Source organism: Acidovorax sp. NB1 (assembly GCF_005405905.1).
Lineage (GTDB): Bacteria > Pseudomonadota > Gammaproteobacteria > Burkholderiales > Burkholderiaceae_C > Acidovorax.
On the sequence record NZ_BJHU01000026.1, the window covers coordinates 110,302 to 164,827 of the forward strand.

The window sequence follows — 54,526 nt, forward strand, 5'->3', positions numbered from 1 at the left end:
TCCACGGCAGCCAGATGAGCGGTTTCGTGTTCGTCCAGTGCGAACTCCAGTTCACGCTCTGTGGCCCGTTGGGCACGCGGGTCTTCGGACTGGCCAAAGTGTGCGGCGGCGGCCTCGGCCCGGCCGATGGTGCCGCCGCGCTGCTCGGCCAGCTGCGCCAGCAGTGCGGCCTGTTGTGCCAGCAGCAGCTGGCGGTAGGTGGCGGCTTGGGTCGTGTCCATGCAAAGCTCCTGGTGCGGTCCCGATGGGAATGGATGCCCGATGGTGCGCCTGCGCGCGGCGTTGTACGTTGACCGGGGTCAAGGTGCGGTGGGGTGGCAGGGTGGCGGGCCGCCACAATGTCAGATCCCTCCACCCCAGGCGCCTTGTGCGCACCTGCCATGTCCACACCCGTCCCCCCGCCCGACTACCAACGCTACGAAACCCTGCGCATCGCCCGCCGTGGCGAGCAGGGCGCGGTGCTCGACATCCAGATGCGTGCGCTGAACGGCAAGCTGCCCACGGCGGGCCATCTGGGGCACCGCGAGCTGTGCGAGATCTGGCGCGACGTGAGTGCCGACGACAGCGTGCGCTGCGCCGTGCTGCGCGGCGAAGGCGCGGGCTTTTCGGGCGGCGGCGACCTGGCCATGGTGCAGGACATGACCGAAGATTTCGAGGTGCGCTGCCGCATCTGGAAGGAGGCGCGCGACCTTGTCTACAACATCGTGCACTGCGACAAGCCCATCGTCTCGGCCATCCACGGCCCGGCCGTGGGCGCGGGGCTGGTGGCGGGCCTGCTGGCCGACATCTCGATTGCGGCCAAGGGCGCGAAGATTGTGGACGGTCACACCCGCCTGGGTGTGGCGGCAGGCGACCACGCCGCCATCGTCTGGCCCCTGCTGTGCAGCATGGCCAAGGCCAAGTACTACCTGCTCTTGTGCGACCCCGTGAGCGGTGAGGAGGCCGAGCGCATCGGCCTCGTCTCACTGGCTGTGGACGAGGCAGACCTGCTGCCACGCGCCTACGAGGTGGCCGACCGGCTGGCCGCCGGCTCGCAGACCGCCATCCGCTGGACCAAACACGCGCTCAACCAGTGGCTGCGCCAGGCAGGGCCGATGTTCGAGACCTCCCTTGCCCTGGAGTTCATGGGCTTTGGCGGGCCCGATGCGCGTGAGGGCGTCGCGGCCTTGCGCGAGAAGCGCACGCCCCGGTTCTGACGCAGCAACGGATGCGGCTGCGCTGCGCAGCCGCTCAAGGGGCGCGTACCTCGGGGCTTACTTCTTGGGCCTTGCCAGCATTTCTGCGGTGTTGGTCTTGCGGTCGGCGTTCACCCGCTGAACATGGGGCCGCTCGCCCATGCGGGTGAGGTATTCGCGCACGGGCAGGTCGGCCAGGTAGTCACGGCCATAGATGATCTTGGTGGCCGAGCTGACCAGCGGCAGGTGCACGATGGCCGCGCAGTCGGCCAGGGTGAAGCTGTCGCCGCCCACATAGGGGCTGAACTTTGCCAATTGGCCGAAGGCGGCAATGTTCTTGGTCAGTTGCGCGCCCACCTTCTCCTTGGCGGTGTCGCTCACCGTGCCACCAAAGAAGGCCTGCGGGTACAGGTTGCGCGCCACCAGCTCCAGGTGCAGCTCCAGAAAGGTGATCAGCTCGCGCACCTTGGCGGCCTGGTAGGGGTCGGCGGGGATCAGCGGGTGCTCGGGGTGGGCGGCTTCGATGTAGTCTGCGATCACTGCCGATTCGCACAGCGGGCCGTGGGGCGTGCGCAGGTAGGGTACCTTGCCCAGGGGCGAGGCGCTGCGGTCGGTTTCGCCGACCCAGGCCAGCTCTTCGCTGAAAGGGAGGCCCTTTTCGAGCAGGGCGAGCTTGACCTTGTTGTAGTAGTTACTGGCCGAAAAACCGCAGAGCGTGAGCATGGGGGTGTCTCCTGTGTTGTTGTGAATGCCAGCGTGCATCCTAGGGCGGTGCCAGGGCCGGACCCGTCGCGCAGATGACCCTGGTCAAGGCGCTGCAGTGGGGGGCACCTACAATCAGGCGCTCATGACGCCCTCCCTGCAAACCCTCCGCAGCCTTCGCTGGCTCGCCCGCCTGGTGCTGGCGTGGTTTGTGGTGTCCATGGGCGTGGCTGTGGCGTCGCCGCTGGTCAACCCGCAGGCGATGGAGCTGATCTGCTCCGGCTCGGGCGCGATCAAGCTGCTGGTCAAGACCGACGATGGTGCGCAGGAGATGCAGAGCCACACGCTCGACTGCCCCCTGTGCGCGCAGGTGGGCGCACCGCCGCCCGCTTCGCATGCCCAGTTGCCTGCGGCCCATCCCCTGGCGCATGCCCTGCGCCCCATCCCTGCGGCGCACATTGCTGCGCGCACTGCCGCGCCGCTGCCGCCGCGCGGGCCCCCGGCCTTCTCCTGATTTGCTATCTGTTTGATAGCTGTTTGCGCTTGTCCATCGCGCGCAGACGGCCAATCTGGCTTTACATTCAGGAGTTAAACCCATGCGCAAAAGCCGCATGGCGCTGGCCGTGGCCAGTGCCTTTCCCATCGCCCTCACATTCACGTTCGCAGGGGCTGTGCCCGTGTGGGCTCAGACCACCGACAGCACCCATGCCCCCGTCAAGGAGCTGGGCGTGGTCACCATCAGTGGCGGCCAGCCCACCTCGCTGCCCACGCAGATCCCCACCACCATCGAGGGCGTGACGCGCGAGCAGATCGAGCATGCGATCAACGCCACCGACAGCGAAGACGCGCTCAAGTACCTGCCCAGCCTGCTGGTGCGCAAGCGCTACATCGGTGACTACAACCACGCCGTGTTGTCCACCCGCGCCTCGGGTACGGGCAACCCGGCGCGGTCCATGGTGTTTGCCGATGGCATCTTGCTGAGCAACTACCTGGGCAACGGCCCCACCAACGCGCCGCGCTGGATGCTGGTCACGCCCGAGGAAATCGAGCGTGTGGACGTGCTCTACGGCCCCTTCTCTGCTGCCTACGCAGGCAACTCGGTGGGCGCGGTGGTGGACTACGTCACCCGCATGCCGACAAAGTTTGAGGCGCACGGGCAGGTCAGCTACCAGCACCAGCCGTTCGACCTGTACAACACCAACGGCACCTACGGGGGCAAGCAAGTCAGCGCCTCCGTGGGCAACAAGAACGGTGACTGGTCCTGGTTCCTCAACTTCAACAAGACCGACAGCGAAGGCCAGCCGCTCACGTTCCCCACGCGCCTGGTGTCGGCAGGCGCCGTGGGTAACGCGGGCACGCCCGTGACGGGCGCGGTGCTGGGCAACAACCGCAGCAACCAGCCCTGGTACCTGCTGGGCACCGCCACGCAGTACCACACGCAGCAAGACCACATCAAGGCCAAGATCTCCTACGACCTCTCGCCCACCGTGCGGGCCGCCTACACCTTTGGCTGGTGGCACAACGAATCCGAAGGGCGGCCCACCAGCTACCTGCGCGACGCCAATGGCAATGCGGTGTACGGCGGTACGGTCAACATCAATGGCCGCTCGTTTGCGCTTGCGCCCACCGACTTCAATGTGTCCAATGAAGACCTCACGCACTTCATGCACGGCCTGTCGGTCAAGAGCCGCACGCAAGGCGTGTTCGACTGGGAGGTGGCGGCCAGCCTGTATGACTACCAAACCGACACCCTGCGCGCCGCCTCCGTGGCGCTGCCTGCGGCGCTGAACGGCGGGGCCGGGCGCATCGTCAACAGCAAGGGCACGGGCTGGAACACGCTGGCGGCCAAGGGCACCTGGCGGCCCGATGGCGTGTTGGGCGCGCACATCGTGGACTTTGGCCTGCAGCGCGACAGCTACCAGCTGCGCACGGTGGAGAACGCCACCAGCAACTGGATCAACGGCGCCGCAGGCGCCCGCAACCAGGCCTTCAATGGCGACACCCAGCTGATCGGCCTGTGGGCGCAAGACACCTGGAAGATCGCGCCGAAGTGGAAGGCCGTGCTGGGCGCCCGCGCCGAGCGCTGGAGCGCCAGCAACGGCCAGACCGGCAACGCCACCACCACGGTGAACCACGCCGAGCGCAACGAAACCTATGTTTCGCCCAAGGCCGCGTTGGCCTACCAGGCCAATGATCTGTGGGTGCTCAAGGCCTCCACCGGCCGCGCCGTGCGCATGCCCACGGTGGCCGAGCTGTACCAGGGCGGCATCAGCGGCAGCGGCACGCTCATCAACAACGATCCGAACCTGAAACCCGAAAAGAGCTGGACCACCGAGCTGACGGCCGAGCGGGACCTGGGCAACGGTTTGCTGCGCCTCACCGCATTTTTTGAGCGCACCAAGGACGCGCTGTACTCGCAGACCAATGTGCTCGTCACGCCCAACGTGACCAACGTGCAGAACGTGGACGCGATTCGTACCAAAGGATTGGAGCTGTCGTACCAGGCCGCCAATGTCTTTGTGCGCGGGCTGGATCTGGGCAGCAGCCTGACCTGGACGGATTCCAAGATCACGAAGAACGACAAGTTCCCGGCCAGTGTGGGCAAGTGGCAGCCACGCGTCCCCGAGTGGCGCGCCAGCGCCGTGGCCACCTACCGGCCCGACGATAAATGGTCGTACACCCTGGGCGCGCGCTACAGCGGCAAGCAGTACAGCACGCTCGACAACTCCGACCCGAATGGCTTTGCCTATCAGGGGGCGAGCCGCTACTTCACCACCGATGTGCGCGTGCGCTACCAGATCACCAAAGCGGTCAGCGCCGCCGTGGGCATCGACAACCTCAACAACTACAAGTTCTGGAACTTCCACCCCTACCCACAGCGCAGCTACCTCGCTGAGCTCAAGGTCAGCCTCTGAAAGGAACACATCCCATGTCTCTCGATACTATGAAAAAGATAGCTGCAATCGCTTTGCTGTCAGGCGCAGGAGGCCTTTTTTGCTCTGCATCTGCGCATGTGGTGCTCGAATACCAGGTGGCCCCGGCAGGCGCCAGCTACAAGGCCACGTTCAAGGTCGGCCATGGCTGTGGCGCATCGCCCACGCGGCAGATTGCGGTGGACATCCCGGCAGGCATGCGCGGTGCGCGCCCCATGCCCAAGGCGGGCTGGGCGCTGGAGGTGCAGCGCGAAAAACTCGCACAGCCCTACACCAGCCACGGCCGCAGCATCACCGAAGACGTGGTGCGCGTGACCTGGACGGCCAAGACCGCAGACGACATGCTGCAGAGCGCCCATTACGACGAATTCGTGCTGGTCGCCACCGCCCCCGAACAGGCGGGCACCGTGTACTGGCCCGTGCGCCAGGCCTGCGCCGAAGGCCGCAACGACTGGGTGGAAGTGCCCAAGGCCGGGCAAAAGCTTTCGGACCTGAAGTCCCCAGCCGCCGCGCTGGAAATTCTGCCCGGCGCGGGCGCCGGTGCCCACAATCACTGATCGAACTGGGCCTTTGTTGCCCGCACACATCACTTTCCTCTGCTGAACAAGGACCCTTCCCCATGAAAAAACTGCTCCACACCGCCGCCCTGGCGGCCACGCTCGCCGCTGCATTCGCCAGCGCCCCCGCCTGGGCGCAGACCGCCGCCGTCAAGGTCGAGGGCGCCTGGGCCCGTGCCAGCGTGCAGGGCCAAAAGGGCACGGGCGCGTTCATGCGCCTCACGGCCCAGGACAGCGCCCGCCTGGTGCGCGCCGAGTCACCTGCTGCGGGCGTGACCGAGGTGCACGAGATGAAGATGGAAGGCGACGTGATGAAGATGCGCGCCATCCCCGCGCTGGAACTGCCCGCTGGCAAAGCGGTGGACCTCAAGCCCGGCGGCTACCACATCATGCTGCTGGACCTGAAGGCCCCGCTGGCCAAGGACACTGCCGTGCCCCTGACCCTGGTGTTCCAGGACGCCAAGGGCATCGAGAGCAAGCTCACCCTCAGCGTGCCCGTGGCCACCACGCCGCCTGGCGGCGCTGCGGCACCAGCCGCTGCAGGCCACGGGCACGGCCACAAGCACTGAGGGGGCAGGGGCGGGAATCTGCCCCTTCCGGCCGCGACGCATTGGAGTAAGCTGTGGCCCCATCACAGACCCACCTCTTGCGGAGCGGCCATGAGCGACACATCCAACAACTTCGGTTTCGGCAAATTCGTCCCCGGTTTTGACTTTCTGCAAAGCCTGGCCAAGGGGGCGTCCAGCAGCATTCCGCAGTTGCCCAACCTCTCCAACTGGGTGGCCCCCACCATCAGCGTGGAAGAGCTGGAAAAGCGCATCGAAGAGCTGAAGGCCGTGCAGTTCTGGCTGGAGCAGAACTCGCGCGCGCTGGCCGCCACCATCCAGGCGCTGGAAGTGCAGAAGATGACCCTGGCCACGCTCAAGGGCATGAACTTCAGCATGGGCGACGTGGCCAACGCCTTCAAGCTCAAGACAGCCGACACCGTGATGAGCGGTGTGCAGAAAGCCGCCGACACCGTCACCGGTGCTGCCGAGGCGGTGACCAGCGCCGCCGCCCGTGTGACGGGCCGTGCCGCCGCCGAAGAGGAAGCCCCGGAAGAGACAGAAACCGATGCTGAACCCGCAGCGAAAGCGAAGCCCAAAGCCAAGGGCAAGGCCACTGACACGCCCGAGCCCGCCGTGGTGGACCCGATGCAGTGGTGGGGCGCGCTCACCAGCCAGTTCCAGCAGATCGCTGCCAACGCCATGAAGGACGCGGCCAAGCAGACCGCCATCGACACCACCAAGAACATGGCCACGGGCCTGGCCAAGGAGGCGCTCAAGACAGCCACCGGCATGGCCAGCCAGTTCGCTGCCAAGGGCATGCAGACCATGCAGGGCGGTGCCAAGCGGGCGGCAACATCGGCTGCCGCCAAAAAGCCTGCTGCTGCCAAGAAGCCCGCAGCGCGCAAGACCCCGGCAAAACCCGTCTCCAAGAAGGCCAGCAGCAGTACCCGCAGCCCAGCCGCCCGCAAGCGAGCGGGCTGACGCCAACGTGGGCGGGTGTGACAACCCGCAGGTGGTGCAATACCTGCCCGCCACCGCCCTGGCATGGAGATCACCACCATGAAACTATTTCCCACCGGCCACGCCACCCACCCACAGTGGCGCATGGCGGCCGCGCTGGTGCTGGCGCAGCTGCGCGCCCAGATGGCGCTGCCCGAATACGCCGCAGCGCCCACACTGGGCCTGCTCTACATCACCGACCACTACGGCAACGATGCCCAGGCGCTGCTCGACCACCTGAGCGCCGAGCTGCCCGAGGTGACCGACTGGAGCGGCACCGTGGGTGTGGGTGTGTCGGCCAACAACGCCGAGTACTTTGACGAACCCGCGTTGTCGGTCATGCTGCTCGACGTGCCCGCCGACCAGTACCGCGTGTTCTCGGGCGTAGCGCCGCTGCCCATGCATGCCCCCCGCCCGGGCAGCGGTTTTGTGGCGCACACGGCGCTGGTGCATGCCGACGGCCACACGCCCGAGCTGGCCGGGCTGCTGGCCGAAATGGCGGCGCGCACCGAGTCCGGCTACCTGTTTGGCGGCCTCAGCGCCAGCCGCACGGCCAGCGTGCAGTTTGCCGTGGGCGGCGACGGCAACATGGCAGGGCAGGGCGGGGCCAGCGGGGTGTTTGATGGCGGCCTGTCGGGCGTGGCGTTTGACGCCGGGGTGGCCCTGGTGTCGCGTGTCACGCAGGGCTGCCAGCCCGTGGGCGCGCTGCACACCATCACCGCCGCGCAGGACAACGTGGTGCTCACGCTCGATGGCGAGCCCGCGCTGGATGTACTGCTCGACACGCTGCAGGTATCGCTGGATGGTGGCGACCCGCAGCCCGCGCTGCGCAAGGTGCGAGCCACGCTGGCCGGGCTGGTGAATGCGGGCGAGCAGCCCCAGGGCCAGCGCCGCACGGGCCACTTTGGCACCGACACGCGGGTGCGCCACATCGTGGGGCTGGATGGCAGCCGCCGGGGCGTGGCCTTGGCCGACCAGGTGGAGCCTGGCATGCACCTGGCGTTCTGCCAGCGCAATGTGGCGGCGGCGCGTGCCGACCTCATGCGCATCTGCGCCGAGATCCGCGAAGAACTGTCGCCCGAGGAGCTGGAACCCGCACCGCTGGAATCGTCACTGGGAGCGCAGGGCAGACCGGCCCCCGCACCCGGACTGCCCGCTGCCCAGGGCGCGCCCCAGGCAGGGCGGCGCATTTGCGGCGCGATCTATGTGAGCTGTTCGGGCCGGGGCGGTCCGCATTTTGGCGGGCCCAGTGCCGAGCTGCAGATCGTGCGCCATGCGCTGGGCGATGTGCCGCTGGCGGGGTTCTTTGCGGGCGGCGAGATCGCCCACCACCATCTGTACGGCTACACCGGCGTGTTGACCGTGTTTGTGGACAGCGAACCCTCACCGTCCTGATGTAAAAAAAGGGGGGCTGGCTGGCGTGCAGCAACCCCCGCCATCGCCAACGGCGGTCAGCCCGCGCCGTTGTCGTCGGTCTCGGCCTTTTCTTCGGGCGTGAGCCGCGTGGCCAGGATCTTGTCGATGGTCTTGCCATCCATGTCCACCACTTCCAGCCGCCAGTCCTCCCACTGCACGGTGTCGGTCACCTTGGGCAGGCGGCCTGTCAGCAGCATGATCATGCCGCTGAGCGTGTGGTAGCGGCCGCGTTCTTCCTCGGGCACGGCGTCGAGGCCCAGGCGGTCTTTCAGCTCGGGCACGGGAATGTGGCCGTCCAGCAGCCAGCTGCCGTCTTCGCGCTGCAGCGCCCACGAGGTCTCGGGGTCGCGCGGCTGGAACTCGCCGGTGATCGCCTCGATCAGGTCCTGCAGCGTGACGATGCCCTGCACCTCGCCGTACTCATCGATCACGAACGCCATGTGCACATCCGACAGGCGGAAGTTGTCCAGCAGCTCCATGCCGGTGATGGTTTCGGGCACATACAGCGCCGTCTGCAGCGCCTGCTGGGTCAGGCCCTGGCTGCGGTCGCGCAGGGCCTTGGCCATCCACTGGCGGGCGTTGATCACGCCCAGGATGTTGTCCATGCCGCCGCGCACCACCGGGAAGCGCGCGTGGTCGGATTCTTCGATGCGCTGCAGCGTCTCTTCGAACGGCGCATCGATGTCCAGGCACACCACGTCGCCGCGCGGCACCATCAGCGAGCCGATCTGGCGGTCGTCCAGGCGGAACACGTTGCGCACCATGGTGTGCTCGTGCGACTCGATCACACCGGCGGTGGTGCCTTCGACCAGCATGGCGTGGATCTCTTCCTCCGTCACCGGGCTGCCGCTGGTTTCCTTCACGCCCAACAGGCGCAGCAGCGTGCGGGTGGAGGTGGACAGCAGCAGCACAAACGGCTTTGTCGCCAGCGCCAGCAGGTTGATGGGCCGCGCCACCAGGCGCGCAAAGGTCTCGGGGTACGACTGACCGATGCGCTTGGGTACCAGCTCGCCCACCACGATGGAGAAGTACGTGATCAGCACCACCACCAGGCCGGTGGCCGCATAGCCCCCGTAAGGCAGCGGCACGCCCAGGCGCTCCAGCCAGGCGGCCAGCGGGGCGGCCAGTGCGGCCTCGCCCACGATACCGTTGAGCACGCCGATCGACGTGATGCCGATCTGGATGGTGGAGAGAAAACGCGTGGGGTCTTCGCCCAGCTTCACGGCAGCGGCGGCACCGCTATCGCCCTCATCAATCAACTTTTGCAGCCGGGCTTTGCGGGCCGTGACCAGAGCAATTTCTGACATGGCAAACAGGCCGTTGAGACAGATGAGGGCGAACAGTATTGCTATTTCCATACAAAGGGCGCCTTGCGCGCCCTTGGGTGTTGAGTTGCAAGCGATTGTACGGAAGGGGCGAGCGCCCCATTTTTCCGCAGGGTCGGGGGCCCACTCAGCCGCCTTCGGTGGGCAGGCCCATGGCATCCCACTCGGGCAGGCCGCCGCGCAGCCAGTACACCGATTTGAAGCCCTTGGCGGCGGCCACCTTGGCGGCCTTGTAGGACTTCCAGCACTCGGCACCGTTGCAGGCAAAGATCACGGGCTGGGCCTTGTCCAGTTGGGGCAGCTTGTCCAGCGCCTGGAAGTCATCCTGTGCAGCGTTGAAGGCCACATCCTTGAGGCTTTTTTCCACGTAGGCCGCAAACACGGCGCCCCGGATGCGTTTGGTCTTGAATTCCTTCTCGGTGCGTGTGTCCACCAGGGTGGCACCTTGCGCCAGCAGGGTCTGGGCCTCGCGTGCGGTGATGCGGCTCACCCCGGGCAGGCTGGTGGGGGTGAACAGGCCCAACTCGGCCACCCGGCGGTATTCGCTGGCTTCGGGGCGCAAGGTGACGGGTGGCAGGCCGGTGGAGATGGGCGTGGCGCCAAACCACTGGGCCAGCCGGTTGCGCGCGTCGGCGGGCAGGTCTTTCTTCACGACCACCGAGAACCCCCCGGGCACCGGCTGCGAGGTGGCCAGCACGCGTGCGGTGCCGGGGTGCGCGGCGGCCCATTCGGCCCAGTCGTCCTCGCGCACCACGGTGGCATCGGTGGAGCCCAGGGTCAGGGCCGTGAGGCCCGCCTGGGGAAACTTTTCATACTGCACGGCACGCAGGTCCTGGAACGAGAGCCCGGCCTCGTTGAGCATGCCGCGCGCCATGTAGGTGTAGATGGAGTCCTGCTGCGGCAGGTAGAGCCTGCGGCCCTTCATGGCGGGCACGGCGTCGATCTGCGCCAGCCCCACCAGCAGGTATTTGTCGGACTTGTGGGTGGCTCCCACCAGCTCGTAGCCCCGCTGCAGGGCCGAGGCCGCCACCTGGGCCGGGCCGATGAAGATGTCGTAGCCCGCGCTGCGGGTAGCGCGCATCACGTCGGCCAGGTCGTCGCTGGTGGCCAGGGCCACGGGCTGGCCCGAGGCCTTGGCCAGGCCCGACTCGGCCGCCGTGCGCAGGATCGAATGGGCGGCCTTGCGTGCGGTGGGCTCCACCGCCACGATGGCCGTGAGCTGGGCCAGCGCCGCGCTGCAGCCCAGGCCCCAGCACAGCAGTGCGGCCAGGCGGATGTGGTGACGGGTGCGGGGGGCCTGGGGGTTTTTGTAGGTGTTCATGGCATCGCCCTTTCTCTTTCTCTCTCTGCCGAAGCGGCGAATATGCCCACGCCGCCTGACATGCGTGCGGATGTTTCTGATGTTTTGTATTTGTTACTTCTGTTAACGCAATGTTGCGTGCGGTGGGCCGGGGCTGCCGCACAGAATGCGGGCTGCCTCCGTGTCGGCCTGAGGAGGCTGCCGCCGGGCCGGGCCATTCCGCCTGCCCATTCCACCCCCCATTCGGAGACCTTCGCATGACACATTCCACGACCTTGCCGCGCCGCCATTTGCTGGCCGGAAGCGCTGCCGCCCTGGGCGCGCTGGGCCTGGCCGGATGGACGGGCACCGCCCGGGCCCAGCAGGCGACCGCTGCCGCTGTCAAGCCGCTGCCTGCCTATGCAGGCTGGAAGACGCCAGACGCCCTCATCGTGCACAGCACCAGCACGCTGGAGACGCGGCGCTCTGCATTCGGCACCAGCGTCATCACGCCCTCCAACCAGCTGTATGTGCGCAACAACCTGCCTGCACCCGATGCCGCCATCCTCGACAACCGCGATGGCTGGGCCGTGGCGATCGAAGGGGTCAAGAACCCGCGCAGCCTGACACTGGCCGAACTCAAGACCCTGGGCGTGGAAACCGTGGCCACCGTGCTGCAGTGCTCGGGCAACGGGCGGGGCTTTTTCCCCAGCAAGCCCAGCGGCACACCCTGGCAGGTGGGCGCTGCGGGCTGTGTGGTCTGGAGCGGCGTGCCGCTGCGCAATGTGGTGGCGGCTCTTGGCGGCCTGGCCGACGGCGCTGCCTACCTGACCGGCACGGGTGGCGAGAAGCTGCCCGAGGGCGTGGACCCGCTCACCGTGCTGGTAGAGCGCTCGGTGCCCGTGAAGGCGATGGACGATGCGCTGCTGGCCTGGGAGATGAACGGCGAGCCGCTGTCGCTGGCGCATGGCGGCCCGCTGCGGCTGGTGGTGCCCGGTTACCAGGGCGTGAACAACATCAAGTACGTCAAGCGTGTGGCCTTTGGCAGCGCACAGTCGCAGGCGCGCATCATGTCGCACGGCTACCGCATGTCGCCGCCCGGCAGCAAGGCCAGCCCCGACCAGCCTTCGGTGTGGGAGATGGGCGTGAAGTCCTGGATCAACGGCCCGCTGCCCGACAAGGGCGCACTCAAGCCCGGCCAGGTGCAGGTGCATGGCGTGGCATTTGGTGGCACACGCAGCATCAAGGGCGTGGAGGTGTCGGTTGATGGTGGCAAGACCTGGCAGGCGGCCAAGCTCATCGGCCCCGACCTGGGACCGTTTGCCTGGCGGCAGTTTGCGCTGCCCGTGCGCCTGGAGGCGGGCAGCCATGTGCTGGCCAGTCGCGCCACCGACACGGCGGGCAATGTGCAGGCCGAGCAGCGCGAGGAAAACCTGGGCGGCTACAACAACGCCAGCTGGCGCGACCACGCTGTCACCGTGACCGTCGCCTGACATGGGTAGATTGAACCGAGCACGCCGCCTTGCCGTGGCGGCGTGGGCCGCTGGCGCCTGTGCGGCGGCTGGGGCTGCCGACCCCGCCGAACTGGCACGCGGCAAGGAGCTGTTCACCAAGATCCAGCCTGCCTGCGCCGTGTGTCACACACTGCAGGCCGCCGGTGCCGAGGGCCAGGTGGGCCCGGTGCTGGACGAGCTGAAACCCGACGCAGGCCGCGTGCTGCGCGCGCTCAAGGCGGGCATCGGCGTGATGCCGTCCTATGCCGAGCGCATGAGCGAGAAGGACATGCAGGCTGTGGCTCAGTTCGTGGCGCATGCCACGGGCGCGGCCAAGTAGGCGCAGCCTTTCGCAGCGGTTGCAGCAGCGCTGCCTCGCTGCAACCGCATGCAGCTTCAGGCCGCCGTGCGCGACGGCACCAGCGCCGCCCCGGCTGCGCGCCCCTGCAAGCCCTGGAACGCAAAGTCCACCTCGGGCACCCGGCCGCTCACGATGTCGGCCAGCGCCTTGCCCGAGCCGCAGGCGTGCGTCCAGCCCAGCGTGCCGTGGCCGGTGTTGAGGAACAGGTTGCCCACCTTCGTCTTGCCGATCAGTGGCACATTGCTGGGCGTGGCAGGGCGCAGGCCGCTCCAGAACTGCGCCTGGGTGGTGTCGCCTGCGCCGGGGAAGAGCTGCTCCACACGCCGCACGATGGCCTCGCAGCGCACCTGGTTCAGGTGGCGGTCATAGCCGTTCAGCTCCGCCGTGCCCGCAATGCGCAGGCGGTCGCCGCCGCGTTCGCTGGTGTAGCGAGAGAACACGAGCTTGAACTCATCGTCCGTCAGGCTCACCTGGTGCGCCTTGGACGCGTCCTTCACCGGCATGGTCACCGAGTAGCCCTTGGCCGGGTAGATGGGCAGCTGGATGCCCAGCGGCTGCGCCAGCAGCGGGCTGAACGAGCCCATGGCCAGCACAAACGCATCGCCGCGCACACGCTCGAAGCGGCCTTCGGCGTTGGTCACTTCCACATGGTCGATGCGGCCACCTGCCTCGCGCAAGGCGGTGATGTGGTGGCCCATGCGGAACCGCACGCCCGCCGCCTCGCACAGCTTGGCCAACTCGCGCGTGAACTGGTTGGCGTCGCCGGATTCATCTTCGGCCGTGAACGTGGCGCCGGCCAGCTGCGGGCGGATATGGGCCAGGGCAGGCTCGATGCGCACGGCCTCGTCGGCGCTGATGACCTGGCGCTCGCAGCCCAGCGCGCGCATCTGCTCGGCAGGGGCCAGGGCGCCGTCAAATTCTTTTTGATCGGTATAGAAGTGCAGGATGCCCTGCGTGCGCTGGTCGTACTGGAGGCCGGTGGCCGCGCGCAGCTGCTGCAGCGTGTCGCGGCTGTAGGTGCCCAAGCGCACGATCTGCTCGATGTTGTGGCGCGTGCGCGCGGGCGTGCAGTTGCGCAGGAAGGACAGGCCCCACAGCCACTGCCGCATGTCAGCGCGCAGGCGGAAGAGCAATGGCGCATCTTCCTTGCCCAGCCATTGCAGCACCTTGAGCGGCGCACTGGGATTGGCCCAGGGCTCGGCGTGGCTCACCGAGATCTGGCCGCCGTTGGCAAAGCTGGTCTCGGCGCCGGGTGAGCCCTGGCGGTCGATGACGGTCACCTCGTGACCAAGTTGCGAAAGGAAATAAGCCGAAGTCACGCCGAGCAAGCCGGCGCCCAGAACGATCACGCGCATTTTTGAAGCCTTTTAAGGGGTCTGCGCCTGATGGGTATGCGGTAGCAGCTACTAAATCAATAGCAAGCAGCTGGCGCATGTCCGCCAGGCTGCCGCTCCCCCTGTCCTTGGTACCTGAGAGATTCACCGCCATCCCACCCGGGCTGCGGCTTGCTCCTTCGGTGCGCCACCACGCTGCGGACAGGTGGTGGCGGCTCTCCAGACGGCTTTGAAAAATGGTGCAGTACGGGACCTGAGCGTGTATGGGAGTTTGCGCCTTCGGTGCACAGCGGGCGTTGCCGCCGTGCTCTCCTGCGGGGGCCATTCTAGGAGCGCCCGGCGCGCAAAAACCTGCTCCTGCGAACTAATGGACCGCAATCGTTGCTGATGCTGGCGCTGTAGGGCCCGGTGGCTGGTAGCCATAATTTGCCAACATCCCCGACCCTGGAACCACCCCATGCCCGATACCGCCTTTGATCCGCAGACCAGTGCCGCCGTGCTCACCATGGCCCGCCAGGGGCGCACGCCCCGCCCGTTCGACCTGCCCACGGCACTGCGCCCGCAGAACGCCGCCCAGGCCTATGCCGTGCAGGACGCCGTGGTGCGCGAGCGCGGCGAAGTCGCGGGCTGGAAGGTGGGCGCGGCCGCGCCCGATGCGTTGCCCGCGCGTGCAGCGCTCACCCGCGATTCGGTGTGGGTGGCGCAGACCCCGCACGCCGGGGAGGCCGCAGTCCACCTGCCCGCCGCCGGTTTTGCGGTGCTGGGGGTGGAGGCGGAACTGGTCTACGAACTCGGCACCGACCTGCCCCCGCGCGAAACGCCCTACAGCGCAGCTGAGGTGCGTGCGGCCCTGGTGTCGGTGCGGGCCGCCATCGAAGTGTGCGACACGCGTTTTGCCGCCTGGGCCCGACAGGGCGAATGGAGCCGCCTGGCCGACCAGGCCTGCCATGGCGCCCTGGTGGTGGGCACAGGCACGGCCGATGTGGCGGCGGTGCAGCCGCTGGCGCAGGGTGTGGATCTGTGGGTGAACGAGTCGGTGGCCGTGCAGCACACCCGCTGGGGCAACCCGGCGGGCGACCCGCTGCGGCTGCTGGCCTGGCTGGCCAACGAAGGCGCGCACAGCCTGGGCGGGCTGCGCGCGGGTCAGTGGGTGACGACGGGCTCGTGCACCGGCACCGTGTTGGTGGCGCCGGGCACCCGGGTGGTGGCGGACTTCCCGGGCCTGGGCCGGGCAGAGTTGGTGTTTGACTGACCTGCCTGCCGGTCAGCACAGCCCTCGGCCCGGTGCCTGCCCGTCAGCGGCGATACGGGTTGTCGGGGCTACGGTCGTGGCGGTTGGACACGCCATCGCCATCGCGGTCACGGTCGTGGCGGTTGGGAACACCGTCACCGTCGCGGTCCCAGCCGCCGGGCTGCATATTCCAGCGGCCGCCATGTTCCACCCAGCGCGGCTCGCGGTAGTGGTAGCCCGGGCGGGCCTTCACCCAGTGGCCTTGTAGCCAGACATGGCGGTGGCCGCGCCACTCCCAGTGGCCAGGCACCCAGACCATGCCCCGGCGTGGGTGGGGCGCGGCTTCGTAGCGGGGGGGCGGGGGCGCCTGGTACTGCACCACCACTGGCGCAGGGCCGTGGTAGCGGGGCGCGTCCGTGCCGATGACAACGGTGGCGCTGGTGTGCTGCGCGTGCGCCGCCGTGGCGGCACCCAGCGTCAGCAGGGCGATGGATACAGCGGCGAGTGCATTGCGGGCCATGGTGAACTCCTCAAAATGATCCCTGTCGGAACCGGAGCCTTCATGCTGCGGGCTCTGCGTCAAGCCGGTGTAGTCGAATTGCGAAGTGTTGTGAAGTTGTGTTTCCTGGGGCGGAGGCGCATAGGAAGAGTGTGATTTTTTTCACGCTCGCGGTGGGGCTCATCGCCACCAGATCACCACGGCCAGCAGCATCAGCGCCACCCAGGCGGGGTGGCGCCCCTCGGTGGCAAAGAACACCAGCAGCCCGCAGGCCAGCGTGGCGCCCGCCGCCACATCGGCCACCCAGGCGCCCAGGTTGGTGTCCGCAGGCACTGTGCCCAGGCGCCACAGCAGCGCGCTGAAAGCCCAGCCCAGCACCGTCACCAGGTGCCAGCTGCCCCAGAGGATGCGCACATGCCCCTCGCGCAGCACGGGCTGGCCGCCCGTGGGCACCACGCCGCGCAGGCGCAGCGAGCGGAACACCAGGATTTCTCCGAGCACGGAATGGGCGGCGCCCACCAGGGCCAGGCCCAGGGCGGCAAGGACCAGCGATGTATTCATGTTTTTTCTCCTCCCGGTGTCTATCTTGTTCGTGAAGGGGGCGGTCAAGGGTTGGCGCCGGTGGGTGTGAGCCAATGTGCTCCCCGGGTGTGCACCCGTGCGCCCAGCTGCGTGAGCAGGTGCATCAGGCCCATCCACATGCGCTCGAACGCGGGCATCTCACTGGGCACCTGCTGCAGGTGGCGGCCCAGCATGCGCTGGTCTGCGGGGGGCGTCAGCGGCGGTGGGGTCTTGGTGCCAAAGTCGAACACGGCTTGTGTGAATGGCTCGATCTGCCAGGCCTGCATCACGGCCAGGGCCGGGGCCAGGTCGGTGCGGTAGGTGGGCAGGCTGACATCCGGCCCGGCCAGGCCCAGGGCCTGGTAGGCCTGCAGCACCAGCGCATGGCGCTCTGGGTCGTCCGCTGGCCGCAGCAGTGCCGACCAGGCCTGCGTGACCTGCGCGCGAAACCCGGTGGACAGGCTGCGCGTGCAGCCAAAGTCCAGCACGCCCACCGTGCCATCGGGCGCAAACAGAAAGTTGCCTGGGTGGGGGTCGGCATGCACCCGGCCCAGCACAAAGATGCAGTGCATGAACCAGTCCCACAGGTGCTGCCCGGCCTGGTCGCGCTGCGCCTGCGTGGGCTGGGTGGCCAGCCAGGCCTGCAGCGGCTGGCCGGGCACAAACTGCTGCGTGAGCACCTGGGCGCGGGTGTGCGACAGGATGGGCCGGGCCATCACCACCCCCGGCTGCGCGGCGTGCTGGGCAAACCATTGCAGCTGTTCGGCCTCTTGCAGGTAGTCCACCTCGCGCAGCAGGGTGGCCTCGATCTCGGTCATTACGCTGTCCATCACCGCGTCGGTGGGCAGGGGCAGGTCGGTGTGGGCCAGGGCGCGCAGCGCGGTGCGCATGAGCTGCATGTCGTTGGCAATGGTGGCGGCGATGCCGGGGTACTGCACCTTGACGGCCACCGTGCCGTGGCCTGCGAGCTGCGCGCGGTGCACCTGGCCCAGGCTGGCGGCGGCAAACGCGGTGGGCTCGAAATGGTCGAACAGCGCCTCGGGCTCCTGCCCGAAGGCCTGGCGGAACACGCGGCCCACCAGCGCGCGGTTGAGCGGCGGGGCCTGGTGGTGGGCGCGCGCCAGCTCGCGCCGCACGCCCTCAGGCAGCAGCTGCGGGTGCATGCTGAGCAGCTGCGACACCTTGAGCGCCGAGCCCCGCAGCTGCCCCAGTGCGCCAAACAGGATGCGGCCCAGCGCGGCCTCGTGCTCGGCCTGTGCCTGGGCGGAGCGCTTGCGCGTGCGATGCCCCAGTTCGGCCATGCCGATGCGCGCCGCTGCCAGCCCGGTGATGGCGCTGCGGGCCAGCTTGCCGGTGCGCGGGGCCTCAGCCTTGGCCATGTTCTGCCAGGCGCTGTGCCGTGCCGCGTGCAATCACGCGGTGGATGGGCGTGATCACCGCCATGTACGCATGGCCCAGCGTGTTGTGGATGTGCACCACCGTGCTCAGCACCACCCGGGGCGCGGCGCCGGGGGCGGCGGGCTGTTTGCAGATGGACACCTGCACGTCCAGGTGCTTGTCGTCCTGGCCCATCACCACCTCGGTGTCGCTCAGGTGCCGGATGCGGAAGATGCCCACGCGGTCACCCACGCGGTAGCTGCGCGCGTCGCGCAGAGGGCGGCCGCTGGCGGGCGGGTGGCCGTCGTGCAGCTGGCCCAGGTCCTTCAGGCCCACCAGGCGCACGGCCTTGTTGCGCACGAACATGAGGGCGCGTGTCCATGCCGGGGTGCGGGCCGCAACGTCCAGCCACGACTGCAAGGCCGAGCGCGCGGGGTGCCGGTCGGCCACCTCGTAGGCATCAAAAAAATCGGCCCCGGGCAGGGTGGCGTGGATGGCCGTGCCGGGCGGCACCTGGGTGGCGCGCACGGTGGTGGGGGCAGCGGTGGCTGTGGGCGAGTTCATGGGGCGCTCTTCTTCTTGCGGGGCGTGGCGGGCTTCGTTGCGGCCGGGGCGCTGGGTGCGCGTTTAGCGCGGCGTGGTGGCGCCGCCGGGGGCTCAGGGCTGCGCTGGGCGGGGGATGCGTGTGGCGGGGCACTGCCCAGCGTCTGCCGCGCCAGTTGCAGCATGCCCAGCAGGCCGCTGCCGTGCTGGGCCATGCGCGCCATCTGGCTGCGCAGCACAAAGCCGCCCAGCTGCGCCACGCGGTTGACCAGGCCCACGCGCAGCGCCTGCACCAGCACACCGAGCGACAGGTCCACCAGCTGCGTGGTGTCGGCGAATTCGTCGGAGGTGTCGGCCAGCCAATAGCTCACCACGCCCGCGAGGTAGTCGGTGTAGAGGCTGCCCGCCAGGCCCTTGAAGTCGCAGGGCTCGATCTCGCCGCTGGCCTCGGCGGCTTCCAGAAAACCGGCCACCGCGTCGCGCAGGCCCTGGCGCGCCGCCAGGGGTTCGGCCAGCATCGACAGCGGCGAGCGCCGCGCCAGGCTGCGCACCTGGGCCACAAATTCGCGGTCGGCCAGCAGGCGCTCCAGCACCGCGTCGGTCAGGCGCTGCAGCTTTTCCTGCAGGCTGTAGCCGCCAAACCCCGGGGTCTTCAGCGTGTCGGCCAGCGCCTGTTGGACGGTGTCGTCCAGGTAGCCGACCACGATGCGGTCTTTGGTGGGGAAGTATTTGTAGATCGTCGCATCGCCAATGCCTGCAGCGCGCGCGATGTCCTTCATCGTCGTGCCATCGAAGCCTTGGCGGGTCATGAGGTCCACCGCGCTGGCCACGATCTGGCGGCGCGTGGCGTCTTGTTGCTGGCGGGTGGTTTTCATTTGACTATCTTTAAATAAACAAAATTTGTTATTTAAAGAATAGTAAATTTCTTTTGTCGCGTCAACAGGTGCGTGCAGGCCCGGCGTGCGCCATTGCGCGGCACGCGGTACGTGAGGGGGGGCGGGCTCAGTCCTCGGGCACGAAGATCTGCTCGATGGACCGCTGCAGCACCTGGGCGATCTTGAAGGCCAGGGGCAGGCTGGGGTCGTACTTGCCCGCTTCGATGGAGTGCACCGTCTGGCGGCTCACGCCCAGCGCGTCGGCCAGCGCCTGCTGGGTCATGCCGCGGTCCTGCCGCAGGGCTTTGAGGTGGTTGCGCATGGGGCTGCCTTACGCGGGTGCCAGGCCGTCGGCCACGAGCTGCTCCACGTGCTCGCCGAGCGTGTCGAGGGCGGGCCGGTACGCCACCCCGAGTTCGGTCCGGCTGCGCGTGGTGTCGAACTGCATCGGGTGCCCGACGTTGTGGCGCACATACCGGCGTGCCATGCCAGCTGCGGGCGCGATGAGCCACATCAGCCACTTGGGCACTTCCTTGGTAGGCAGCCGGGCGCTCCGGTTGGGGTGGCTCTGGCGCAGGCGCTGCGCGATTTCCAGCAGGCGCAGGCTCTCGCCCACGACGATGTAGCGGCCCGATGCGCCCGGCAGCAGCGCCGCGCTGACGTGGGCCTGGGCGACGTCGCGCACGTCCACCGTGCCCAGCCACAGCTCTGGTACGCCCTGGCGGAAGGAGCCGTCCAGAAACTGGCGCAGCAGTTGCACGCTGGTGGCATCGTCGCGCTGCGACAGCGACGGCCCGAAGATGGCGCCCGGGTGCACACTCACCATCGACCAGCGGTTCTGCCGCGCCTGCATGTCCCAGGCCAGCGCCTCGGCGCGGGTCTTGGACAGTGCGTACGCATTGCTCTGCGCGGTGGACGTGCGGTTCACGTCCGTTTCGGCCAGCGCCTGCCCGGGCCGGGCCTGCAGCTCGACGCTGTCCCCGTACATCGCCACGATGCTGCTGGTGACGACCACGCGCTGCACGCTGGCCGTGCGGTTGACGGCCTCCAGCACATGGCGCGTGCCCTCCACGGCGGGGGCGATCAGCTCGCGCTCTGGGTCGGCCGAGGTGCCCAGCCGGTAGGGCGACGCGGTGTGCACCACGGCACTACAGCCTTCCATGGCCGCGTCGAACCCCTGGGCCTTCAGCAGATCAGCCTCGAAGAGCACGAGCCGGCCGGGATGCTCTGCCGACAGCCGCTGCAGGTGCGCTAGCTTGCGGCCATCCTGCAGGCTGCGCACCGTGCCGTGCACGGTATGGCCTTGTTCGAGCAGCAGCTTCACCACCCACGATGCGAGGTACCCGGCTGCGCCGGTCACGGCAACGCGCGCCATGCTCAGCTCACCCGGTGGTGGGTGATGCACAGCCCCAGGCCCCACGCGGCGATCAGCCCCGCAGCGACTGCCAGCGGATGCACCGACGGTGCCAGGCCCAGGGCCTGCAGCGCCGACACCACGAGCAAACTGGCCAGCACCAGCCCCACCGCCCATTGGCAGGCCCGGCCATGCATCTGCCGCTGCAGCTCATCAAGCCGCCGGTATCTGCGCCACCCCAGCCATGCCAGCAGCGCACACGCCCCCGCCAGCAACCCCGCCGTCCAACGCCCGGAGGCGCCCGGCAGATGCGCCAGCTCCAGGCTGGCCAAGCCCAGCAGAATGATCACCAGCAGCCCCGCCAGCACCTTGGCCAGGTAGCTGATCTGCTCCACGGGAGAAGGAAGTTCGTTCATGCGCGCCGTCCTGAAAGTAAAGTTTGCTTGACAAAATTTTCGCCCGAGAGATCTGACGATGTCAAGTTTCTTTTACTTTTTGGAGGAGAGCTGCAAGTTGGAGGGGCCAATGTTCAAGACTTTTTTGCCTTCTCCGCGCAGTGGTAAAGCGGTTTATGCTATCAATAAGTGAGCATTTGGCTATCTACGCATGCTGGAGAACGCCTCGAACTCCCAGCTGCGCATGGCCAAAAGCAGCGTGTAGCCCTCGCGCTCGCGTTCGGGCAGCTTCTGGTCGGCCAGGTGCTGCTGGGCGAAGTCCTGGGCCACGCGCTGCATGCGCTCCATGAAGGCGGGGGCCAGGCTGCGGCTGATGTTGCCGTGCACCAGCAGCACGCCTTCGCCCATGCCGTCAAAGCCGCCCGCAAAGTAGTCGAGCAGCGCGTGCTCGCGGAAGTAGTTCATCACTGGGCCATGCGGGCGCCAGCGGAAGGTCTTGGCCAGCTTGAGGCGGTAGCGGTTGAGCGGCCGCAGCTCGATGATGCCGATGCGGTCGAGCTGCGCGAGGTACTTGATGCCCTCGGCCTCGGTGAGCCGGTAGGTGGTCACGACCTGCTCCAGCGTCCACTGGCTGAGCACGCAGATCGCCATCAGCAGCAGCTTCTTGTCGCCCACCACGGCCTTTTCCTGCTCCTGGCTCAGCTCCTTGAGCAGCGGCTGCGCATCGGCCACACGCCGCGCCAGGTCGGCAAAGTCCAGCGCCAGCGCGCGGCAGATGGCGTCGATGCGCGACAGCGGCATGTCGCCCTTGGCCAGCATGCGCTTGACGCTGGACTCGGCCATGCCCAGCGCCTGGGCCAGGTCGGCGTAGGTCATCTGCGCGGTCTTGAGTTCTTTTTTCAGGGCGGTGACGAGGTCGGCGGTGGTGCTCATGGCTGGGGGGCGTGGTGGTGGGCAGGGGCAGGCGTTGGGTATCGATTATCAATACCCAAAGTGTCTTGGGTAGCCCTTTGTGCGACTTTTATGGGGCCCGGATGCGATGGCCTGCCCACACTGCGCGGCATTCCAACCCCGCAGGATTTCCGCCATGTCCTTGTTTTCTTCCGCAACTCCTCTGCGCCGGACCGAGACCGGCCTGTTGCTGGGCGCCGCCGCCTTGTTCGCCCTGGCTGTCTGGGGGCCGGTGCTGCCAGCCAGCGAACACCAGCACGCGTTTGCCGACCAGCGTGCGTGGCTGGGGATTCCTTACGCGCTCGATGTGCTGAGCAATCTGCCCTTTGCCCTGGCGGGCGTGTGGGGGCTGGCGGCGTTGCGACGGGCGGTGGGTCTGGACGTGGCCTCGCGGTGGCTGGCCGGGCTATTTTTTGCGGGGCTGCTGTGCACGGCCGCAGGATCGATGCTGTACCACGCACAGCCCGGCGATGCGGGCCTGCTGTGGGACCGGCTGGGGATAGTGCTGCCGTTTGCAGGCCTGCTGGGGCTGGCGGCGGCCAGCCGCGTGAGTGGACGTGCCGGTGGGGCCGCCGCTGGCACGGTGCTGGTTGCCGGGACGCTGGCCGTGGCCTGGTGGGCCCACACCGGCAATCTGATGCCTTGGGCCGTGGTGCAGCTGGGCGGCATGCTGGTGGTGCTGGCCCTGGCGTGCCTGCCCCGGCGCGATGGCGCCCTGGCCGTGCACCTGGGCGCGGTCATTGGCCTGTATGCCGTGGCCAAGCTGTTCGAGGCGGCGGACCACGCGGTGTTTGATGCCACCTACCAGGCGGTGTCGGGCCACAGCCTCAAGCACCTGTTTGCCGCTGGCGCGGCCTGGCCTGTTCTGACGGCCTTGGCGGCGCTGCACCCCCGCACGGCGCCGGGCGGGCCGCAGGTCACGTTGTTTGTGCAGAATGGCGCCCACGCCGTGGGTGTCGCCCGCAGTTCACGTGTGTGAAGTGCGGGCGCGGAAAATTCCAACAAGCCAACCCATCGGAAACGAGGAGAAACGCATGCATCCCGAAACCCCGTCCACCAGCCTGGCGCCAGCGCCCACGCACGAGGACCCGAACCAGTTTGCCCTGCTGCGCCAGCGGCGGTTTGCGCCGTTCTTCTGGACGCAGTTCTCCGGTGCGGCCAACGACAACCTGTTCAAGTTTGCGTTCACCGTGATGGTGACCTACCAGCTCAGCGTGGACTGGCTGCCGCCCGCCATGGCGGGGCTGGTGATTGGCGCGCTGTTCATCCTGCCGTTCCTGCTGTTCTCGGCCACCTCGGGCCAGCTCACCGACAAGTACGACAAGACGAAGATGATCCGCTTCGTGAAGAACATGGAGATCGCCATCATGCTGGTGGCTGCCGTGGGCTTCATCGGCGGCAACATCCCCATCCTGCTGCTGTGCACCTTCCTCATGGGCGTGCACTCCACGCTGTTCGGCCCGGTCAAGTTTGCCTACATGCCCCAGGTGCTCAGCGAGCGCGAACTCACCGGTGGCAACGGCATGGTCGAGATGGGCACCTTTGTCGCCATCCTGCTGGGCAATGTGGCGGGGGGGCTGCTGGTGGCCATTCCCGGCATCGGCCACACCACGGTGGCGGTGGCCTGCGTGGTGGCGGCGCTGATTGGGCGCGCGGTGGCGCATTTCATCCCCTCGGTGCCCGCCACCGACCCGGGCCTGACCATCAACTGGAACCCCTTCACCGAAACCTGGCGCAACCTCAAGCTGGCGCACGGCAACATCGTGGTGTTCCGCTCGCTGCTGGGCATCAGCTGGATGTGGTTCTTTGGCGCGGTGTTCCTGAGCCAGTTCCCGAGCCTGGCCAAGAACGTGCTGCATGGCAACGAGCAGGTGGCTTCGCTGCTGCTGGTGGTTTTCTCCATCGGCATCGGCATCGGCTCGCTGCTGTGCGAGGTGCTGTCGCGCCGCCATGTCGAGATCGGGCTGGTGCCGCTGGGTGCCATCGGCATGAGCGTGTTCTCCATCGACCTGTACTTTGCCTCGCGCAGCCTGCCCGCGTCCGAGATCATTGGCCTGGCCGCCTTCATGGCCCAGGGCGCCCACTGGCGCGTGATGATGGACCTGCTGCTGCTCAGCCTGTTTGCGGGCCTGTACAGCGTGCCCATGTATGCGCTGATCCAGATGCGCAGCCAGCCCACGCACCGTGCGCGCATCATCGCGGCCAACAACATCCTCAACGCGCTGTTCATGATTGCCAGCTCGCTCATCGCCGGGGCCTTGCTGGGCGCGGGCTTCACGGTGCCGCAGATCTTTTTGTTCACCGGCATTGCCAATGCGGTGGTGGCGTTCTACATCTTCATGCTGGTGCCTGAGTACCTGCTGCGCTTTGTGGCCTGGGTGTCGTCGCGGTTTGTGTACCGCTTCAAGGTGCAGGGCGACGAGAACCTGCCTTCCGCAGGCGCTGCCATCCTGGCCTGCAACCATGTGAGTTTTGTGGATGCCGTGCTGCTCATGGCCGCGAGCCCACGCCCCATCTACTTTGTGATGGACCACCGCATCTTCCGCGTGCCCGTGCTGGGCTGGCTGTTCCGCCTGGCCAAGGCGATCCCGATTGCGCCCTACAAGGAAGACCCGAAGACCTACGAAGCCGCCTTTGAGCGCGCAGCCCAGGTGCTGCGTGAGGGCGACCTGCTCGCCATCTTCCCCGAGGGCGGCATCACCAAGGACGGGCAGTTGCAGGAGTTCAAGGGCGGCATCATGAAGATCATCGAGCGCGCACGCGCCGAGGGCATCGAGGCGCCCGTGATCCCCATGGCGCTGACCAACCTGTGGGGCTCGTACTTCAGCCGCATTGAAAAAGGCGGCGCCATGGTGCGGCCGTTCCGCCGGGGCTTCTATAGCCGCGTGGGGCTGAATGTGGGCTCGGCCGTGGCACCGACCGAGGTGCAGCCCACGCTGCTGCGCGAGCGGGTGCAGAAGCTGCTGGTGGCCTGAGGGCCGCGAGCGCGAGCAACCGGCCCGGGAGGGCTCAGTCCGCCCGGATCTGCGCGCGCTGTGCAATGGCGCGCATGCGTGGCAACTCGTCTTCAATCTGCGCGAGCACGGCATCCCCGCTGGCATACGCTGGCTCCAGCCCTGCGGCAATGAGCTTGTTGCGGATCTCGGGGTCTGCCAGGGTGTCGGCCAGGGCCTTGTGCAGCTTGGCCTTGGCCTCTGGGGGCAGGCCCCGTGGTGCGACCACGGCCAGCCACGAATCGGCCGAGAACCCGGGGAAGCCACTTTCTGCCACCGTAGGTACGTCGGGCAGCTGCGTGGCCCGCGTAGCGCCCGTGACCGCAATGGCCTTGATCTTGCCCGCCTTGAGCTGCGGCAAGGCGGCCGCCACGGTGTCGATGGTGAACGGGATCTGCCCGCCCATCAGGTCGGCCATGGCGGGCGCGCTGCCCCGGTAGGGCACATGCATCAGCTTGATGCCGGTCGCCGACCAGGCCAGCTCGGCCGCAAAGTGCCCTGTGGTGCCGTTGCCGAACGAGCCGTACGAGAACTTGTCGGGCGTGCGCTGCACGGCGGCGATCAGCTGCCGGAGGTTGTTCACAGGCACATCGCGGTGGGCCAGCAGAATCAGCGGCACACGGGCGACCAGGCCCACGGGTTCGTAGCTTTTGATGGGGTCGTAGGGCAGCTTGGCGTTCAGCGCAGGGTTCACGGTGAAGGTCGAGCCGGAGCTGATCAACAGCGTGTAGCCATCGGCAGGCGCATTGGCCACATAGGCTGCGCCGACCACGGTGCCCGCGCCCGCCTTGTTTTCCACCACGATGGGCTGGCCGAGCTGGTCACCCAGCTTCTTGCTGATGGTGCGGCCCACGATGTCCACGGCGCCCCCGGGCGGGAAGGGCACGACGAGCTGGACCGGCTTGGCGGGATAGCTTTGGGCATGCGCGAGCCCCTGCGCGCCGAGTCCCAGCCCCGCGACGGCTGCCGCCACGAGGATCACGCTACGACGTCTGGCAAGCTGCAAACACTTCATGGGGGCTCCTTGTGATCGGGAAAGCGGGCGGGCTCCCGCCTTGTGGCCAGGGCCCCTTCGAACAGGCGCTCAGATCAACGACAGCCCGGCCAGCTGTGCCAGCCGTCGCTGCTCGCTGGACGCATCAGCCGTTGCGAAAAAGAAAGCTGTAGGCGTTCAACGCCGGCACCCCTCCCAGGTGCGCGTAGAGCACGCGGGAGCCTTCGGGGAATTCGCCCTTGCGCACCATATCGATCATTCCGTGCATGGACTTGCCTTCGTACACCGGGTCGGTGAGCATGCCTTCCTGGCGTGCGCACAGGCGGATGGCTTCGAGCGTGCCTTCGTTGGGCAGGCCGTACTCGGGGCCGCCGTAGCGGGTGTCCAGCACCACGTCCTCGGCCGTGATGTCCTGGCCCAGCTCCACGAGCTTGGCGGTGTTCTGCGCGATGCGCAGGATCTGCGCGTGCGTCTGCGCGGGCTTGGCGGATGCGTCAATGCCAATCACCTTGCGCGCCCGGCCGTCGGCCGCAAAGCCCACCACCATGCCCGCCTGCGTGCTGCCCGTGACCGAGCAGACCACGATGTAGTCGAACTGGAAGCCCAGTTCTTTTTCCTGCTGGCGCACCTCTTCGGCAAAGCCCGCAAAGCCCAGGCCGCCGTACGGGTGCTCGGAGCAGCCTGCGGGAATGGGGAAGGGCTTGCCACCCGCCTTCTTCACATCGTCCATAGCCTGCTCCCAGCTGGGGCGGATGCCGATGTCGAAGCCCGCCGCGTCCAGCCGCACGTCGGCACCCATGATGCGGCTCATCTCGATGTTGCCCACGCGGTCGTACACCGCGTCGGAGTAGTTGACCCAGTTCTCCTGCACCAGCACGCACTTCATGCCCAGGTGCGCGGCCACGGCGGCCACCTGGCGCGTCTGGTTGGACTGGATGCCGCCGATGGACACCAGCGTGTCGTAGCCGCCTGCGATGGCTTCGGGGATGAGGTATTCGAGCTTGCGTGTCTTGTTGCCGCCGAAGGCGAGGCCCGAGTTGCAGTCCTCGCGCTTGGCATACAGGTGCACCTTGCCACCCAGGTGGGCCGACAGGCGCGGCAGCGCCGTGATGGGCGAGGGTCCGAAGGTGAGCGGGTGGCGGGCAAATTTCTGCAGGTTCATGGCGTGTTCCGGTCAATGAAGAGGGGGCGCAAGCGGGGGGGGGCTTGCAGTGCCTTCATCGTAGAAAAACATGCGCATCAAGTGGTTGCAAAAATTGCTGTAATTTCGGTGTTTTAGTTTTCTGGAAGAGAATGAAAGCCAAAAATATTTCTTCAAATTATTTATGTGCGCAACAAAAGTTCGTGCCAAGAATGCGCCACAGGCTGATGTCTCAGCCGAGCTGGACCGCACCGACAAAACCATCCTGCGGCAGTTGCAGCGTGATGCGTCGCTGTCCAACGTTGCGCTGGCCGAGAAGGTTCATCTGAGTCCTCCCGCCTGCTTGCGCCGCGTGGAGCGCCTCAAGCGCCTGGGCTTGATCGACAAGGTGGTGGCGCTGCTCAACCCCCAGGCCGTGGGGGCGGGCATGCTGGTGATGATTGGTGTGGTGCTGGACCGCTCCACCCCCGAGTCATTTGCCGAGTTTGAAAAGGCCGCCGCCAAGATCTCGGGCTGCATGGAGTGCCATGTGGTCACTGGCGAGTTCGACTACTTCATGCTGGTGCGCACGCGCGACAGCGAGAGCTTCAACCGCCTGCACGCCGAGCAGCTGATCTATTTGCCGGGCGTGCGCCAGGTGCGTTCGTTCATGGTGCTGCGCAACGTGCTGTCCACCACCGAGCTGCAGATGGCGGTGTAGCCGCCGTGGGTGGGTTCACTGCGCCCCGCGCAGCCGTCCCATCACCGCCGCCCAGGCCGGGCCGCCAAACACGTTGACCACCAGCCCAGCCATCAAAAGCCCGGCGCCTGCAAAGTGCACGGGCAGCAACTGCTCGCCAAACACCCACCAGCCTGTGGTCAGCCCCACCACGGGCACAAGCAGCGTGAAGGGCGCCACGCGGTTCACGGGGTAGCGCGACATAAGGTACGTCCACAACCCAAAGCCCAACAGGGTAGAAATCCACGCGATGTAGGCCACAGCGGCCATGGATTGGAAGGACAGGTGTGACAAGGCTGCCCACACCGTGGCAGGCCCGTCCAGCAACAAGGACAGCGCCACAAACGGCAGCGGCGCCACCACGCTGGACCAGACGATGAAGGCAAACTGGTTCATCGGCCCATAGCGCCCCACAGCGCGCGTGACGATATTGCCGCAGCCCCACAGCGCAGCGGCCGCCACGGTCAGCGCAAAGCCCGCCAGCGGCATCGAGGCTCCATGTGCGCTGCCAATCAGCACCAGCCCGACACCCGCCAGCGCCAGGCCCGCGACCTGGTTGCCCTGCCATTTTTCGCGCAGCCACCAGGCGGCCAGCAGCAGCGTGAAGAACGATTGCGCCTGCAGCACCAGCGAGGCCAGGCCCGACGGCATGCCGATGTGGATGGCGGTGAACAGCAGCGCAAACTGGCCCACGGCCATGGTCATGCCGTACAGCAGGTACAGCCTGAGTGGTACCTTGGGCGGCTTGACGAACAACAGCGCCGGAAAGGCCGCCAGCAGGTAGCGCAGCGCGCCCAGCAGCAGGGGCGGCACATCGGCCACCCCGACCTTGATGACGGCAAAGTTCAGCCCCCAGACAACGATGACAAGCAGGGCGAGGGCCAGGTCGCGAGGGCGCAGTGCAGTGTTCATGCCCTGCATTGTGAGCGGCCGCCGGGCAGGTGGCCGTGCGTTTCAGGACCGGCCTGGAACGAAAACGGACAAACCCGGGGGCGGCTTTGAAAAGTCAGATGGGCTCGACCGCGAAGCTCAGCCCCGCGTTGGTCTGCAACCGCGCAATCAGCGGGGCGCCCAGGGCAGGGGCCGTGGTCCAGATGCCGCCTGGGGTGCCGCTGGCATCCTGCAGCAGGCACACGGCGGCCTCGGTGATCATTTTGGAGGTGGAGCCGTAGCCCGGGTCGCGGTCACCCTTCACGCCCACGCGCAAGGCGTTGCCTGCGGCGTCGGTGCCCAGGAACAGCACGTCGTAGAACCCGTTTTCGCGTTCTTCGCGCGAAGGGCCTTCACCGGGCTTGGGGCCTTTGTCCGAACCCAGCGACTTGTCACCCGCCACCGCATTGGCGATGGCTTCGCCCTTTTCGCCGGGGCCGGTGATGAGCATTTCGTCGTACACAAAATCAGTGCCGTAAGCGTGCTGCAGCAGGAAGTTGGAGCGGTGTACGTTGCGTGTGTTGATGGCGGCCATCACGAATGGCGCCACCCAGACGCCATCACCACCCACGGTGCCCAGGGCCTCGTCCACCATGGGCTTGTTGCCCGACGGCTGGCGCGGCCCTTCAAACCCTGGCGTGAGCGAAAACGGGTTCTTCAGCAGATCGAGCACGCCGGGGTTGGTGGCGGCTGCGGCCATGGTGGCCTTGAGGCTGGCAGCCGTGCCGCCCGAGAAGGTGCCCTTCATCTTGCGCACCCGGCCACGCACGCGGCTGGCAGGCTGGCCAAAGCGGGCCTTCATTTCGGTTTGCAGCAGGTACACGCCCAGGTCGAACGGGATCGAGTCGAACCCGCACGAGAACACGATGCGCGCGCCGCTGGCCTTCGCCGCAGCTTCGTAGGCATCGATCATCTGGCGCATCCAGGCGGGCTCGCCGCACAGGTCCACATAGTCCACCCCGGCCTGGGCGCAGGCGGCCACCAGTTCGTTGCCATACAGCTGGTACGGGCCCACGGTGGTCAGCACCAGGCGCGTGGCGTCCATCAGCGCCTGCAGGCTGGCGGGGTTGCTGGTATCGGTCACGACCAGCGGGGTGTCGGCCGGGGCGCCCAGTTCGTCGCGCACGGCGGCAAGCTTTTCGGCGTTGCGCCCCCCCATGGCCCAGCGCAGGCCGCTGCCGGCGGGGTAGCGTTGCAGCAGGTATTCGACCACCAGGCGGCCCGTGAAGCCGGTGGCGCCGTGGACGACGAGGTCAAAGGGTTTCTGAGACATGTTGCTTGTTGCCAGGTGAGGAGGATTGGGCCCGCATTGTGATCGCCTAGCGCAAGGCGCGGTGTCGCGCAAGTGCAGACTTGGCGGTGGGTGCAGGTCTCGAAAGTACAGAAATTCGATACTCTGCAGGGTTTTGGACGGTTCTCCCTGGCTTTGCCGGGGAGGCGAGGATTTTGTGCCGGATCATGTGCGCCATGTTCAACCTGCGAGCGATGGGCGATGGGATTGCGATGAACAGTTCTGTGCGGCCGAAGCCGAGGCAAACTACCATCGGCAACGGGCCAGCCAGGCCATGCGGAAAAGCCCGAACCCGTGGGCGGCATGTGCGGCGGTAGATTGGATTGGACAGATTGACTCACTCTGGAGAAGCCGAGCGATGAGAAACCTTTGCATGATCTTGCGTCCCCAACGCCTGCTTGCGGGCGCCCTGGTGGCGATCGCGGTGGGTGGCCTGGTGCCACCAGTGGCCGCACAGACTGCAGCGCCTGTCACTCCATTGATGCTGCAGCAGTGGCGGCTGGGGCAGGAGCTGGGCCGCTATGGTCTGGCCCAGAACGATCCACAGGCCCTGCTCACAGCCGCCCGGCTGCAGCGCGCCTCGGGTTTGCAGCCTTCGCGGGCCCGCATGGACGGGGACCGTGGGGGCGTGGTGCAACAAACGGATGCGGCCAGCCTGCTGGCCCAGGCCAAGACGCTGGCCCAGGGCAAGCCGGAGCTGCTGGCGCTGATTGACGAGGCCTCGGCGGCGCGCCGCAGCCGCGGCACGTTGATCGGCCCGCAGGTGCAGCCCGTTCTCATGGGCGCGCGGGACATCAAACCCATTCTCCTGTCCTACAAACCTGGGCAGAAGGCCTTCTTCGGGATCGCCAGTGACCGGATGCAGGACATCGCGTTGTCCGTCAAGGGCCCCAAGAACGAACCCCTGTGCGAGCCCGCCCAGGCTGGCGGGGAGCTGCTGTGCGAGTGGGTATCGGGCGAAGCCCCGGATGTGCGTGTGGTGGTGACCAACCTCAGCACCAATGCCGTGATGCTGACGTTCTTCCATGATTGAGCGCGGGGGGGCGCGGGGCTGGCGCACTGCCGGGGGGATGGTGCTTTTGGCGGCATGCCTGGCGGGTTGCACCGTGGTGGGCAGCCGCCCCGGGCTGAGCTACCGCAATGAGCCGGACATGGGGCGCTCCTTTGTGCGCCCGCAGGTGCCGGTTCCGCGAGCGGCCACTGAATGGGTGGCTGACCGGCCCCAGTTTGTGGGCCTGGCCCTCAGCGGCGGGGGCAGCCGCTCGGCCAACTTTGGCATGGCGGCCCTGGAAGAGCTGGACAAGCTGGGCATTCTGGGGAACGTGGACGCGGTTTCTGCGGTCAGCGGCGGCTCGATTCCCGCTGCCTACTTTGCGATCCATGGCGAGAAGCTGGATTGGGCAGAGCAGGGGCGCCAGATGGCATCGACAGACTTCGCCATGCCGCTCATTGGAAAGCTGCTCAACCCTGTGAACCTGCTGGCGACGACTTTTTCGGACCTGGACCGCAGCGACCATCTCGCTGAGTTGTTCGAAGAAAAGCTCTTTGATGGCAAGCGGGTGACCTTTGCCGACCTGGGGCCGCGCGGGCCGCGCCGGCCTGCGGTGTATTTCAATGCCACGGACACCACCAACGGCGGCGTGCGTTTTGTTTTCAGCGACCGGCAGTTTCTGCGCGCCACGGGGTCCGATCTCAGCCAGTTCCCCATTGCCTGGGCCATGGCTTCCTCGGGGGCGTTTCCGGGGGTGTTCAACTCGGTGACCTTGCGCCGCTACAGCCTGGACCCGGTGAAACGCCGGGAGGGCGGTGACGACCCCGGAGACAAGCGCTACCTGCACCTGATCGATGGCGGGCCCAGCGACAACCTGGGCGTCGAGACCCTGATCCGCCTGGCCCGCGAACACCATGTCAACCGCCTGAACGCCGGGCAGCCCTCGCAGGGCTGCATGATCATGATGGTGGACTCGCACGTGCCCAATGCCGGGGTGACGGAGATGCGGCAATCGGACCGGCGCAATTTCGGCTCGGTGCTGATCGACCTGAACTTCCTGGACGCCATCGACGCGATGCTGTCCAACCGCCGCGACCAGACCCTGTCGCAGATGGGCATCCGGCGGGATGCCCCCCAGGGGCAGTTCAACGTGGAGCTGGCGCCTGGGTTGTGGGACTACAAGATCCGGCCCTATCGCCGCATCAGCCAGTTCCCTGTCGATTACTACCACCTGGACGGCCGGGCCTTCACGGAGGCGCGGTACTTCACCCAGACCAACGCACTGGATCTGTCGGCCGCCAGGGTGCCGGAGCGGCGCCAGTTCGATTGCCAGGTGTGGCACATCGCGCTGGATGACATCCAGGCCATCGTGCCCTGGCGGGTTCAGGCGGGAGAAGGCAAACCCCTGGACCTGAACGCGGAGGCGGACAAGGAAGTGTTTGCCTACCGCTCCCGCCTGGGGCGCTTGATCAGCCAGGTGGCCACCAGCTACCGCCTGAGCGGCGCGCCGAACTGCAGCCAGGCCCAGCTCCAGGATTTGCTCTACGACGCAGCGCGGATCGCCGTGCGGCAAGACCGGATGTCTCTGGCCGAGGTCTGCCAATGGTTCGGGCAGCGTGGGCTGGACCAGGGCGGCCAATGCCATCTGGAGGATGAGCCCTTGTTCCGCCCCGAGCTCGCGGTCGCCCCCATACGCCAGCCGTTGAACCTGACCGAGTCCGAGCAGAACACCGACCGGTTTGTGAAATGTGTGTCCGGGGCGGGCGCTGGGCGTCTGCCCGCAGTCCTGCCGGAGCCCCTGTTGATGCGCTGATCCCGCCATCTGCTGCGGGCAGCTGCCTTGGAGAGACGCCATCAGGCGCCAAAAGGTATCGGATTCCGGTACTTTTTGGGCTTGTGCTGGGTACTTTGGCGTTCTGGTGGCTTGTCCTGGCCGGGTTTCCCGCACCATTCGCTCCGTGTTCAACCAACGCCCCCCCGGGGCACACAGCAATGTCTTCCTCTCCCATCGTGGTTCAGCGTGACACCAAGGCCTGGCAGCTGCAGGTGTGGGTCTCGTTCGGCATCGCGGTTTTTCTGTGCGCAGTGGGCCTGGCGTGGCTGCCGGGCGAGCAGCTGGAACAGGCGTTCATGGTGATGGGGTATGTGTTTTGCCTCTCGGCCGCGTTTGTGCTGGCCAAGTTTGTGCGGGACAACGAAAGCGCCTCGCGCCGTGGTGGTGGCGACACCCCTATGTGGAAGCTGGTGGTGTGGGGTGGCTTTGCGGTGGCCATGGGTCTGACGGGCTGGGGCCTGCTGAGCATGGACATCAACGTGACCTACAAGGCGTTTCTGGGGGTGAGCTGGCTGTACCTGATCACCACGGCCTTCACGCTGGCCAAGATGCTGCGCGACCGCCACGAGGCGGACCTGATGGACGCCCGCCTGCAAGGCCGCCGCGAAGCTGCCCAGGCGGCAGCCCAGAACCACAGCGCGAACTGATCGCTTCGGATGTACGCAGGCGGCGCATTGCTGCCCGTACCGGCAAATTTTCTTTCTGGTTTTCGACCCGGTTTCTCCCGCACCCTGGGTGCGTGGTGGGACCGCATTTTGAGGAGTGAATGATGATGAATACCGTGTTTTCTTCGTGGGACCCCTCCCGACTGCCCCGCGCCCTGCTGGCCGTCGGTGTGGTGTGCGCGGCCCTGGTAGCGGCCGCTCCGGCCCGGGCGCAGAGCGAAGCGTCTGCCGCGCTGTCGATGCTGCCCGTGGCCTCGGTGGTGGGCACGGCGTCGGTGGCCTCGGCCGCCGCAGGCGCGGTGGTGACGGTGCCGGCCGCACTGTCGGTGGGCGGTGCGGTGCTGACGGTGCGGGCAGTGGAGGCCTCGGCTGTGGGCACGGTGTACCTGCTGGAGCGTGCTTCGGACGGCGCCCAGGTGAGTGTGGAGGTGGTCGGCCGTGGTGTGGCGGGCTCGGCCTATGCAGTGGGCACGGTGGTGACCTGCAGCGTGATCGGCACGGGCGTGATCTTGTCGGCGGCGGGTGAGGCGATTGCCTTTGTGCCCAATGCCATCGGCCGCGCTTTGCTGCACAACGAGCGCCTGTGAGGAGCGGCACGATGGTGAAAGCCCTGAACCTTGGTCGCGATCCCGTGCAGCACATCCCCGCCGTGGTGGGCATGGTGTTCCTTGCCGGGGCCGCGCTGGTGGCCGCCACCCCGGCCCACGCGGGCCGCTCCTGCGAATCCCGCAAGCCCGTGCCGCCCCAGGTGATCGAGCGCGGCATGAAGCTGGCCGAGCAGACCTCGGCTGCGCTGGATGCCGAGCATGCCAAATCCGGCGCGCAGGTGGTGGCCCTGGCCCGCGCGGGGCAAGACCTCTCCAAGTACGGTCTGCGCTACTCGCACATGGGCTGGGCCTACAAGACCGCCGAAGGCCCCTGGCGTGTGGCGCACAAGCTCAACGAATGTGGCACGGCGGTGGGGCACCTGTACCGCCAGGGCCTGGGCGAATTCTTCCTGGACGACCTGTGGCGCTACGAGGCCGTGTATGTCGTGCCCACGCCCGAGGTGCAGCAGCGCCTGCTGGCGGTGCTGCAGGACAAGGGCCGCACCAAGGCGCTGCAGCACCTGCCGTACAGCATGGTCAGCTACGCGTGGGGCCGCAAATACCAGCAGTCCAACCAGTGGGCGCTGGAGACCCTGGCGATGGCCATGGAGCCCGGCACCGTGCGTGCGCGCGACCAGGCGCAGGCCTGGCTGCAGTTCAAGGGCTACGAACCCACGGCGCTCAAGCTCGGGCCGCTCACGCGCATGGGCGGGCGGGTCGGGTCAGCCAATATTGCGTTTGACGATCACCCCGGCGAGAAGCGTTTTTCGGACCGCATCGAGACCGTCACGGTGGACTCGGTGCTGGCGTGGCTGCAGCGCACCCAGCTGGCGGCGCCTTCGGTGGTGCTGGTGCTGAAAAATTGAACAAAAATCGGCCTTTGCGCCTGTCTGGTAAGCGGTTGTAGCTATCAAATCAGTAGTATCTGAGGAGAGAAGTCACCATGAGCAAATCACTGCGCTTGTCCGAAAAATGGTTTCGCCGGGGCCTGTGGCTGGTGGCGCTGGTGTTTGCCAGCTTCCTCATCGGCCTGGGTGGCACCATCGTGGGCGATCTGCCCAAGGTCGAGACGCCGCTGCGGGTGGACGACTTCCTCGACAAACCCGCTGCCGACAAGCTGCGTACCGAGGTCAAGGCCGCACGCCAGGCCGAGCAGGACGCGCAGACCGCGCTGGAGCAGGCCCAGCTGCAGCGCAGCAAGGTGCGCAGCGAGGTGCAGGCCGAGCGGGAGAGCTTCAACAACTGGCTGTCCACGCGCAGCGCCACGCAGCGGGCCGACCAGGACCCCGAAGTGCTGGCGCGCACCCAGGCGCTGGATGTGCTCAAGCTCGCCGAACGCAAGACCCAGCAAGCGGTCGAGGCCCAGCAGCAGGCTGCCCTGGACGCCCGCCAGGACGCTGCCGCACGGCAGGAGCAGCTGAGCCGCATGGAGGCTGACGGCTACGTCAAGCTCGCCGCCGAGCGCCGCAAGGTCGAGCTGCGCGTGTTCCTCTACCGCCTGGCCCTCACGCTGCCGCTGCTGGCCGTCGCGGGCTGGCTGTTCGTCAAGCAGCGCAAAAGCACCTACTGGCCGTTTGTGTGGGGCTTCATCTTCTTCGCGCTGTTTGCCTTCTTTGTGGAGCTGGTGCCCTACCTGCCCAGCTACGGCGGCTACGTGCGCTATGTGGTGGGCATTGCCATCACGGCCGTGGTGGGGCGCTATGCCATCCAGGCGCTCAACCGTTACCTGGAGCGCCAGAAGCTGGCCGAGGCCCTGCCCGACCAGGAGCGCCGCAAGGAACTGAGCTACGACGTGGCCCTGGCGCGCCTGGCCAAGAACGTGTGCCCCGGCTGCGAGCGGCCGGTGGACCTGAAGAACGAAAAAATCGACTTCTGCCCGCACTGCGGCATTGGCCTGTTTGACCACTGCGGCAGCTGCTCTACGCGCAAAAGCGCCTTTGCACGGTTCTGCCACGCCTGTGGCACCGGGGCGGGCGTCAAGCTGGCGCGCGAAGACTGAGGCGCGGGTGAGCACCGCACCCCACGGGCTGCGCCGCCGCGAACTGCTGGGCGCATTGGCGGCCGCAGGTGTGCTGGGGGCTGTGCCCCTGCCTGCCCACAGCGCGCCCGGCGCGCTGATCGAGAACGTGACCCGCCTGTACCCCGTGCGGGTGGCGCGGGTGGTAGTGCCCACCCGTGTGCAGGACGTGGTGCAGGCGGTGCAGCACTGGCCCGGCGCCGTGGCCGTGGGGGGCGGGCGCTACAGCATGGGCGGGCAGGTGGGCGTGGAAGGCGGCCTGCACATCGACATGCGCAGCATGAACGCCCTGGTGTGGCTGGACGCCCCCGCCCGCACGGTGCGCGTGCAGGCGGGCATGCGCTGGCGCGACCTGCAGGACCACCTGGACCCGCACGACCTGGCGGTGCGGACCATGCAGAGTTATGCGAACTTCACCGTGGGCGGGTCGGTGTCGGTCAACGTGCATGGCCGCTATGTGGGGCATGGGCCCATCAGCGCATCGGTGCGGGCGCTGCAGATCGTGCTGGCCAGCGGCGAGGTGCGGGAGGCCAGCCGCCAGCAGCATGCAGACCTGTTCCGCGCCGCGCTGGGGGGTTACGGCGGGCTGGGGGTGATCACCGAGGTGGAACTGGACCTGGACGCCAACACCGCCATCGAGCGCAGCGTGGCCCAGGTGGCGCTGGACGACTACCCCGGCTTCTTTGCCGCCAAGGTGCGCGCCAACGCCCGGGCCGTGATGCACAACGCCGACCTGCTGCCCCCGCACTTTGACCGCGCCACCGCCGTGACCTGGGCCACTACCGACAAGCCCGTGACGGTGCCCGAGCGCCTGGTGCCCCGCGGCCAGCACTATGCCCTGGAGAAATCCGTGATCTGGGCCCTGACCGAGCTGCCAGGGGGCGACCAGCTGCAGCACAAGGTGGTGCGCCCGGCGTTGCTGCGCGGCCAGCCGGTGGTGTGGCGCAACCACGAGGCCAGCCTGGATGTGGCCTCGCTGGAGCCCGCCAGCCGCGCGCAGTCCACCTATGTGCTGCAGGAATATTTTGTGCCCGTGGCCCGGTTCGCCGTTTTCACGCGGGGCCTGGCCCGCATCCTGCAGCAGCATGGGGCGCAGGTGCTCAACATCTCGGTGCGCCACGCACCGCCCGACCCCGATGCCGTGATGGCCTGGGCGCGCGAGGAGGTGTTTTCGTGGGTGCTGTATTACAAGCAAGGCACCAGCGCCGAGGCCTGCGCAGCCGTGGGCCTGTGGACGCGTGCACTGATCGACCTGGCCCTGGAGCAGGGCGGCACCTACTACCTGCCGTACCAGCGCCATGCCACGCAGGCGCAGTTTGCAGCGGCCTACCCGCAGGCCGACCGGTTTCGCGCCACCAAGGCCGTGTGGGACCCGGCAGGGCGCATGCGCAACATGCTCTGGGCGCAGTATTTGTAGGGCGGCGGACGCCGGTTGTGGGGTGCGATGCAGGCAGTCAGGCCAGCGCCACCCGGTTGCGCCCTTCGGCCTTGGCGCGGTAGAGCGCGGCATCGGCCGCCAGCAGCAGCATGTCCATGTCGGCATTGCCGCCCATGGTGGCGCTGTGCACCAGGCCAATGCTCACGGTGGCGTGCTGGGTGGGCCCGTGGCCGCCGGGGGCAGTGGCAAAGGGCTGCTGCTCCACCGCGCTGCGCAGGCGCTCGGCCATGGCGTGGGCCTCGGCGGGCGACACCCCGGGCAGCACCGCCGCAAATTCTTCGCCGCCCAGGCGGCCCAGCAGGTCCTGGGGGCGCAGCGTGCGCGCCAGGGCCTCGGCAATGCCGATGAGCAGCTGGTCGCCCGCGCCATGCCCGTGCTGGTCGTTGACCTGTTTGAAGAAGTCCACGTCCAGCATCAGCACCGCCGCTCCGGCGGACCCGCGCTGGTGGCTGGCCACGAGCCGCGCGCCCTGCTTGAGCAGGGCCCGGCGCGCGAGCACGCCGGTCAGGTCGTCGTGGCGCACGGCGTGGTCCAGGCGGCGCAGGGCCTCGGCGCGCGCGGCGCTGGCGCAGGCCACCGCCAGCGGCCCCAGCGCCAGCAGCGTGACGCCCACCCGCAGCGAGAACACATCGCCCGCATGGGCGGGCGTGAAGTTGAGCACGCCCGTGGCCACGCCTGCCATGGTCCACAGGCACACCACCAGCGACAGCAGGCTGGCGGTGAAGGCGCTGTAGCTGAGCGCGCACCACAGCAGCCCTGGCACCACAAAGGCCAGCATGCCCGGCCCGCCGATCACGGTGCGGATGCCTTCGGCCAGCAGCAGCGAGCTGATGGGCGCCACGCGCCAGAACAGCGGCATGCCCTGCAGGCCACCCTGCGGGGCCTGCGGCGGGTCGTCGGCGCGCGGCGCGGCCAGCACCACGGGCACGATGAGCATGTAGTTCATCAGGTCGGTGCTGAACCACAGCGAGAGCAGGTCCGTCCAGGGGGCGTTGAAGTACACCGGCGCGGCGCCGCAGCCCGCCAGCGCGCCCACGGTGCTGGCCACCAGCGCCGCCAGCAGCAGATACAGCGCCGAGGCCGTGCGCTGCAGGCGCCGAATGCTTTCGTCCAGCCGGCGCAGCACCAGCCAGCCCGCCGTGGCGCCCAGCAGGTTGGCCGCGTTGAGCCACAGGGCCATGCCCCAGGCGCTGCCCGTGACCAGGTCGGCCGCCACATAGCCCACCGCCGCCGCCGCCCAGGCCGGTGGCCGGGCGAGGTGGGGGTAGCGCACCAGCAGGCCCAGCAGCAGCGCATTGGCGGGCCAGAACGCCGACAGGAACCCGATGGGCCGCGCAAAGATGCCCACCAGGCAGGCGCCAAAAATCAGCAGCCCCAAGGCCAGCCAGGCCAGCGCGGGCGGCATCGGCCGGGGGAGAGCAAGGGTGCGGAGCATGGAGGTGGGCAGCGGGCGGTGGTGGATTGTCTCCGCAGCCGGTGGGCAGGCCGTGGGGTGCCCTGGTATGTTGAAACATTTGTTGACAATTGCCAACAGCCCGGGGGACGTGTCCCGTGGTTTTACTGCGCGTCTATGGCGCGTCTATGGCGCGTCTATGGCGCATTTATGGCAGCTTGCGCCTGATGGTGCTGACTCTGTTGCTATCAAATTTGCATGGTGTGGGCGCACCTTCCGGCGCACCTTTCGGCGCAGCAGGGCGGCCTGGCCCTGCTCAGCGCCGCTGCCAGCGCTGCCGCCACTGGCGTTGGACCACACGCGCCACACGCCAGGCCCAGGTGGCGCGGGCGCGTGCCAGCACGGCGTGCTTGGCGCGTGTCAACTGCGCATAGGCCCAGGCAAACCAGCGCAGCTGCATGAGGGCGGGCTGCGTGAGGGTGAATAGCCGCGCCACCACCGCCGTGCCGACCACCTTGGCGAGCACGATCACCAGCATGCCCAGCACTACATGCCCGCGCCCGATGGCCCACAGGGCCAGCAGCTTGACGGGCAGCAGCAGGACCGTGGGCAGCACAAACAGCGCCACGGCCGCCCACGGCGGCAGGCTGCGCACCCAGCCCTCGATCCAGCGCAGCCCGGGCCAGCGGCCGATGCGCGCCAGCAGCTGCTGCAGCGGCACCCAGCCCCACTCCTCGAACAGGATGACCAGGGCCAGCACACCGCTGGCCAGGCCCGCCGCCATCCGGCCAGGCCAGCGCAGCAGGGAGTGCAGGATTTTTGGAATGATTTTGGCCTTTTCCGCCTGATGGATAAGCCTTTTAAGCTATCAAATATATAGCTAATGCAGCCGGGGTTGCGCCCTTACACACCCCGCGCCCGGTCGGCCTTGAACTGCGCGCGGAACTGGGCAAAGGTGCCTGCTTCCAGCGACTCGCGCACCTCGCGCATCAGGTTCAGGTAGTAGTGCAGGTTGTGCACGGTGGTGAGCATGGGGCCCAGCATCTCGCCGCAGCGGTCCAGGTGGTGCAGGTAGGCACGACTGAAACCTTCGCGCCCGCCGTCGTCCCACGACACGCCCGAACTGCCCGCGCACGCGTAGCAGGTGCAGCTGGTGTCCATCGGCTTGTGGTCGGCCTTGTGGCGGGCGTTGCGGATCTTCAGGTCGCCAAAGCGCGTGAACATGGTGCCGTTGCGCGCGTTGCGGGTGGGCATCACGCAGTCGAACATGTCCACGCCGTCGGCCACGCCCTGCACCAGGTCCTCGGGCGTGCCCACACCCATCAGGTAGCGCGGCTTGTGCGCGGGCAGTCGGTGCGGCGTGTGGGCCATGATGTCCAGCATCTCATCCTTGGGCTCGCCCACGCTCACGCCGCCCACGGCGTAGCCGGGGAAGTCCATCTCTACCAGCGCCTCCAGCGACTCCTGGCGCAGGTGCTTGAACATGCCGCCCTGCACGATGCCGAACAGCGCGTTGGGGTTGTTCAGGCGGTGGAACTCGTCCTGGCTGCGCTTGGCCCAGCGCAGGCTCATTTCCATGCTCTTGCGTGCCTCGGCCTCGGTGGTCTTGTGGCCCTTGGTCTCGTACGGCGTGCACTCGTCGAGCTGCATCACGATGTCGGAGTTGAGCGTGGTCTGGATCTGCATGCTCACCTCGGGCGACATGAAGAGCTTGTCGCCGTTGACGGGGCTCGCAAAGGTCACGCCTTCTTCGGTGATCTTGCGCATGGCGCCCAGGCTCCAGACCTGGAAGCCGCCCGAGTCGGTGAGGATGGGCTTGTCCCACTTTTCAAAGCCGTGCAGGCCGCCAAAGCTCTGCATCACGTCGAGGCCCGGGCGCATCCACAGGTGAAAGGTGTTGCCCAGGATGATTTGCGCGCCCATGTCGTGCAGGCTGCGCGGCATCACGCCCTTGACGGTGCCATAGGTGCCCACGGGCATGAAGATGGGGGTCTGCACCACGCCATGGTTGAGCGTGAGCTGGCCACGGCGGGCGTGGCTGGAGGGGTCGGTTTTGAGAAGGTCGAACTGCAGCATGATGGGGCGCATTGTCCCAGACAGGCTGAAAGCGCCCTGCCTGACATGGCGCAAGGGCATAGGCTGGCGCTGGGCAATGGCGTGGCTACACTGGTCTGCACTGACTCACTCAAGGAGAACACCATGCTCAAGATCCTCATCGCCGTGGATGGCTCTGAACTCTCCCTGGACGGCGTGCACCACGCGCTGACCCTGGTGCGCCAGGGCCTGCAGGCCACCATGGTGCTGGCCAACGTGCAGGAACCCGCCACGCTCTACGAGCTGGTCACCACGCGCGACCCCGACCTGATCGCTGCCGCCAGCCTGGAGGCGGGCGAGCACCTGATGGCCCCGGCACGCGCGCTGCTCGACGCGGCTGGCGTAGCCTACGAGACCGATGTGGGGGTGGGCGATGTGGCGCACACGCTGGTGGACATGATCGAGCGCTCGGGGTGCGACATGGTCGTCATCGGCGCCAAGGGCCAGGGCGCGCTCAGCAGCGCACTGCTGGGCTCGGTGTCGCAGGAGGTGGCCCACGCCAGCCCGGTGCCCGTGACCATCGTCAAGCATGCCGAGGTGCTGGAGAGTGTGGAGGGCGATGTGGCCGAGGATGCCGAGGCCTGAGGGGCTTCAGGGGCCTAAAACGACCAGGGCCGCTGTGCGCGGCCCTGAGGAGAGGCGGGAGAAAAAGGGGTTGTGGGCTCAGGCTGCCTTGCGGAACGGCTCGGCCGCCGGGCGCTGCAGCTTGCCATGGGGCAGGGTGGCCAGGCGCGAGAACATGCGGCGCACATAGCCGCGCACCCACAGGCATTTGTTGAGTTCGTCCACGGGCAGCGGGCCCGACACCACCACGATGTCGTTGGCCACGTCCTGTGCCCCGGCCGCGCGCAGGCGGCGGCGCGTGTTGTTGGCCCACGACTGGATGCGCGTGGGGCTGCCATGCTGGTGCACCTCGCCCGTGTGTTTGTCGAACGCAATGGCGACGGTGTCGGTCTTGAGCTTGAAGCGGCGTTCACCCGTGACGGCGCTGGGCGCCTCGCGCATGTCATACAGGTAGTAGCTGCCTGCCTTGAGCTGGTATTGCATGTCCATGGGTGTGTTCCTCTCTGGGCGCATTTTCGAGGGTGCACGCACAAGGCAATGGCTGGTATTGCGGCCAAAAAGCCGCGCTTATCGGAGGTGTGGCGGGATCGCCGTGCCGGTGTTGGTGCGCGTGCCATTGTGGCGGCGCGTCGGCGCCATTCCGGGAAACTTGAGAACGATGTCGTAACGAGTTGTGAGTGAATTCGGATGCCCACTCTTGGCCGTGCCTGGCAATGCACGCGGCCATCGAAACCGGCACGCACCAAGCGAGGGCAGCCGAGCAAGGGCCGCCCCGCAGCGAGGGCTGCGTCCCCCTTCCCGAATGGCGCAGCCATTGGAGAGAAGGGGGAAGGCGCGCAGCGCCTCAGGGGGATGTCTCTGCTAAAAATCCACCAGACTCAACCCCACGCTGAACACCGTGCGCTTGCGGTTGTAGTCGATCATGCTGTCGCCATAGCCGCTGAACAGCGCGGTGTGCAGGCGCAGGTTGCTCTTGCTGCCCCACAGGCCGCTGCCCAGTGTCTGCATCCATTCGAGCCGCACCGAGCCCCGGTCACTGCGGGCCAGGGCGCTGCGGAAGGTGGCGCCCAGGGTGTTGTCCTTGTTGGCGTTCCAGAACACCGCCAGCTCGCCCCGGCCGACATAGTCGCTGATGCCGGGGTTGTCGTCGCTGTCGGCGCTTTCGGACAGGCGCTTCCAGACCTTGGCATTCACGCTCCAGCGGTTGTCCAGCTCCATGCCGGTCATCAGGTAGACGCGGTTCCAGCTGCGCGACAGCGGGTTGCTCTGGCCGTTGGACTGGTGCACCAGTCCGACGCCGCTGTAGCGCCACTTCCAGCCCAGCGGCAGCTGCGCCGTGGTGGGGTAGACATACATCACCTCAGGTTCGTGGTCGGTGGTGCGGAAGGGGCGCGAGATCTGGGGGCTGAACAGCTGCCAGTACGACTGCTGCGAATAGCCGAACCACACCGAATCCTTGAGCGTGGGATGCCCCTGGGTCAGCAGACCCTGGGCGATCTTGGTGCGCACCGACAGCTGGATGCGGTTCTCGGTGCGGCGGAAGGGCGTAGAGGCCAAGGCTGAATGGTCAGGGGCATCCGACGTGGGCTGGCGGTTCACATTGCTCGACGCCACCACCGACACCGTGATGGGCCGGTAGCCCCGGAAGCTGAAGGTGCCGCAGTCGCTGCCCGACTCCAGTTCCCAGAAGCGCGAGAGGTCGCTGTACTGCGGGTCGCGGCAGCCCTCGGTGCGCGCCACCTCGATGATGCGGGTGGCGGGCAGCGTGGTGTCCACAGGCGCAGGCACGGCGGTGGCGGTGCTGGCGGCATCGGCTGCCGAGGCGCCGGGGGCCTTCCAGCTCTGCTCGGCGGCCCACTGGTCAAAGCAGGCCAGGCGCGCCTGGTTGTCGCCCGGCAGCGCGGTGCAGCGGCGCCAGGCGCTGTCTGCTCCGGGGGCTGCGGCGGGCGTTGCCTGTGCCCACACGGCGCCTGCCGGGGCCAGGGTGGCCAGCACCAAGGCTGCCGCGCGGTGCAGGGGGCCGAAGGGCGTGGCCACGGTGGCGGGCGTGGGGGCGGACATCACTGCCATCCCGCCTGCCGGCGCATCACAAACGGAATGGCTGCGGGAGCCGGGGGCGTGGGGTGGGCGTTGTTCCATGTTCCGCGTATTTCCTTGCCGCAACTTCCATCCACCACCCGGCCTGTCCAGGTGGCGCTGATGTTCGTGCCGTTGATCGATTCTTCCAGAGTCAGGTCGCCGTCGTCCACATCGCCGCTGACCTGGGCGGTGGCGCTGCCGCGCTGCGTGGTGCCACGCACACTGTGTGCCAGCTCGGGGTGGGGGCCCAGCTGCAGCACGGCGGTGGTGGGGGGCGGCGGGGTACCGCCCTCTGCGGCCGGGGCCCGCAGCTCGGCCAGCCAGCGGCCTTGCAGGTGCTGGTGGTCCATGTCGGCGGCTGCCGGGCAGGCGGTGCTGGTTTTTGAGTTTTTTTGGCCGTCTGCGCGCGCTGGATAAGCGCCAATAGCTATCAAAATAATAGCTATTGACAGTCCCAGCTGGGGCAGGCGGGCGGGGCGTGTTCGGGGCATGTGCGGGGCAAGTGGGCGTTCAGGTCAGTGCGTGGCCTTCAGGCGGCAGGGGGCGCGCCAGCGGCCAGCGCCTTCTTGGCGGCAAATTCGGCGCGCAGGGCCTTGAGCTTTTCGCGCGGATCTTCGCGGGCGGTGGTCTTGTCCAGGCCCATCTCGGCAATGAAGCGGCTGGGCTGGGCCGCCACCATCTCGCGGCCCTTCTTGCGCTTCTTGGTCCAGCTCACGGCCAGGGTGCGCTGGGCGCGGGTGATGCCCACGTACATCAGGCGGCGCTCTTCCTGCAGGCGCTGCAGCGTGTCGTCGCTCACCTTTTGCTGGCGGCCTTCGTCGTCGTCGAGCTTGAAGGGCAGCATGCCCTCGGTCACGCCCACCAGCACCACATGGGGCCACTCCAGCCCCTTGCTGGCGTGCAGGGTCGAGAGCGTGACCATGTCCTGGTCCTTCTCGCGCTCGCTGATGGTAGAGAGCAGGGCGATGGTCTGCGACACCTCCAGCAGGCTCTTGGTCTCCTTGGCCACCACGGCGCCTGCCGTGTCGTCAATCTGTCCGCCCGCGCGCTGGGCCATCCAGTCGCAGAACTCCATCACGTTGCTCCAGCGCGCGGCGGCCACCTTCTCGCTGTCTTCGTTGTCGTACAGGTGCTGCTCGTAGCCGATTTCCTTGAGCCAGTCGTTCAGGAACGTGCGGGCATCCTCCGCCCCATGCACACGGCGGGCGCTGTACTCCAGGTAATTGATGTAGCGGCCAAATTCGTGCAGGCCGTCCATGGCGCGCTTGGGCACGGCCGCAGGCAGCATGCCGTTGAACAGCGCGCCAAACATGCTTTGCTTGTGCTGCGTGGCAAACGCGCCCAGCGATGCCAGCGTGGTGTGGCCGATGCCGCGCTTGGGCGTGGTGATGGCGCGCAGGAACGCCGGGTCATCGTCGTTGTTGATCCACAGGCGGAACCAGGCGCACAGGTCCTTGATTTCGGCGCGGTCAAAAAAGCTCGTTCCACCCGACACCTTGTAGGGCACGTTGGCCTTGCGCAGCGCTTTTTCAAAAGGCTTGGCCTGGTGGTTGGCGCGGTACAGGATGGCAAACCCCTTCCAGTCCGGCGGCGGGTTGCTGGCTGCGCGCAGGCTCTGGATGCGGGCCACGGCGCGCTCGGCCTCGTGCTCTTCGTTGTCGGCGTCGATCACACGCACCGGCTCGCCTTCGCCCAGCTCGCTGAACAGCGTCTTGGGAAAGAGCTTGGGGTTGGGCCCGATCACGTTGTTGGCCGCGCGCAGGATGGCGCTGGTGGAGCGGTAGTTCTGCTCCAGCTTGATGACCTTGAGGTGCGGGTAATCGACCGGCAGCTTTTTCAGGTTGTCCAGCGTGGCACCGCGCCAGCCATAGATGCTTTGGTCATCGTCGCCCACGGCCGTGAAGTGCCCGTTGGCGCCCACCAGCAGCTTGAGCAGCTCGTACTGCGTGGCGTTGGTGTCCTGGTATTCGTCCACCAGCACGTGGCCCAGCGCCGCCTGCCACTTGGCGCGCACTTCTGGGAAGTCGCGCAGCAGGCGCAGCGGCATGCCGATCAGGTCGTCAAAGTCCACGCTCTGGTAGGCCGCCAGGCGCTCCTCGTAGCGCGCCATCAGCGTGGCGATGATGCGTTCGTTGTCGTCCGCCGCCTGGGCCAGCGCCTCGGCCGAGGTCAGGCCCATGTTCTTCCACTTGCTGATCACCCACTGCCACTGGCGCGCGGTGGCCATGTCGGTGGTACCGCCCGAGGCTTCCTTCAGGATGCCCGTCACGTCGTCGGCGTCGAGGATGCTGAACTGGGGCTTGAGGCCCAGCACATGGCCGTCCTCGCGCACCATACGCACGCCCAGCGCGTGGAAGGTGCAGATCAGCACGTCCTTGGCGCGCCGGCCGATCAGGTGCCCGGCGCGCTCGCGCATTTCCGACGCCGCCTTGTTCGTGAAGGTGATGGCCGCAATGCGCTTGGGGTCCATGCCCTTTTCGATCATGTGGGCGATCTTCATGGTGATCACCCGCGTCTTGCCCGAGCCCGCGCCCGCGAGCACCAGGCAGGCCCCATCGGTGTAGTGGACAGCCTGGAGCTGGGCGAGATTGAGACCGGCAGACATGGGGGCAGGGGGGCGCGGAACGCAGAAAAAAGAAAGGGAATCGGGGAGGGCGGGCCAGGACGGCGGCGGCAGGGGCGGGCCCCGCTGCGAAGCGCGCAATGATACCGGCGCGCCCGTGCCAGCCACCGGCCTGGGGGCTCTGCCCCGGGCTGACAAGGCGCTGACGGACGGGTGTGCAGCAAGGGCCGTGGGCTGGCCGCTCCGGGAAACCCCGCTAGGGGCTTTGTTTTTGCAATTTGATACTGGCTGCGACCCCTCCGCCTGCTTGCAGGCGGTGTTGCCCCCCACTCCAAGCCCCCGGTCGCACGCCCATGATCTCTTTTGTTTTGTCTTCCGCCCTTCCGTTTGCGCCATCGGGCCCTGGCCGTCCCCGGCCGCAGGCCCGCTGCTGGCGGCCTGGGGCGGTGGTGGCCGCAGCCCTGCTGGCCGGTGTGGCGCTGGCCCCGGCGCACGCCCAGATCGGCAGCACCACCCCCGTGCGCATTGGCGTGGTGGGGCCGTTCACCGGGCCCTCGGCCGACTTTGGCGTGCCCATGCTCAACGGCATCAAGCTGGCGGTGGACGAGATCAACGCCGTGGGCGGCTACCTGGGCCGCCCGCTGGAGCTGGTCGTCAAGGACGACACGGCCAACCCCGACCAGGGCCGCAAGGTCTCGCAGGAGCTGCTGGCCGAGAAGGTCGTCGCCACCATCGGCTTTTGCAACACCGGCGTGGCGCTCAAGGCCATCGACCTGTTCCAGGACGCCAAAAGCCCGCTCATCGTGCCCTGCGCCACGGGCACGGCCGTGACGGCCAAATACCCTGCGCCTGACAGCTACATCTTCCGCGTGCAGGCGCGCGACGCGATCCAGGCGCCCTTCCTGGTGGACGACATCGTCAAACGCGGCTGGGACAAGGTCGCCATCTTTGCCGACAAGACCGGCTATGGCGAAGGCGGCTACAACGATGTGGTGGCCGCGCTGGCCGCCAAGAACCTCAAGCCCGTGCACGTGGCGCGTTTTGACCTGGGGGTGAAGGACCTCACGGCCGAGCTGACAGCGGCGCGGAACGCGGGGGCCAATGTGGTCTACAGCTACACCGTGGGGCCGGAGAACGCCACCATCGCCAACGGCAAGAAGGCGCTCAACTGGAAGGTGCCGCAGGTGGGGCCGTGGCCGCTGTCCTTCCCGTTCTTCCTCGAAGGCGCCAAGGACGCGGCCGAGGGCGCGCTGATGGTGCAGACCTTCATCGCCGAGCCCAGCAACGAGCGCCGTGCATCCTTCCTGTCGGGCTACACGCGCAAGTTCCAGGGCAAGGTGGCCGTGCCCATGGCCGCGGCCAACGCCTACGACGCCACCTACCTGCTGATGTATTCCTTCCTCGGCATCCGCGACGGCAACCTGAGCGGCAAGGCCATCAAGGAGTCGCTGGAGGGCAAGATGAAGACCTACTACGGCGTGGTAACCACCTACGACAAGCCCTTCAGCGCGCAGGACAAGGACGCGATCACGCGCAACATGCTGGTCATGGGCATGGTCAAGAACGGTGCCATCACCTTTGCCTACCCCGAGGATGCCAAGCGCAACCTCATCATCCAGCGCAAGCAGTGATGCGGATTGGCCTTCAACCGGCTAACGTCCTTTTTGGGGGTGGAGGGAGCCTTGCCGTGCTACAGCAGTGTCTGCGGCTCCCCGCCTGGTTGTCCGATTGAATGCCAATCCGTGGAGACGCCGAGGTGCGTTTTGCTTCTGCTGCATGCGTTGTGTGCGATGACCCCCGTCTGACTCTGCGCTGACGGTGCGGCCCGGCATGGCGCAGGCCGCCCGACAATAGCTTTCGTGCTCTCCGTCCTCCTCATCACCTTCCCCTTCTTTGCGCTTGTGCTCTGCGGCTACCTCGCCGCGCGGCGCGGCGTGCTGCCGCAACCAGCCATCCCGGGGCTCAACGCCTTCGTGCTGTACTTTGCGCTGCCTTGCATGCTGTACCGCTTTGGCGCCAGCACGCCCATCGCCCAGCTGCTCGACCCGGCCGTGGCGGGTGTGTACGTGCTGTGTGCGCTGGTGATGGTGGGCGCCACCGTGGCGCTCACGCGCAAGGCGCACATCGGCTGGAACGATGCGGCCTTCGGCGCGCTGGTGGCTGCCTTCCCCAACACCGGTTTCATGGGCGTGCCGCTGCTGGTGGCGCTGCTGGGCGCGCAGAGCGCGGGCCCGGCCATCGTGACCATCGTGGTGGACATGGTCATCACCAGTTCGCTGTGCATTGCGCTGTCGCGCCTCGATGGCGCGGGCACCCACGGCGTGGGCGTGGCGCTGAAGAACGCCTTCAAGGGCATGGCGACCAACCCCATGCCCTGGTCGATTGCGCTGGGTGCGCTGGCCTCGGCCCTGCAGTTCCAGCTGCCCGGCCCGGTGGACAAGACCATCGCCATGCTGGCCGACGCGGCATCGCCGGTGGCGTTGTTCACGATTGGCGCCGTGCTGGCGCGCTCGCAGATGAACCAGCACGAGCAGGTGCCCGCGCGGGACTATGTGCCCGTGGCGCTGGCCAAGCTTTTGGTGCACCCGCTGCTGGTGTGGGCTGTGGGCACGGCCGCCATGGCGATGGGTGTGCCGCTCACGCCGTTTGCGCTCACGGTGCTGGTGCTGCTGGCCGCGCTGCCCAGCGCCAGCAATGTCTCGCTGCTGGCCGAGAAGTTCGGCGCCAACAACGGGCGGGTGGCGCGCATCATCCTGGTGTCCACCGCGCTCGCCTTCCTGAGCTTTTCGGCGGCGGTGGCGCTGCTGACCTGATTGCTACTGATTTTGTAGCTTGTCGCGCCCGCCCCATGCGCGCAGAGGCTGAAAAAAGGCCTGATCCTTTGCGTCGGGGCGAAAAAAAACCGGCTCAGGCGAGCCGGTTTTTTGTGGAGGCTACCGAGTTCAGTAGCGACCGCCGCCGTAGCCACCCGTGCCGTAGCCCACATCCGAGCGCTTGCTGGCGGTGTAGCCACCTGCATCGCTGCGCTCTTCGCGCGGGCGGGCCAGGTTCACCACAATCGTGCGGCCGTCCACGGACATGCCGTGCAGCGCCTTGATGGCGGCCTGGGCCACGTCGGCGTTGGCCATTTCCACAAAGCCGAAGCCTTTGGAGCGGCCCGTGTCGCGGTCCATCATGACCTTGGCAGACGACACGCCGCCAAACTCGGCGAAGTTGCTGTTCAGGCTGGCGTCGGTCACGGAATAGGGCAGGTTGCCCACATAGATTTTGCTGCTCATGGAAGAGCCTTTCTAAAAATGGCGCGCAACGATTCGCGCACCGTTGGGGTTCTGTGTGGCGGACAGGAAGTCCGCAGCGGGGGCGCGCTGGATGGCAGGTGCGTGGGGCAGGCCATCAGCACTGGGGCGGATGCTGCATGCTCGTTTGCAGCCAGCCCTGGGTCACGGCAAAAAGCCGTGCGGCTTCGCGCGAGGCAAAGGCCTTGTCAAAACGGAACACGCGGCAGTAGCTGCCGTTGCCCTGCGAGCGGTGGACCGAGAAGGAGGCGCGAAAGCGGCCGCAGTCGGTGGGGTGTGTCGTGGGCGAAACGACGTAGCGGCCCATGGAAATGGCAGTGGGTGAAATCTGGATCAATCAGGAGCGCGGGCCGCAAGGAAGGGCCGCGTGAGCATCAAGGAACGCGGTGGGCTGCAGCTCGACAGATCCACTGGGCGACACAGGTCGCAAAAAGGTGCGGTGCGTGGGGCGGAATGCACCCCATGACAGGCGTTGCGGTGACAGGCCGAACAAGGCGCCCTGCGTACAACACGCCTGAAGTATATTGGTATTTGAATTTAAATTCAAATCAATATTATTTTTGGTTTTAAAAAGTGGAAGTTCGGGACTCTGCAAACCCTTCGTTTCTGGAAACTAGATGCTCTTGATTTGATAGCTGTTTGCGCTTGTGCAACGCGCGGTAGGGCCCTAAAAAGCGTCAAATCACCAGCGGGTCCACGTCCACCAACCAGCGCACCAGCCCCTTGTGCTCGGGCGCGCTGCGCGTGGCCTGCAGCACGGGCTGCCAGGCGGCCAGGAAGCGCTGCAGGGCGGCGCGGCTGGGGCTTTCCATCAGCATCTGCGCGCGCTCGACATTGGCCACGCGCTGGATGGTCAGCGGCACGGGTGGGAACAGCGTCACCGCGTCCAGCCCCGGCAGGCCCGCCGCGTGTGCGGCGGCCGTGGCGGCGGTGAGGAAGCCCTGGGCCACCTCCTGCGTGCGGGCGTCGGCGCGCACCAGGGCCTGGTAGGCAAACGGGGGCATGGCGGCTTCTTCGCGCTCCTTGAGCTGCTGGGCGGCGAAGGCCTCGTAGTCGTGTTTGCGCAGCGCCTCGTACACCGCGTGCTGGGGGTGGAATGTCTGCACCCACATCTCGCACTGCGTACCCTGGGTCGCCATGTAGGCGGCGTCCCGCCCGGCGCGGCCGGCCGCCTGCATGAGCAGCGCAAACAGCCGCTCGGGCGCCCGGAAGTCGCTGCTGAACAGCGCCCCATCGGGCTGCACGGCGGCCACCAGGGTGATACGCCGGAAGTCATGGCCCTTGGCAATCATCTGCGTGCCCACCAGCACATCCACCTCGCCGGAATGCACCTGCGCCAGCTGCGCTTCGAGCGCGCCCTTGGCCTTGGTGGTGTCGGCGTCGATGCGGGCGATGCGCGCGGGCGTGCGGTCGGGCCGCAGCACCTCGGACAGCAGGTCGCCAAGCTGCTCTTCGAGCTGCTCGGTGCCCCGGCCCATGGAATGGATGTCGGGGCTGCCGCAGGTGGGGCAGGCGCGGGGTACGCGCACCGTGTAGCCGCAGTGGTGGCAGCGCAGCGTGCGGTCGGCTTTGTGGAACACCTGGTGCGCGCTGCAGTGGGGGCAGTCGCTTTTCCAGCCGCAGTCGGCGCAGTGCAGCACGGGTGCGTAGCCCCGGCGGTTGAGCAGCACCATGCTCTGCTCTCCGCGCGCCACGCGCTCGGTGATGGCGGCCAGCAGCGGCGCGCTGAAGATCGCACGGCGTGGCTGCTGGTTCATGTCCACGCGGCGTACGCGGGCCGGGGCGCCCGCGCCCCTCTCTGTCCCTACGCCGGCGCCGATCCGGCTGGGCATGGCCAGGCGCACATAGCGCCCGCCCTCCGGGTCTTCGGGCGTGGGCGGGCGGCTGGCGTGCCAGCTCTCCAGCGACGGCGTGGCCGAGCCCAGCAGCACCTTGGCGCCCTGCTCACGCCCGCGCCAGATGGCCAGGTCGCGCGCCGAGTAGCGCGCGCCCTCCTGCTGCTTGTAGCTGGGGTCGTGCTCCTCGTCCACCACGATGATCTTCAGGCCCGGCAGGCTGGCGAACACCGCCATGCGCGTGCCCAGCACGATGCGGGCAGCGCCGCTGTGCGCGGTCAGCCAGCTCTTGAGGCGCTGCGGGTTGGTCATGCCGCTGTGCAGCGAGACCACGGCCTGGCTGCCGAAGCGCGGCGCAAAGCGGGCGGTGAAGCGCTCTTCCAGCTGCGGGGTGAGGTTGATCTCGGGCACCATCACCAGCGCTTGCGCCGTGGGGTCGGACTCCAGCGCTTCCTGCACGCAGCGCAGGTAGACCTCGGTCTTGCCGCTGCCGGTGCTGCCAAACAGCAGGAAGGGGCCGGATTCAGAAGAAATTTGGGCCCTTGCGCGCTCCTGCTCTGTGGTGAGCGCTATTGTTTGAATCGCGTTTTCGCTGCTGTTCCCTTCCTGCGACTTGGCGGGGCGCTTGAGTCGGCGCGCCAGCTGGTCGGGCTGCAGGTCGCGCAGCTGGGGCGGCAGGGCAGCCAGCGCCACCTCGCCCAGGGCGCGCTGGTAATAGCGCGCGGCAAAGGCCACCAGGCGGCGCCAGGGCAGGGCCAGTGGCGCTACCCCCTCCAGCACCCCAGCCACCGCCCGCATGGCCGCACCCTCGGGCAGCTCGCCCGTGGCCTCCGCAGCGTCCCACACCACGCCCAGCACCTCGCGCTTGCCCAGCGGCACCCGCACCAGCGTGCCAGGGGGAAGGGGCTGCGCGCTGGCATAGCTGAGCAGGTCCCCCACGCCGCTGTGCGAGGGGGTGTGCAAGGCAACGTGGACGATGGCGGAATGGATAGGCACAGGCTATGGCAGTTACAGGGGCTTGTGGAGGCCGGGTGGAGGTTTGGCGGCTAAGTGCTTGATTTGGCTTGCCGTGTGAGTAATCCCGTCTTTCTGTGGATAACTTTGTTGACATCCTGCATCCACCGCCCGCCAACCCGCATGAATACTGGCCCTGAACAGAATGCCCACAAAATTGGCAGTGAGAAAAAATCCTTATGAATCAATCATCTGAAGAATTTTGGGTGCATTTTCTGTGCTAGCGCCTGGTGGGCCACCCATGTTGCGCCGCATCAAGATTTTTGTGCATAAGTCAGGCAGCCAGCAGGGCGTCAATGGCCGGGAAAACCCTTAATTTGTGTTAGTGATGCCCCCGCATGCTCAGTCTTTTCTGCGATGTAGGCTGCAAGTGCTTGATTTGACTGGGGTTTTGCAAGAAATCCAGAATTCCTGTGGATAACTTTGTTGATATCCCCTGTGTTTGCCACGCAAGTCCTTGACGGGCCGTGCTTTGGCTGGAATGCCCGCCAAAAAAGCAGCCTTGCGAAATCGTTTTAAATCAACCACTTACGTCGTTGATGAGAATATTTTCTGCCCTGCCCACTTTGTGTGCACGGGGGCCGCAGAGGCCCCGGTGCTGCGCCATTTTTGTGCATAAGTAGGCCCTTCGAGCCGCTCGGGTATTGCCGCCCTGCGGTTTTTCTTCTGTTGCAGAAGATGCACCCGCAGGGCGCCACGCAGCCCGTTGCCACGCTGCTGCGGGCCGGGCGCCTTCACCCCTGGCGCTGCGCGCGCGAGTGGCTGTGCACGGCCTCCACCAGCGCCGCTACATGCTCGGGCGGGGTGAACTGGCTGATGCCGTGGCCCAGGTTGAAGATGTGCGTGGGGCCGCTGGTGCTGCGGTCGGTGTGGGGCTTGCCAAAGCTGTCGAGCACGGCATGCACCTGGGTCACGATCTGCGCGGGCGGTGCAAACAGCACATTGGGGTCGATGTTGCCCTGCAGCGCTTTGCCGGGGCCGCCCACCTGCCCGCCGACGATGGTGCGCGCCTTGCCCAGGTTGGCCGTCCAGTCCAGGCCCAGCACTTCGCAGTCGATGTCTTTCATGTCGTCGAGCCAGATGCCGCCGCCCTTGGTGAAGACGATGCGCGGCACGTCCGTGCCATCCACGCCGGTGCGCTTCAGTTGCGCCAGCACGCGCTTGGTATAGGCCAGGCTGAACTCCTGGAACGCGCCATCGGCCAGCACGCCGCCCCAGCTGTCAAAAATCATCACGGCCTGGGCGCCCGCGTCGATCTGGGCGTTGAGGTAGGCGGCCACGCTGTCGGCGTTCACGGCCAGGATGCGATGCATCAGGTCGGGGCGGGCATACATCAGGCTCTTGACGAGGCGGTAGTCGTCGCTGCCCTTGCCTTCGACCATGTAGCAGGCCAGGGTCCAGGGGCTACCCGAGAAACCGATCAGCGGCACGCGGCCGTTCAATGCCTTGCGGATGCTGGTGACCGCGTCGAACACGTAGCGCAGCTTGTCCATGTCGGGCACGGCCAGTTCATTCACCGCAGCCTCGTCGCGCACCACTTTGGCAAAGCGCGGGCCTTCGCCCTCGGCAAACGACAGGCCCAGCCCCATGGCGTCGGGCACGGTGAGGATGTCGGAAAACAGGATGGCCGCGTCGAGCGGAAAACGCTCCAGCGGCTGCAAGGTCACTTCGGTGGCGTAGTCCACATTGGTGGCCAGGCCCATGAAGCTGCCCGCCAGGGCACGTGTGGCCTTGTATTCGGGCAGATAGCGCCCCGCCTGGCGCATGAGCCACAGGGGCGTGTAGTCGGTGGCCTGGCGGCGGCAGGCACGCAGGAAGGTGTCGTTGGCAAGGGGGGCGAAGGTCATCCTGCGATTGTCGCAGGCCGACCGCCGGCCTCGCCCCCCGATTTGGCGGTAGAAATTGACGCGCATCAAGCCGAAACCACCGAGGGTCGGCTCCAGGGCGCCTACCGCTCCGCGATGTAGTGCGACATCCGCACGACTTCGCCGGGTGCCAAGAACGCCCGCACTTCCGTCTCAAGCGCCTGGTCCGCCATGGTGGCGCGGGCGCGCTGGTGCAGGTAGTCGGCCCAGGACTCGACGATGAAGCGCTCCACATAGCGCGAGGGTTCGCCCAGGTCCTTGTACACGCGCCAGAAGGTGGCGCCGTCGCGGCGGCGCGGGGCCTTCATGCGGCTGA

Annotated in this window: 53 protein-coding genes and 1 riboswitch (2 of these 54 running past the window's edge); of the genes, 23 read left to right on the forward strand and 30 right to left on the reverse strand. The window is 67.3% G+C overall.

All coding sequences use genetic code 11. The annotated features are described in order from the left end of the window. Nucleotides 1-221 carry the 5' portion of a TraR/DksA family transcriptional regulator gene (locus AvAM_RS13565; protein ID WP_137747551.1) on the reverse strand. 151 nt of this gene lie to the left of the window's left edge, so 221 of the gene's 372 nt are visible here — the first part of the coding sequence; it begins with the start codon at nt 219-221; its stop codon lies off the left edge, out of view. 159 nt (nt 222-380) lie between these two features. Between AvAM_RS13565 and AvAM_RS13570 the strand changes: the two genes are divergently transcribed. Beyond that, nucleotides 381-1,196, forward strand: a complete 816-nt coding sequence (locus AvAM_RS13570; RefSeq protein WP_137747552.1) for an enoyl-CoA hydratase/isomerase family protein — start codon at nt 381-383, stop codon at nt 1,194-1,196. A gap of 57 nt (nt 1,197-1,253) precedes the next feature. Here the strand turns inward: AvAM_RS13570 and AvAM_RS13575 are convergent, their stop codons facing one another. Further along, nucleotides 1,254-1,898: a glutathione S-transferase gene (locus tag AvAM_RS13575; RefSeq protein ID WP_137747553.1), complete on the reverse strand. Its 645-nt coding sequence runs from the start codon at nt 1,896-1,898 to the stop codon at nt 1,254-1,256. A gap of 124 nt (nt 1,899-2,022) precedes the next feature. Here AvAM_RS13575 and AvAM_RS13580 point away from each other — a divergent pair, with 124 nt between their 5' ends. The 6 genes from AvAM_RS13580 (at nt 2,023) to AvAM_RS13605 (ending at nt 8,309) form a co-directional block, all read left to right on the forward strand. Next, nucleotides 2,023-2,391, forward strand: a complete 369-nt coding sequence (locus AvAM_RS13580) for a DUF2946 family protein (RefSeq protein WP_137747554.1) — start codon at nt 2,023-2,025, stop codon at nt 2,389-2,391. A gap of 82 nt (nt 2,392-2,473) precedes the next feature. Beyond that, nucleotides 2,474-4,792, forward strand: a complete 2,319-nt coding sequence (locus AvAM_RS13585; RefSeq protein WP_137747555.1) for a TonB-dependent receptor — start codon at nt 2,474-2,476, stop codon at nt 4,790-4,792. Between the two features lie 14 nt (nt 4,793-4,806). Beyond that, entirely contained in the window at nt 4,807-5,367 is a 561-nt protein-coding gene (locus AvAM_RS13590) for a YcnI family protein (RefSeq protein WP_171012224.1), read from the forward strand. 62 nt (nt 5,368-5,429) lie between these two features. After that, on the forward strand, nt 5,430-5,936 hold the full coding sequence (locus AvAM_RS13595) for a copper chaperone PCu(A)C (RefSeq protein WP_137747556.1): 507 nt from the start codon (nt 5,430-5,432) through the stop codon (nt 5,934-5,936). A gap of 90 nt (nt 5,937-6,026) precedes the next feature. Beyond that, entirely contained in the window at nt 6,027-6,896 is an 870-nt protein-coding gene (locus tag AvAM_RS13600) for a PhaM family polyhydroxyalkanoate granule multifunctional regulatory protein (RefSeq protein ID WP_137747557.1), read from the forward strand. Nucleotides 6,897-6,974: 78 nt separating this feature from the next. Then, nucleotides 6,975-8,309: an FIST N-terminal domain-containing protein gene (locus AvAM_RS13605; RefSeq protein ID WP_137747558.1), complete on the forward strand. Its 1,335-nt coding sequence runs from the start codon at nt 6,975-6,977 to the stop codon at nt 8,307-8,309. Between the two features lie 56 nt (nt 8,310-8,365). On the opposite strand, the gene AvAM_RS13610 is transcribed toward AvAM_RS13605, so the two are convergent. Then, nucleotides 8,366-9,688 (reverse strand): hemolysin family protein, encoded by a 1,323-nt coding sequence (locus tag AvAM_RS13610; protein WP_137747559.1) that lies wholly within the window; start codon nt 9,686-9,688, stop codon nt 8,366-8,368. Nucleotides 9,689-9,782: 94 nt separating this feature from the next. Next, entirely contained in the window at nt 9,783-10,976 is a 1,194-nt protein-coding gene (locus AvAM_RS13615) for a rhodanese-like domain-containing protein (protein WP_137747560.1), read from the reverse strand. A 236-nt stretch (nt 10,977-11,212) separates the two neighbouring features. Here AvAM_RS13615 and AvAM_RS13620 point away from each other — a divergent pair, with 236 nt between their 5' ends. Both AvAM_RS13620 and AvAM_RS13625 read left to right on the forward strand, forming a co-directional pair. After that, a complete protein-coding gene (locus AvAM_RS13620) occupies nt 11,213-12,427 on the forward strand; it encodes a sulfite oxidase (protein WP_137747561.1) in 1,215 nt (404 codons plus the stop codon). A gap of 1 nt (nt 12,428) precedes the next feature. After that, nucleotides 12,429-12,767, forward strand: coding sequence for a cytochrome c (locus AvAM_RS13625; protein WP_137747562.1), 339 nt, complete (start codon nt 12,429-12,431; stop codon nt 12,765-12,767). 56 nt (nt 12,768-12,823) lie between these two features. Here AvAM_RS13625 and AvAM_RS13630 read toward each other — a convergent pair whose 3' ends face one another. Then, nucleotides 12,824-14,143, reverse strand: coding sequence for a D-amino acid dehydrogenase (locus AvAM_RS13630; RefSeq protein WP_137747563.1), 1,320 nt, complete (start codon nt 14,141-14,143; stop codon nt 12,824-12,826). Nucleotides 14,144-14,234: 91 nt separating this feature from the next. Beyond that, nucleotides 14,235-14,355, reverse strand: a riboswitch (glycine riboswitch). A 224-nt stretch (nt 14,356-14,579) separates the two neighbouring features. On the opposite strand from AvAM_RS13630, the gene AvAM_RS13635 reads away from it, so the two are divergent. Further along, nucleotides 14,580-15,374 (forward strand): 2-keto-4-pentenoate hydratase, encoded by a 795-nt coding sequence (locus AvAM_RS13635; RefSeq protein ID WP_137747564.1) that lies wholly within the window; start codon nt 14,580-14,582, stop codon nt 15,372-15,374. A 43-nt stretch (nt 15,375-15,417) separates the two neighbouring features. Here AvAM_RS13635 and AvAM_RS13640 read toward each other — a convergent pair whose 3' ends face one another. The 9 genes from AvAM_RS13640 to AvAM_RS13680 all read right to left on the reverse strand — a co-directional run bounded on the left by AvAM_RS13640 (nt 15,418) and on the right by AvAM_RS13680 (nt 21,890). Then, nucleotides 15,418-15,873: a YXWGXW repeat-containing protein gene (locus tag AvAM_RS13640; RefSeq protein ID WP_137747565.1), complete on the reverse strand. Its 456-nt coding sequence runs from the start codon at nt 15,871-15,873 to the stop codon at nt 15,418-15,420. Nucleotides 15,874-16,032: 159 nt separating this feature from the next. Beyond that, a complete protein-coding gene (locus AvAM_RS13645; RefSeq protein ID WP_137747566.1) occupies nt 16,033-16,413 on the reverse strand; it encodes a hypothetical protein in 381 nt (126 codons plus the stop codon). A 44-nt stretch (nt 16,414-16,457) separates the two neighbouring features. Beyond that, nucleotides 16,458-17,792 carry an AarF/ABC1/UbiB kinase family protein gene (locus AvAM_RS13650; RefSeq protein WP_137747567.1) on the reverse strand — a complete coding sequence of 445 codons (1,335 nt, stop codon included), beginning with the start codon at nt 17,790-17,792 and terminating at the stop codon, nt 16,458-16,460. After that, entirely contained in the window at nt 17,779-18,354 is a 576-nt protein-coding gene (locus AvAM_RS13655; protein ID WP_137747568.1) for a DUF2867 domain-containing protein, read from the reverse strand. The genes AvAM_RS13650 and AvAM_RS13655 overlap by 14 nt, the downstream gene beginning before the upstream one ends. Continuing rightward, nucleotides 18,351-19,208, reverse strand: coding sequence for a TetR/AcrR family transcriptional regulator (locus tag AvAM_RS13660; RefSeq protein ID WP_137747569.1), 858 nt, complete (start codon nt 19,206-19,208; stop codon nt 18,351-18,353). Before AvAM_RS13660 ends, AvAM_RS13655 begins: the two co-directional genes overlap by 4 nt. Before the next feature lie 127 nt (nt 19,209-19,335). After that, nucleotides 19,336-19,530, reverse strand: coding sequence for a helix-turn-helix transcriptional regulator (locus tag AvAM_RS13665; protein WP_137747570.1), 195 nt, complete (start codon nt 19,528-19,530; stop codon nt 19,336-19,338). Between the two features lie 9 nt (nt 19,531-19,539). Further along, nucleotides 19,540-20,583: an NAD-dependent epimerase/dehydratase family protein gene (locus AvAM_RS13670; protein ID WP_137747571.1), complete on the reverse strand. Its 1,044-nt coding sequence runs from the start codon at nt 20,581-20,583 to the stop codon at nt 19,540-19,542. 2 nt (nt 20,584-20,585) lie between these two features. Then, nucleotides 20,586-20,978: a hypothetical protein gene (locus AvAM_RS26035; protein WP_137747572.1), complete on the reverse strand. Its 393-nt coding sequence runs from the start codon at nt 20,976-20,978 to the stop codon at nt 20,586-20,588. Between the two features lie 180 nt (nt 20,979-21,158). Next, on the reverse strand, nt 21,159-21,890 hold the full coding sequence (locus AvAM_RS13680; protein WP_137747573.1) for a helix-turn-helix transcriptional regulator: 732 nt from the start codon (nt 21,888-21,890) through the stop codon (nt 21,159-21,161). A gap of 154 nt (nt 21,891-22,044) precedes the next feature. Between AvAM_RS13680 and AvAM_RS13685 the strand changes: the two genes are divergently transcribed. Continuing rightward, nucleotides 22,045-22,887 carry a hypothetical protein gene (locus AvAM_RS13685; protein ID WP_249368132.1) on the forward strand — a complete coding sequence of 281 codons (843 nt, stop codon included), beginning with the start codon at nt 22,045-22,047 and terminating at the stop codon, nt 22,885-22,887. Between the two features lie 55 nt (nt 22,888-22,942). Continuing rightward, nucleotides 22,943-24,883, forward strand: a complete 1,941-nt coding sequence (locus tag AvAM_RS13690; protein WP_137747574.1) for an MFS transporter — start codon at nt 22,943-22,945, stop codon at nt 24,881-24,883. A 34-nt stretch (nt 24,884-24,917) separates the two neighbouring features. Here AvAM_RS13690 and AvAM_RS13695 read toward each other — a convergent pair whose 3' ends face one another. Next, nucleotides 24,918-25,916, reverse strand: coding sequence for a tripartite tricarboxylate transporter substrate binding protein (locus AvAM_RS13695; protein WP_137747575.1), 999 nt, complete (start codon nt 25,914-25,916; stop codon nt 24,918-24,920). Nucleotides 25,917-26,040: 124 nt separating this feature from the next. Beyond that, nucleotides 26,041-27,057, reverse strand: coding sequence for a 1-aminocyclopropane-1-carboxylate deaminase (locus AvAM_RS13700; protein WP_137747576.1), 1,017 nt, complete (start codon nt 27,055-27,057; stop codon nt 26,041-26,043). Between the two features lie 163 nt (nt 27,058-27,220). Here AvAM_RS13700 and AvAM_RS13705 point away from each other — a divergent pair, with 163 nt between their 5' ends. Next, nucleotides 27,221-27,736: an Lrp/AsnC family transcriptional regulator gene (locus tag AvAM_RS13705; RefSeq protein ID WP_137747577.1), complete on the forward strand. Its 516-nt coding sequence runs from the start codon at nt 27,221-27,223 to the stop codon at nt 27,734-27,736. A 15-nt stretch (nt 27,737-27,751) separates the two neighbouring features. Here the strand turns inward: AvAM_RS13705 and AvAM_RS13710 are convergent, their stop codons facing one another. Both AvAM_RS13710 and AvAM_RS13715 read right to left on the reverse strand, forming a co-directional pair. Beyond that, nucleotides 27,752-28,666: an EamA family transporter gene (locus AvAM_RS13710; protein WP_137747578.1), complete on the reverse strand. Its 915-nt coding sequence runs from the start codon at nt 28,664-28,666 to the stop codon at nt 27,752-27,754. Between the two features lie 94 nt (nt 28,667-28,760). Continuing rightward, nucleotides 28,761-29,957 carry a trans-acting enoyl reductase family protein gene (locus tag AvAM_RS13715; RefSeq protein ID WP_137747579.1) on the reverse strand — a complete coding sequence of 399 codons (1,197 nt, stop codon included), beginning with the start codon at nt 29,955-29,957 and terminating at the stop codon, nt 28,761-28,763. A gap of 391 nt (nt 29,958-30,348) precedes the next feature. Between AvAM_RS13715 and AvAM_RS13720 the strand changes: the two genes are divergently transcribed. From AvAM_RS13720 to AvAM_RS13750, 7 genes are all read left to right on the forward strand, one after another. Continuing rightward, nucleotides 30,349-31,008, forward strand: a complete 660-nt coding sequence (locus AvAM_RS13720) for a hypothetical protein (protein WP_137747580.1) — start codon at nt 30,349-30,351, stop codon at nt 31,006-31,008. Next, entirely contained in the window at nt 31,001-32,779 is a 1,779-nt protein-coding gene (locus tag AvAM_RS13725; protein WP_137747581.1) for a patatin-like phospholipase family protein, read from the forward strand. The genes AvAM_RS13720 and AvAM_RS13725 overlap by 8 nt, the downstream gene beginning before the upstream one ends. Nucleotides 32,780-32,958: 179 nt before the next feature. Next, nucleotides 32,959-33,447 carry a YiaA/YiaB family inner membrane protein gene (locus tag AvAM_RS13730; RefSeq protein ID WP_137747582.1) on the forward strand — a complete coding sequence of 163 codons (489 nt, stop codon included), beginning with the start codon at nt 32,959-32,961 and terminating at the stop codon, nt 33,445-33,447. 119 nt (nt 33,448-33,566) lie between these two features. Continuing rightward, the gene (locus tag AvAM_RS13735; protein ID WP_137747583.1) at nt 33,567-34,052 is read left to right on the forward strand and encodes a hypothetical protein; all 486 of its coding nucleotides are present in this window, start codon (nt 33,567-33,569) and stop codon (nt 34,050-34,052) included. Nucleotides 34,053-34,063: 11 nt separating this feature from the next. Continuing rightward, a complete protein-coding gene (locus AvAM_RS13740) occupies nt 34,064-34,918 on the forward strand; it encodes a DUF2145 domain-containing protein (RefSeq protein WP_375708156.1) in 855 nt (284 codons plus the stop codon). 77 nt (nt 34,919-34,995) lie between these two features. Beyond that, the gene (locus AvAM_RS13745) at nt 34,996-36,051 is read left to right on the forward strand and encodes a zinc ribbon domain-containing protein (RefSeq protein ID WP_137747584.1); all 1,056 of its coding nucleotides are present in this window, start codon (nt 34,996-34,998) and stop codon (nt 36,049-36,051) included. A 7-nt stretch (nt 36,052-36,058) separates the two neighbouring features. Continuing rightward, on the forward strand, nt 36,059-37,486 hold the full coding sequence (locus AvAM_RS13750; RefSeq protein ID WP_137747585.1) for an FAD-binding oxidoreductase: 1,428 nt from the start codon (nt 36,059-36,061) through the stop codon (nt 37,484-37,486). A gap of 37 nt (nt 37,487-37,523) precedes the next feature. On the opposite strand, the gene AvAM_RS13755 is transcribed toward AvAM_RS13750, so the two are convergent. The 3 genes from AvAM_RS13755 to tgt all read right to left on the reverse strand — a co-directional run bounded on the left by AvAM_RS13755 (nt 37,524) and on the right by tgt (nt 40,976). Then, nucleotides 37,524-38,942: a diguanylate cyclase gene (locus tag AvAM_RS13755; protein ID WP_137747586.1), complete on the reverse strand. Its 1,419-nt coding sequence runs from the start codon at nt 38,940-38,942 to the stop codon at nt 37,524-37,526. Between the two features lie 274 nt (nt 38,943-39,216). Then, nucleotides 39,217-39,684: a hypothetical protein gene (locus AvAM_RS13760; RefSeq protein ID WP_249368134.1), complete on the reverse strand. Its 468-nt coding sequence runs from the start codon at nt 39,682-39,684 to the stop codon at nt 39,217-39,219. Between the two features lie 119 nt (nt 39,685-39,803). Beyond that, on the reverse strand, nt 39,804-40,976 hold the full coding sequence (tgt, locus tag AvAM_RS13765) for a tRNA guanosine(34) transglycosylase Tgt (protein WP_137747587.1): 1,173 nt from the start codon (nt 40,974-40,976) through the stop codon (nt 39,804-39,806). Between the two features lie 123 nt (nt 40,977-41,099). Here tgt and AvAM_RS13770 point away from each other — a divergent pair, with 123 nt between their 5' ends. Continuing rightward, nucleotides 41,100-41,579 (forward strand): universal stress protein, encoded by a 480-nt coding sequence (locus AvAM_RS13770; protein ID WP_137747588.1) that lies wholly within the window; start codon nt 41,100-41,102, stop codon nt 41,577-41,579. A 78-nt stretch (nt 41,580-41,657) separates the two neighbouring features. On the opposite strand, the gene AvAM_RS13775 is transcribed toward AvAM_RS13770, so the two are convergent. The 4 genes from AvAM_RS13775 to AvAM_RS13795 all read right to left on the reverse strand — a co-directional run bounded on the left by AvAM_RS13775 (nt 41,658) and on the right by AvAM_RS13795 (nt 46,242). Beyond that, nucleotides 41,658-42,047 carry a hypothetical protein gene (locus AvAM_RS13775; protein ID WP_008903515.1) on the reverse strand — a complete coding sequence of 130 codons (390 nt, stop codon included), beginning with the start codon at nt 42,045-42,047 and terminating at the stop codon, nt 41,658-41,660. A 372-nt stretch (nt 42,048-42,419) separates the two neighbouring features. Then, entirely contained in the window at nt 42,420-43,619 is a 1,200-nt protein-coding gene (locus tag AvAM_RS13785; RefSeq protein WP_171012226.1) for a phospholipase A, read from the reverse strand. After that, entirely contained in the window at nt 43,619-44,128 is a 510-nt protein-coding gene (locus AvAM_RS13790; protein WP_137747590.1) for a hypothetical protein, read from the reverse strand. The genes AvAM_RS13785 and AvAM_RS13790 overlap by 1 nt, the downstream gene beginning before the upstream one ends. 38 nt (nt 44,129-44,166) lie before the next feature. Then, complete coding sequence (locus AvAM_RS13795) at nt 44,167-46,242, reverse strand: ATP-dependent helicase (RefSeq protein WP_137747591.1); 2,076 nt, start codon at nt 46,240-46,242, stop codon at nt 44,167-44,169. A gap of 311 nt (nt 46,243-46,553) precedes the next feature. On the opposite strand from AvAM_RS13795, the gene AvAM_RS13800 reads away from it, so the two are divergent. Further along, entirely contained in the window at nt 46,554-47,831 is a 1,278-nt protein-coding gene (locus AvAM_RS13800; protein ID WP_137747592.1) for an ABC transporter substrate-binding protein, read from the forward strand. A gap of 228 nt (nt 47,832-48,059) precedes the next feature. Next, a complete protein-coding gene (locus AvAM_RS13805; protein WP_137747593.1) occupies nt 48,060-49,013 on the forward strand; it encodes an AEC family transporter in 954 nt (317 codons plus the stop codon). 129 nt (nt 49,014-49,142) lie between these two features. Here AvAM_RS13805 and AvAM_RS13810 read toward each other — a convergent pair whose 3' ends face one another. The 5 genes from AvAM_RS13810 to AvAM_RS13830 form a co-directional block, all read right to left on the reverse strand. Continuing rightward, nucleotides 49,143-49,478 (reverse strand): RNA-binding protein, encoded by a 336-nt coding sequence (locus AvAM_RS13810; protein WP_137747594.1) that lies wholly within the window; start codon nt 49,476-49,478, stop codon nt 49,143-49,145. Between the two features lie 115 nt (nt 49,479-49,593). Beyond that, the gene (locus tag AvAM_RS13815; RefSeq protein ID WP_137747595.1) at nt 49,594-49,803 is read right to left on the reverse strand and encodes a hypothetical protein; all 210 of its coding nucleotides are present in this window, start codon (nt 49,801-49,803) and stop codon (nt 49,594-49,596) included. Nucleotides 49,804-50,173: 370 nt separating this feature from the next. Further along, a complete protein-coding gene (gene priA / locus AvAM_RS13820) occupies nt 50,174-52,321 on the reverse strand; it encodes a primosomal protein N' (RefSeq protein WP_375708158.1) in 2,148 nt (715 codons plus the stop codon). Nucleotides 52,322-53,079: 758 nt separating this feature from the next. Continuing rightward, nucleotides 53,080-54,192 carry a uroporphyrinogen decarboxylase gene (hemE, locus tag AvAM_RS13825; RefSeq protein WP_137747597.1) on the reverse strand — a complete coding sequence of 371 codons (1,113 nt, stop codon included), beginning with the start codon at nt 54,190-54,192 and terminating at the stop codon, nt 53,080-53,082. 101 nt (nt 54,193-54,293) lie between these two features. Then, nucleotides 54,294-54,526, reverse strand: the end of a protein-coding gene (locus AvAM_RS13830) for an MFS transporter (RefSeq protein WP_137747598.1). Its footprint extends 1,348 nt past the window's final position; only the last 233 of its 1,581 coding nucleotides appear in the window; the start codon falls outside the window, past its right edge; it ends in the stop codon at nt 54,294-54,296.

Excerpts from the sequence above, each read along its gene's own strand:
- AvAM_RS13570 (WP_137747552.1), top strand. The coding sequence starts at position 381 with ATGTCCACACCCGTCCCCCCGCCCGACTACCAACGCTACGAAACCCTG.
- AvAM_RS13575 (WP_137747553.1), bottom strand. The coding sequence starts at position 1,898 with ATGCTCACGCTCTGCGGTTTTTCGGCCAGTAACTACTACAACAAGGTC.
- AvAM_RS13580 (WP_137747554.1), top strand. The coding sequence starts at position 2,023 with ATGACGCCCTCCCTGCAAACCCTCCGCAGCCTTCGCTGGCTCGCCCGC.
- AvAM_RS13585 (WP_137747555.1), top strand. The coding sequence starts at position 2,474 with ATGCGCAAAAGCCGCATGGCGCTGGCCGTGGCCAGTGCCTTTCCCATC.
- AvAM_RS13590 (WP_171012224.1), top strand. The coding sequence starts at position 4,807 with ATGTCTCTCGATACTATGAAAAAGATAGCTGCAATCGCTTTGCTGTCA.
- AvAM_RS13595 (WP_137747556.1), top strand. The coding sequence starts at position 5,430 with ATGAAAAAACTGCTCCACACCGCCGCCCTGGCGGCCACGCTCGCCGCT.
- AvAM_RS13600 (WP_137747557.1), top strand. The coding sequence starts at position 6,027 with ATGAGCGACACATCCAACAACTTCGGTTTCGGCAAATTCGTCCCCGGT.
- AvAM_RS13605 (WP_137747558.1), top strand. The coding sequence starts at position 6,975 with ATGAAACTATTTCCCACCGGCCACGCCACCCACCCACAGTGGCGCATG.
- AvAM_RS13610 (WP_137747559.1), bottom strand. The coding sequence starts at position 9,688 with ATGGAAATAGCAATACTGTTCGCCCTCATCTGTCTCAACGGCCTGTTT.
- AvAM_RS13615 (WP_137747560.1), bottom strand. The coding sequence starts at position 10,976 with ATGAACACCTACAAAAACCCCCAGGCCCCCCGCACCCGTCACCACATC.
- AvAM_RS13620 (WP_137747561.1), top strand. The coding sequence starts at position 11,213 with ATGACACATTCCACGACCTTGCCGCGCCGCCATTTGCTGGCCGGAAGC.
- AvAM_RS13625 (WP_137747562.1), top strand. The coding sequence starts at position 12,429 with ATGGGTAGATTGAACCGAGCACGCCGCCTTGCCGTGGCGGCGTGGGCC.
- AvAM_RS13630 (WP_137747563.1), bottom strand. The coding sequence starts at position 14,143 with ATGCGCGTGATCGTTCTGGGCGCCGGCTTGCTCGGCGTGACTTCGGCT.
- AvAM_RS13635 (WP_137747564.1), top strand. The coding sequence starts at position 14,580 with ATGCCCGATACCGCCTTTGATCCGCAGACCAGTGCCGCCGTGCTCACC.
- AvAM_RS13640 (WP_137747565.1), bottom strand. The coding sequence starts at position 15,873 with ATGGCCCGCAATGCACTCGCCGCTGTATCCATCGCCCTGCTGACGCTG.
- AvAM_RS13645 (WP_137747566.1), bottom strand. The coding sequence starts at position 16,413 with ATGAATACATCGCTGGTCCTTGCCGCCCTGGGCCTGGCCCTGGTGGGC.
- AvAM_RS13650 (WP_137747567.1), bottom strand. The coding sequence starts at position 17,792 with ATGGCCAAGGCTGAGGCCCCGCGCACCGGCAAGCTGGCCCGCAGCGCC.
- AvAM_RS13655 (WP_137747568.1), bottom strand. The coding sequence starts at position 18,354 with ATGAACTCGCCCACAGCCACCGCTGCCCCCACCACCGTGCGCGCCACC.
- AvAM_RS13660 (WP_137747569.1), bottom strand. The coding sequence starts at position 19,208 with ATGAAAACCACCCGCCAGCAACAAGACGCCACGCGCCGCCAGATCGTG.
- AvAM_RS13665 (WP_137747570.1), bottom strand. The coding sequence starts at position 19,530 with ATGCGCAACCACCTCAAAGCCCTGCGGCAGGACCGCGGCATGACCCAG.
- AvAM_RS13670 (WP_137747571.1), bottom strand. The coding sequence starts at position 20,583 with ATGGCGCGCGTTGCCGTGACCGGCGCAGCCGGGTACCTCGCATCGTGG.
- AvAM_RS26035 (WP_137747572.1), bottom strand. The coding sequence starts at position 20,978 with ATGAACGAACTTCCTTCTCCCGTGGAGCAGATCAGCTACCTGGCCAAG.
- AvAM_RS13680 (WP_137747573.1), bottom strand. The coding sequence starts at position 21,890 with ATGAGCACCACCGCCGACCTCGTCACCGCCCTGAAAAAAGAACTCAAG.
- AvAM_RS13685 (WP_249368132.1), top strand. The coding sequence starts at position 22,045 with ATGTCCTTGTTTTCTTCCGCAACTCCTCTGCGCCGGACCGAGACCGGC.
- AvAM_RS13690 (WP_137747574.1), top strand. The coding sequence starts at position 22,943 with ATGCATCCCGAAACCCCGTCCACCAGCCTGGCGCCAGCGCCCACGCAC.
- AvAM_RS13695 (WP_137747575.1), bottom strand. The coding sequence starts at position 25,916 with ATGAAGTGTTTGCAGCTTGCCAGACGTCGTAGCGTGATCCTCGTGGCG.
- AvAM_RS13700 (WP_137747576.1), bottom strand. The coding sequence starts at position 27,057 with ATGAACCTGCAGAAATTTGCCCGCCACCCGCTCACCTTCGGACCCTCG.
- AvAM_RS13705 (WP_137747577.1), top strand. The coding sequence starts at position 27,221 with ATGTGCGCAACAAAAGTTCGTGCCAAGAATGCGCCACAGGCTGATGTC.
- AvAM_RS13710 (WP_137747578.1), bottom strand. The coding sequence starts at position 28,666 with ATGAACACTGCACTGCGCCCTCGCGACCTGGCCCTCGCCCTGCTTGTC.
- AvAM_RS13715 (WP_137747579.1), bottom strand. The coding sequence starts at position 29,957 with ATGTCTCAGAAACCCTTTGACCTCGTCGTCCACGGCGCCACCGGCTTC.
- AvAM_RS13720 (WP_137747580.1), top strand. The coding sequence starts at position 30,349 with ATGATCTTGCGTCCCCAACGCCTGCTTGCGGGCGCCCTGGTGGCGATC.
- AvAM_RS13725 (WP_137747581.1), top strand. The coding sequence starts at position 31,001 with ATGATTGAGCGCGGGGGGGCGCGGGGCTGGCGCACTGCCGGGGGGATG.
- AvAM_RS13730 (WP_137747582.1), top strand. The coding sequence starts at position 32,959 with ATGTCTTCCTCTCCCATCGTGGTTCAGCGTGACACCAAGGCCTGGCAG.
- AvAM_RS13735 (WP_137747583.1), top strand. The coding sequence starts at position 33,567 with ATGATGATGAATACCGTGTTTTCTTCGTGGGACCCCTCCCGACTGCCC.
- AvAM_RS13740 (WP_375708156.1), top strand. The coding sequence starts at position 34,064 with ATGGTGAAAGCCCTGAACCTTGGTCGCGATCCCGTGCAGCACATCCCC.
- AvAM_RS13745 (WP_137747584.1), top strand. The coding sequence starts at position 34,996 with ATGAGCAAATCACTGCGCTTGTCCGAAAAATGGTTTCGCCGGGGCCTG.
- AvAM_RS13755 (WP_137747586.1), bottom strand. The coding sequence starts at position 38,942 with ATGCTCCGCACCCTTGCTCTCCCCCGGCCGATGCCGCCCGCGCTGGCC.
- AvAM_RS13760 (WP_249368134.1), bottom strand. The coding sequence starts at position 39,684 with ATGGCGGCGGGCCTGGCCAGCGGTGTGCTGGCCCTGGTCATCCTGTTC.
- tgt (WP_137747587.1), bottom strand. The coding sequence starts at position 40,976 with ATGCTGCAGTTCGACCTTCTCAAAACCGACCCCTCCAGCCACGCCCGC.
- AvAM_RS13770 (WP_137747588.1), top strand. The coding sequence starts at position 41,100 with ATGCTCAAGATCCTCATCGCCGTGGATGGCTCTGAACTCTCCCTGGAC.
- AvAM_RS13775 (WP_008903515.1), bottom strand. The coding sequence starts at position 42,047 with ATGGACATGCAATACCAGCTCAAGGCAGGCAGCTACTACCTGTATGAC.
- AvAM_RS13785 (WP_171012226.1), bottom strand. The coding sequence starts at position 43,619 with ATGTCCGCCCCCACGCCCGCCACCGTGGCCACGCCCTTCGGCCCCCTG.
- AvAM_RS13790 (WP_137747590.1), bottom strand. The coding sequence starts at position 44,128 with ATGCCCCGAACACGCCCCGCCCGCCTGCCCCAGCTGGGACTGTCAATA.
- AvAM_RS13795 (WP_137747591.1), bottom strand. The coding sequence starts at position 46,242 with ATGTCTGCCGGTCTCAATCTCGCCCAGCTCCAGGCTGTCCACTACACC.
- AvAM_RS13800 (WP_137747592.1), top strand. The coding sequence starts at position 46,554 with ATGATCTCTTTTGTTTTGTCTTCCGCCCTTCCGTTTGCGCCATCGGGC.
- AvAM_RS13810 (WP_137747594.1), bottom strand. The coding sequence starts at position 49,478 with ATGAGCAGCAAAATCTATGTGGGCAACCTGCCCTATTCCGTGACCGAC.
- AvAM_RS13815 (WP_137747595.1), bottom strand. The coding sequence starts at position 49,803 with ATGGGCCGCTACGTCGTTTCGCCCACGACACACCCCACCGACTGCGGC.
- hemE (WP_137747597.1), bottom strand. The coding sequence starts at position 54,192 with ATGACCTTCGCCCCCCTTGCCAACGACACCTTCCTGCGTGCCTGCCGC.